At 75.4% G+C, this 40,604-nt stretch carries 34 protein-coding genes, 1 tRNA gene and 1 pseudogene; 13 read left to right on the top strand and 23 right to left on the bottom strand.

All coding sequences use genetic code 11. The features are described from left to right. Window positions 1–59 precede the first annotated feature (59 nt). From leuS to J5O08_RS14895, 4 genes are all read right to left on the bottom strand, one after another. The gene (leuS, locus tag J5O08_RS14910) at window positions 60–3,023 is read right to left on the bottom strand and encodes a leucine--tRNA ligase (RefSeq protein ID WP_218707667.1); all 2,964 of its coding nucleotides are present in this window, start codon (window positions 3,021–3,023) and stop codon (window positions 60–62) included. A gap of 63 nt (window positions 3,024–3,086) precedes the next feature. Next, window positions 3,087–4,319 (bottom strand): MFS transporter, encoded by a 1,233-nt coding sequence (locus J5O08_RS14905; protein ID WP_218707665.1) that lies wholly within the window; start codon window positions 4,317–4,319, stop codon window positions 3,087–3,089. Window positions 4,320–4,471: 152 nt separating this feature from the next. Further along, complete coding sequence (locus J5O08_RS14900; RefSeq protein ID WP_308281642.1) at window positions 4,472–5,209, bottom strand: metal-dependent transcriptional regulator; 738 nt, start codon at window positions 5,207–5,209, stop codon at window positions 4,472–4,474. A gap of 127 nt (window positions 5,210–5,336) precedes the next feature. Beyond that, a complete protein-coding gene (locus J5O08_RS14895; RefSeq protein ID WP_218707664.1) occupies window positions 5,337–6,113 on the bottom strand; it encodes an LLM class F420-dependent oxidoreductase in 777 nt (258 codons plus the stop codon). A gap of 119 nt (window positions 6,114–6,232) precedes the next feature. Between J5O08_RS14895 and J5O08_RS14890 the strand changes: the two genes are divergently transcribed. The 3 genes from J5O08_RS14890 to J5O08_RS14880 all read left to right on the top strand — a co-directional run bounded on the left by J5O08_RS14890 (window position 6,233) and on the right by J5O08_RS14880 (window position 9,249). Beyond that, window positions 6,233–7,285, top strand: a complete 1,053-nt coding sequence (locus J5O08_RS14890; RefSeq protein WP_218707663.1) for a hydroxymethylglutaryl-CoA reductase — start codon at window positions 6,233–6,235, stop codon at window positions 7,283–7,285. A 22-nt stretch (window positions 7,286–7,307) separates the two neighbouring features. Further along, window positions 7,308–7,835 (top strand): hypothetical protein, encoded by a 528-nt coding sequence (locus J5O08_RS14885; protein ID WP_218707662.1) that lies wholly within the window; start codon window positions 7,308–7,310, stop codon window positions 7,833–7,835. Between the two features lie 214 nt (window positions 7,836–8,049). Further along, window positions 8,050–9,249 (top strand): hydroxymethylglutaryl-CoA synthase, encoded by a 1,200-nt coding sequence (locus tag J5O08_RS14880; protein ID WP_218707661.1) that lies wholly within the window; start codon window positions 8,050–8,052, stop codon window positions 9,247–9,249. A 43-nt stretch (window positions 9,250–9,292) separates the two neighbouring features. On the opposite strand, the gene J5O08_RS14875 is transcribed toward J5O08_RS14880, so the two are convergent. Further along, entirely contained in the window at window positions 9,293–11,113 is a 1,821-nt protein-coding gene (locus tag J5O08_RS14875) for a hypothetical protein (protein WP_308281641.1), read from the bottom strand. 129 nt (window positions 11,114–11,242) lie between these two features. On the opposite strand from J5O08_RS14875, the gene J5O08_RS14870 reads away from it, so the two are divergent. After that, a complete protein-coding gene (locus J5O08_RS14870) occupies window positions 11,243–12,298 on the top strand; it encodes a glutathione S-transferase family protein (RefSeq protein WP_218707660.1) in 1,056 nt (351 codons plus the stop codon). A 108-nt stretch (window positions 12,299–12,406) separates the two neighbouring features. Here the strand turns inward: J5O08_RS14870 and J5O08_RS14865 are convergent, their stop codons facing one another. The 4 genes from J5O08_RS14865 to J5O08_RS14850 form a co-directional block, all read right to left on the bottom strand. After that, the gene (locus J5O08_RS14865) at window positions 12,407–13,318 is read right to left on the bottom strand and encodes a VOC family protein (RefSeq protein WP_218707659.1); all 912 of its coding nucleotides are present in this window, start codon (window positions 13,316–13,318) and stop codon (window positions 12,407–12,409) included. Between the two features lie 105 nt (window positions 13,319–13,423). Further along, the gene (locus J5O08_RS14860) at window positions 13,424–14,062 is read right to left on the bottom strand and encodes a hypothetical protein (RefSeq protein ID WP_147796090.1); all 639 of its coding nucleotides are present in this window, start codon (window positions 14,060–14,062) and stop codon (window positions 13,424–13,426) included. A gap of 120 nt (window positions 14,063–14,182) precedes the next feature. Further along, window positions 14,183–14,749, bottom strand: a complete 567-nt coding sequence (locus tag J5O08_RS14855; protein WP_255589980.1) for an N-acetyltransferase — start codon at window positions 14,747–14,749, stop codon at window positions 14,183–14,185. Then, entirely contained in the window at window positions 14,709–15,713 is a 1,005-nt protein-coding gene (locus tag J5O08_RS14850) for a DMT family transporter (protein WP_308281640.1), read from the bottom strand. Before J5O08_RS14850 ends, J5O08_RS14855 begins: the two co-directional genes overlap by 41 nt. Before the next feature lie 69 nt (window positions 15,714–15,782). On the opposite strand from J5O08_RS14850, the gene J5O08_RS14845 reads away from it, so the two are divergent. Beyond that, window positions 15,783–16,820 (top strand): GGDEF domain-containing protein, encoded by a 1,038-nt coding sequence (locus J5O08_RS14845; protein WP_218707658.1) that lies wholly within the window; start codon window positions 15,783–15,785, stop codon window positions 16,818–16,820. A gap of 83 nt (window positions 16,821–16,903) precedes the next feature. Beyond that, window positions 16,904–17,878, top strand: coding sequence for a glycosyltransferase (locus tag J5O08_RS14840; protein ID WP_218707657.1), 975 nt, complete (start codon window positions 16,904–16,906; stop codon window positions 17,876–17,878). A 79-nt stretch (window positions 17,879–17,957) separates the two neighbouring features. Here J5O08_RS14840 and J5O08_RS14835 read toward each other — a convergent pair whose 3' ends face one another. Beyond that, entirely contained in the window at window positions 17,958–18,440 is a 483-nt protein-coding gene (locus tag J5O08_RS14835; protein WP_218707656.1) for an NUDIX domain-containing protein, read from the bottom strand. 94 nt (window positions 18,441–18,534) lie between these two features. Here J5O08_RS14835 and J5O08_RS14830 point away from each other — a divergent pair, with 94 nt between their 5' ends. Next, window positions 18,535–20,532, top strand: coding sequence for a M48 family metallopeptidase (locus tag J5O08_RS14830; protein WP_218707655.1), 1,998 nt, complete (start codon window positions 18,535–18,537; stop codon window positions 20,530–20,532). A gap of 141 nt (window positions 20,533–20,673) precedes the next feature. Here the strand turns inward: J5O08_RS14830 and J5O08_RS14825 are convergent, their stop codons facing one another. From J5O08_RS14825 to J5O08_RS14810, 4 genes are read right to left on the bottom strand one after another with little or no spacing between them, the layout of a single operon-like run. Next, the gene (locus J5O08_RS14825) at window positions 20,674–21,528 is read right to left on the bottom strand and encodes an NAD(P)-dependent oxidoreductase (RefSeq protein WP_218707653.1); all 855 of its coding nucleotides are present in this window, start codon (window positions 21,526–21,528) and stop codon (window positions 20,674–20,676) included. Window positions 21,529–21,583: 55 nt separating this feature from the next. Then, window positions 21,584–22,120, bottom strand: coding sequence for a GNAT family N-acetyltransferase (locus J5O08_RS14820; protein WP_218707651.1), 537 nt, complete (start codon window positions 22,118–22,120; stop codon window positions 21,584–21,586). 32 nt (window positions 22,121–22,152) lie between these two features. Then, complete coding sequence (locus tag J5O08_RS14815; protein WP_218707649.1) at window positions 22,153–23,013, bottom strand: hypothetical protein; 861 nt, start codon at window positions 23,011–23,013, stop codon at window positions 22,153–22,155. 54 nt (window positions 23,014–23,067) lie between these two features. Then, window positions 23,068–24,285: an amidohydrolase family protein gene (locus J5O08_RS14810; protein ID WP_308281639.1), complete on the bottom strand. Its 1,218-nt coding sequence runs from the start codon at window positions 24,283–24,285 to the stop codon at window positions 23,068–23,070. Window positions 24,286–24,460: 175 nt separating this feature from the next. Between J5O08_RS14810 and J5O08_RS14805 the strand changes: the two genes are divergently transcribed. After that, the gene (locus J5O08_RS14805; protein WP_255589969.1) at window positions 24,461–25,231 is read left to right on the top strand and encodes a hypothetical protein; all 771 of its coding nucleotides are present in this window, start codon (window positions 24,461–24,463) and stop codon (window positions 25,229–25,231) included. Between the two features lie 76 nt (window positions 25,232–25,307). After that, the gene (locus J5O08_RS14800) at window positions 25,308–26,279 is read left to right on the top strand and encodes a phosphotransferase family protein (RefSeq protein ID WP_218707645.1); all 972 of its coding nucleotides are present in this window, start codon (window positions 25,308–25,310) and stop codon (window positions 26,277–26,279) included. Between the two features lie 66 nt (window positions 26,280–26,345). On the opposite strand, the gene J5O08_RS14795 is transcribed toward J5O08_RS14800, so the two are convergent. From J5O08_RS14795 to J5O08_RS14780, 4 genes are read right to left on the bottom strand one after another with little or no spacing between them, the layout of a single operon-like run. Then, a complete protein-coding gene (locus J5O08_RS14795; RefSeq protein WP_218707643.1) occupies window positions 26,346–27,275 on the bottom strand; it encodes a carbohydrate ABC transporter permease in 930 nt (309 codons plus the stop codon). Continuing rightward, a complete protein-coding gene (locus J5O08_RS14790) occupies window positions 27,272–28,411 on the bottom strand; it encodes a carbohydrate ABC transporter permease (protein WP_218707642.1) in 1,140 nt (379 codons plus the stop codon). The genes J5O08_RS14795 and J5O08_RS14790 overlap by 4 nt, the downstream gene beginning before the upstream one ends. A gap of 7 nt (window positions 28,412–28,418) precedes the next feature. Next, window positions 28,419–29,729 carry an extracellular solute-binding protein gene (locus tag J5O08_RS14785; protein ID WP_218707641.1) on the bottom strand — a complete coding sequence of 437 codons (1,311 nt, stop codon included), beginning with the start codon at window positions 29,727–29,729 and terminating at the stop codon, window positions 28,419–28,421. Window positions 29,730–29,754: 25 nt separating this feature from the next. Further along, window positions 29,755–31,395 (bottom strand): beta-xylosidase, encoded by a 1,641-nt coding sequence (locus J5O08_RS14780; RefSeq protein ID WP_218707640.1) that lies wholly within the window; start codon window positions 31,393–31,395, stop codon window positions 29,755–29,757. A 188-nt stretch (window positions 31,396–31,583) separates the two neighbouring features. On the opposite strand from J5O08_RS14780, the gene J5O08_RS14775 reads away from it, so the two are divergent. Continuing rightward, window positions 31,584–32,621: a LacI family DNA-binding transcriptional regulator gene (locus tag J5O08_RS14775; protein ID WP_218707639.1), complete on the top strand. Its 1,038-nt coding sequence runs from the start codon at window positions 31,584–31,586 to the stop codon at window positions 32,619–32,621. Window positions 32,622–32,657: 36 nt separating this feature from the next. Here the strand turns inward: J5O08_RS14775 and J5O08_RS14770 are convergent, their stop codons facing one another. After that, window positions 32,658–33,698: a LacI family DNA-binding transcriptional regulator gene (locus J5O08_RS14770; RefSeq protein WP_218707638.1), complete on the bottom strand. Its 1,041-nt coding sequence runs from the start codon at window positions 33,696–33,698 to the stop codon at window positions 32,658–32,660. A gap of 155 nt (window positions 33,699–33,853) precedes the next feature. Here J5O08_RS14770 and J5O08_RS14765 point away from each other — a divergent pair, with 155 nt between their 5' ends. The 3 genes from J5O08_RS14765 to J5O08_RS14755 are packed head-to-tail and all read left to right on the top strand — an operon-like array spanning window position 33,854 to window position 38,693. After that, window positions 33,854–35,830: a right-handed parallel beta-helix repeat-containing protein gene (locus tag J5O08_RS14765; RefSeq protein ID WP_218707637.1), complete on the top strand. Its 1,977-nt coding sequence runs from the start codon at window positions 33,854–33,856 to the stop codon at window positions 35,828–35,830. A 5-nt stretch (window positions 35,831–35,835) separates the two neighbouring features. Beyond that, complete coding sequence (locus J5O08_RS14760) at window positions 35,836–36,729, top strand: dihydrodipicolinate synthase family protein (protein WP_218707636.1); 894 nt, start codon at window positions 35,836–35,838, stop codon at window positions 36,727–36,729. Beyond that, window positions 36,726–38,693: a YjhG/YagF family D-xylonate dehydratase gene (locus J5O08_RS14755; RefSeq protein ID WP_218707635.1), complete on the top strand. Its 1,968-nt coding sequence runs from the start codon at window positions 36,726–36,728 to the stop codon at window positions 38,691–38,693. The genes J5O08_RS14760 and J5O08_RS14755 overlap by 4 nt, the downstream gene beginning before the upstream one ends. Before the next feature lie 86 nt (window positions 38,694–38,779). Here J5O08_RS14755 and J5O08_RS14750 read toward each other — a convergent pair. The 4 genes and pseudogenes from J5O08_RS14750 to J5O08_RS14735 all read right to left on the bottom strand — a co-directional run. Next, window positions 38,780–38,852 (bottom strand) — tRNA-Ala (locus J5O08_RS14750). 87 nt (window positions 38,853–38,939) lie between these two features. After that, window positions 38,940–39,635 (bottom strand): histidine phosphatase family protein, encoded by a 696-nt coding sequence (locus J5O08_RS14745; protein WP_218707634.1) that lies wholly within the window; start codon window positions 39,633–39,635, stop codon window positions 38,940–38,942. Continuing rightward, window positions 39,632–40,027 (bottom strand): ribosome silencing factor, encoded by a 396-nt coding sequence (gene rsfS, locus J5O08_RS14740; RefSeq protein ID WP_158375428.1) that lies wholly within the window; start codon window positions 40,025–40,027, stop codon window positions 39,632–39,634. The genes J5O08_RS14745 and rsfS overlap by 4 nt, the downstream gene beginning before the upstream one ends. A gap of 41 nt (window positions 40,028–40,068) precedes the next feature. After that, a pseudogene (locus J5O08_RS14735) lies at window positions 40,069–40,604 on the bottom strand (hypothetical protein); the annotation flags it as partial.

The following is a 40,604-nucleotide window of genomic DNA, read 5'->3' as shown; positions in this document are numbered from 1 at the left end:
GCCGCGCCCCGCCCCCGCGCCGCGCGCGGTCGACGGGGCGTCGGCGCCCTCCGGCACCGTCAGGCCGGCACCACGTTGACGAGCTTCGGCGCCCGCACGATCACCGTGCGCACGTCGCGCCCGGCCATCGCGCGCTGGACGCCGAGGTCGGCCAGCGCGAGCTCGCGCAGCGTGGCCTCGTCGGCGTCGGGCGCGACCTCGGCCCGCCCGCGGACCTTGCCCTGCACCTGGAACACGCAGGTCACGGAGTCCTGCACCAGGTACTGCGGGTCGACGGCCGGGAACGGCTCGTGCGCGAGGGACCGCTCGTGGCCCAGGCGGGACCACAGCTCCTCGGCCAGGTGCGGCGCGACGGGAGCGGTCATGAGCACGAGCTGCTCGGCGACGGTCCGCGGCACGGCGGGCAGCGACGTCAGGTGGTTGTTGAGGACGATGAGCTTGGCGATGGCGGTGTTGATCCGCATCGCCTGCATGTCCTCGCCGACCTCGGCGATCGTGCGGTGCAGGACCCGCAGCGTCTCGACCGCCGGCTCCTCGTCGACGACGGTGACCTCGCCCGTCTCCTCGGAGACGACGTTGCGCCACACGCGCTGCAGGAACCGCTGCGCGCCGACGACGGCCCGGGTCTCCCACGGGCGGGACAGGTCGAGCGGGCCCATCGACATCTCGTAGACGCGCAGGGTGTCCGCGCCGTACTCGGCGTACATCTCGTCCGGGGAGACGGCGTTCTTCAGCGACTTGCCGATCTTGCCGTACTCGCGGAACACCTCCTCGCCGTTCCAGGTGAACCCGGACTCGACGGACTCGTCCTCGACGACCTCGGCGGCCGGGACGTACACGCCGCGCACGTCGGTGTAGGCGTACGCCTGGATGTAGCCCTGGTTGAACAGCTTGTAGAACGGCTCGCGGCTGGACACGTGGCCCAGGTCGTACAGCGCCTTGTGCCAGAACCGGGCGTACAGCAGGTGCAGCACGGCGTGCTCGACGCCGCCGACGTACAGGTCGACGCCACCGGCGCCGTGGGTGTCGCCGGGGTTGTGGCCGGGGCCCATCCAGTACTGCTCGAGCGCGGGGTCGACGACCTGGCCGGTCGCGTGCGACGGGTCCAGGTAGTGCAGGTAGTACCAGCACGACCCGGCCCAGTTCGGCATGGTGTTGGTGTCGCGGCGGTAGACCTTCGGGCCGTCGCCCAGGTCCAGCGTGACGTTGACCCAGTCGTCGTTCCGGCTCAGCGGCGCCTCCGGCGAGGAGTCGGCGTCGTCGGGGTCGAAGGTGCGCGGCGCGTAGTCCGGCACGTCCGGCAGGTCGACGGGCAGCGACTGCTCCGGGATCGCGATCGGCAGGTCGTTCTCGTCGTAGACGATCGGGAACGGCTCGCCCCAGTACCGCTGCCGGCTGAACAGCCAGTCGCGCAGGCGGTAGGTGGTGGTGCGCGAGCCGGCCCCGCGCTCGGCCAGCCAGTCGACGATCCGGGTCTTGGCCTCGGCGACGGACAGCCCGTCCAGGCTGATCTCGTCGTTCGACGAGTTGATGATCGCGCCGTCACCGGTCCAGGCCCCCTCGTGGCCCTCCGGCGGCTGCACGGTGTGCACGACCGGCAGGCCGAACGCCTCGGCGAACGCGAAGTCGCGGGTGTCGCCGCCGGGGACGGCCATGATCGCGCCGGTGCCGTAGCCCATGAGGACGTAGTCGGCGATGAACACGGGCAGCTGGGCGCCGTTCACCGGGTTCAGCGCGTAGCCGCCGGTGAACACGCCGGTCTTGCGGCCGGCGTCGGCCTGCCGCTCCACGGCGGTCTTGGCGGCGGCCTCGCGGCGGTAGGCGGCGACGGCCTCGGCGGGGCTCGCCGCGCCCCCGCGCCACGCCTCCGGCACGTCCTCGTCCCAGGACGGCTCGGAGTCCGCGACGATCGCGTCCACCAGCGGGTGCTCCGGCGCCAGGACGACGTAGGTCGCGCCGAACAGCGTGTCGGGGCGGGTGGTGAAGACGGTCAGCGGCTCGTCGGCGTCGGTGACCTCGAAGTCGACGTGCGCGCCCTCCGACCGGCCGATCCAGTTCCGCTGCATCGCGGTGACCTTCTCCGGCCAGTCGATCAGCGACAGGTCGTCGGCCAGGCGGTCGGCGTACGCGGTGATCCGCATGTTCCACTGCCGCAGCGTGCGCTGGAACACCGGGAAGTTGCCGCGCTCGGACCGGCCGTCGGAGGTGACCTCCTCGTTGGCCAGCACGGTGCCCAGGCCCGGGCACCAGTTCACCGGCGTCTCGGAGACGTACGCCAGGCGCTGGGCGTCGACGACGCGGCGGCGCTGCACGGCGTCCAGGTCGGCCCACGCGGCGCCCTCGGGCACCCCGTCGATGCCGTCCGGCACCGCGCGGGCACCCGACTCGTACGCCTCGACGAGCGTCGACACCGGCCGGGCCGCGCCCGTGCCGCCGTCGGGCCGCACGGCGTCCTCGTCGTACCAGGACTCGAAGATCTGCAGGAAGATCCACTGCGTCCAGCGCACGTAGTCCGGGTCGATCGTGGCGAACGACCGGCGCGGGTCGTGGGCGACGCCCAGGCGCTTGAGCTGGCGCGCCATGATCTCGATGTTCGCCTCGGTGGTCGTGCGCGGGTGCTGGCCCGTCTGCACGGCGTACTGCTCGGCCGGCAGGCCGAACGCGTCGTAGCCCAGCGCGTGCAGCACGTTGTCGCCCTGCATGCGGCGGAACCGCGCGACGACGTCGGTCGCGATGTACCCCAGCGGGTGGCCGACGTGCAGGCCCGCGCCCGACGGGTACGGGAACATGTCCATCACGAAGAACGGCCGCGCGCCCTCGCGGGCGTTCGCCCCGTCGCCGTCGGTCAGCGCGCTGCCGGCCGGGTTGGCCGCGAAGAACGTGCCGCGCTCGACCCACTCGTCCTGCCACCGGAGCTCGATCTGCTGGGCGAGCTCGGCGGTGTACCGGAACGGCACGTCCTGGCCGCCGGCGGCGGCCGGGGCGGAGGCGGGATCGGGCTGGGTGCTGGCGGGCGACGTCACCGGGGAAGTCTATCGACGCCCGCGGGCGCCGCCGGACGCTGCCGGGACGCCCGCCCGCCGGGGTCAGGCGGTGCGCCGCCGGGCGGCCCCGCCCAGCACGATCCCCGAGATGACCAGGCCGATCACGGTCAGCCCCGCCCCGACCCACGCCGGCGCGACGTAGCCGAGACCGCCGGCGATCACGAGCCCCCCGACCCAGGCCCCGAACGCGTTCCCGGCGTTCAGCGCGGAGTGGCACAGCGCGGCGCCGAGCGACGGCGCGGTCGGCGACAGGTCCATGAGCCAGGCCTGCAGGGAGAGCCCCAGCACCTGCGTCGTCACGCCCAGCAGCACGATCGCCAGCACGCCGGGGACGACCCACTGCGCGAGCACCGCGATCAGCACGAGCGCGACGATCGTCGACGCGAAGCCGAGCAGCACGGTCCGGGCGACGGAGCGGTCGGCCAGCCGCCCGCCGAGCAGCGTGCCGGCCGTCATGCCGACGCCGAACAGCGCGAGCACGATCGGCACCGTCGCCTCGGCCAGCCCGGTGACGTCGGTCAGCAGCGGCGACACGTAGGAGTACACGGCGAACATGCCGCCGAACCCGATCGAGCCCGCCGCGCACGCCACCCAGAGCCGCCCGTTGCGCAGCGCGCCGAGCTCCGCGCGCACCGTCGCGCCGTCCCGCACCGGCAGCTCCGGCAGGAACCGGAGCAGCGCCAACAGGGTCAGCGCCCCGAGGACGCCCACGGCGACGAACGCCACCCGCCAGCCGAACACCTGCCCCAGGACGGTCGACAGCGGCACGCCCACGACGTTCGCGATCGTCAGGCCGGCCATCATCGTCGCGACGGCCTGTCCGCGGCGGCCCGGTCCCGCGACGTGCGCGCCCATCACGGCGCCGACGCCGAAGAACGCGCCGTGCGGCAGGCCCGCGACGAACCGCGCCGCCACCAGCCAGCCGAGCGACGGCGCGAGCGCCGACAGCACGTTGCCGACGGTGAACGCCGTCATCAGCAGCAGGAGCAGCCTCCGGCGGTCCATCCGGGCGGCGATCGTCGTCAGCAGCGGGGCGCCGACGACGACGCCGAGCGCGTACGCGGTGATCGCGTGCCCGGCCTCGGGGATCGTGGCGTCGAGGTTCTCCGCGACGAGCGGCAGCAGGCCCATCGTCGCGAACTCGGTGGTGCCGATCGAGAACCCGCCGAGCGCGAGGGCCAGCAGCGGCAGCCGCGCGCGGCGGCGGACCAGGCTCGGGTCCAGGACCACGTCGGTGTCGACGGCGGGCCCGGTGCCCGGCGTGCTCGTGTGCATGTGCGGCTCCCCGCGGTCGTCGTCGGTGGACCGCGTGGAACCCGGCGGCTGGCGCGCCGACGGGTGCGGCGGCCCGTCCCGGCAGACCGCGTCGGCGAGGAGTCCGGTGCCGCCCAGCCTACCGGCCGGTCGGTCCCGGACCGGGGCGCGGGTCAGGCCGGGTCGAGCAGCACCCAGATCGCGCGAGCGGCGACCTCGCCGAGCTCGACCGGCCGCGCCTCCGCGGCGGCGCCCACGGCCTCGGCCGCCGCGTCCGCGAGCGACCCGCCGTCGAGCGGCGGCAGGACGCGCACCGCGGTCATCCCGGCGAAGTCCCGCCGCTCGACGACCTCGACCCGCGCGTCCAGCACGACGCCCACGGAGGCGAGGTACCGCAGCAGGCCGGGGTCGGCGTCGGAGATGCGGGCGATCCGGCCGGACCCCGCCGTGAGCTCCCACAGCATGTCCGCGGCCGGCGTCGGCACCGTGCCGTCGGGCGCGGGGATCGGGTCGCCGTGCGGGTCGCGCGTCGGGTGGCCCAGGCGTGCGTCGATCCGCTCGACCATGAGGTCCGACACGGCGTGCTCCAGCACCTCGGCCTCGTCGTGCACCTCGTCCCAGGCGTAGCCGAGCTCGCTGACCAGGAACGTCTCGATCAGCCGGTGCCGGCGGACGACCTGCACCGCGTGCCGGACGCCCTCCTCGGTGAGCGTGATCGCCGCGTACGGCGCGTGCTCCACGAGGCCCTGGTCGGCGAGCCGGCGCACGGTCTCCGACACGGTGGACGCCCCGACGCCCAGCCGCTCGGCGAGCATCTTGGTCGTCACCGGGGCGGACGACCACTCGCGCGCGGTCCAGACGACCTTGAGGTAGTCCTGGGCCACGGGGGTCAGGTCGCTGGTCTCGCTCACGCCGACAAGGTTAGGGCCCGCGGCCGCCACCCCACCCGCGTCGCGCTCGCCGAGGTCGTCGGTTCCGTCCGCCGCAGGGGTGCGGAACCGACGACCTCGGGCGCAACCGACGACCTCGTGGCCGCCGTCAGGCCTGGGCGTCGCGCCAGGCCACCCACTGCTCCACGAGGCCCAGGTCGTAGTCCGGGCCGCCGACGCCGACCGTGAACAGCGTCACGCCCGCCTCGACCAGCGGCGCCGCGACCTCGGCGGGCGGCGCGGAGACCCCGACGCTGCGCTCGACCAGCGCCGCGGTGTCCCGGCCGACGGCCTCGCCGTGCTCGTCGAGGATCGCGCTCTTGCGGGTCAGCGTGTCCAGGTCCCCGAACGAGTGCCACACGTCGGCGTGCTCGGCGACGACGCGCAGCGTCTTCCGCTCGCCGCCACCGCCGACGAGGATCGGGATGTCCCGCGTCGGGGCCGGGTTGCCGGCCGCCAGGCGGGCCTTGATCCGCGGCAGGGCGGACGCCAGCTCGGCGATCCGCGTGCCCGGGGTCCCGAACTCGTAGCCGAACTGGTCGTAGTCCTTCTCGAACCACCCGGCGCCGATCCCCAGGATCAGGCGGCCGCCGCTGATGTGGTCGACCGTGCGGGCCATGTCGGCCAGCAGCTCGGGGTTCCGGTACGAGTTGCAGGTCACCAGGGCGCCGATCTGCACCCGGCTGGTCTGCTCCGCCCAGGCGCCCAGCATGGTCCAGCACTCGAAGTGCTTGCCGTCCGGGTCGCCGTAGAGCGGGAAGAAGTGGTCCCAGTTGAAGATCACGTCGACCCCGAGGTCCTCGGCGCGGCGCACCGCGTCCCGGATCTGCGCGTAGTCGGCGTGCTGGGGCTGGATCTGGACTCCGATGCGGAGCGGTCGCGTCATGGACAGACCGTACGTCCGCGCGGACGGGCGTGCGCCCGGCGTCTACGCTGGCCGACGCGCCGCACCGCGCGCACCGCCGCGCCCGGCCGCGCGCCCGCACCCGATCCCCGGAGGTCCCCATGCCCGCCGCCGACACGTCCGCGCCGATCCCCCTGCGCTGGGTCGGACCCCTGCGGATCAGCGGCAACGTGATGTCCGGCGAGACCGAGGTGCCGCTCGCGACGTACGAGTCGCCGCTGTGGCCGTCGGTCCGCCGCGGCGCCCGGCTGTCGACGATGGTCGAGGGCGGGATCAAGGCCACCCTGGTCGACGAGCGGATGTCCCGCTCCGTGCTGCTGGAGGCCGACGACGCCGAGGCCGCGCTCGCCGCCTGGCAGCACCTGTCGTCCCGGCGCGAGGAGCTGGCGGCCGTCGTCGCGACCAGCAGCCGGTTCGCCCGGCTGATCGACCTGCACGTCCAGATCGCCGCGAACCTGCTGTTCGTGCGGTTCGAGCTCACCACCGGCGACGCCTCGGGCCACAACATGGTGACCAACGCGGCCGACAAGCTCATGGACCACGTGCTCGCCACCGTCCCGGGCGTCCGCTACGGCTCGATCTCCGGCAACTTCTGCTCCGACAAGAAGGCGACGGCGGTCAACGGCATCCTCGGGCGCGGCAAGAACGTCGTGACAGAGATCGTGCTCCCCCGCCGGCACGTCGAGCGGTTCCTGCACACGACGCCCGAGGCGGTCGTCCAGCTGAACATCCGCAAGAACCTCATCGGCACGATGCTCGCGGGCGGCCTGCGGTCGGCGAACGCGCACTACGCGAACATGCTGCTGGCGTTCTACCTGGCGACGGGCCAGGACGCGGCGAACATCGTCGAGGGCTCCCAGGGCCTGACCCACGCCGAGGTCCGCGACGGCGACCTGTACTTCTCCTGCACGCTGCCGAACCTGATCGTCGGCACCGTCGGCAACGGCAAGGGGCTCGACTTCGTCGAGGAGAACCTGGTCCGGCTCGGCTGCCGCGAGGAGCGCGAGCCGGGCGACAACGCCCGCCGCCTCGCGGTGCTGTGCGCGGCGACGGTGCTGTGCGGCGAGCTGTCGCTGATGGCGGCGCAGACGAACCCGGGCGAGCTGATGGCCGCGCACCTCACACTGGAGCGGGGCGCCCCGGCGAAGGGCTGACCCGGACGGCGGGAGGCCGGCGATGACGAGCAGCACCGAGGACGAGGGCGCCCCCTGGGCCCGGCTCGCGTACACCCCCGTGCTGGACGACGAGCCGCTGCACTGCCTCGAGGTCACCCGCACCGGCACGGCCGACGCCCCGACCGGCGTGCTGTCGCGGTGGGGCGCCGACCCCGGGCCCGAGTCGCTGCCCGACCTCGTCGTCGAGTCGGCGGTGCTCGACGCGGACGACCCCGCCGACGACCCGGCCCGCGCCGTCGCGGCCCTGCGTGCCTGGCTGAGCCACGCGCGGGCGACGCTCGGTGACTGGTCCCGCGAGGGCTTCGCGAGGGACGACGCCGCGCTCCCGGACACCGTCGAGCACGTCCCCGACGCGCTGGTGGTCGACGGCTCGCGCGTCCCCGGCGCCGTGGCACGGATGCGCGACCTCACGGCCCGCGCGGCGCGGCGCGACGGCCACGCGCTCGTCGTCGTCCGCCGCGGCCCGGCGGGAGCCGCTCCTGCGCGCGTCGTCACGGGGATGCCGCGCCTCGCACCGCCCGCCATGTGACCATGTTCACGAACCGGAAGAATCCGGGCGCCCCGCGCGTTCCGTGTGGAGCAGGTGAAGAGTCCCGGCGCTCGCTGGTCGGTGCTCGCACGCAGGGCTACAGTCGTCCGGGCCTCGCGTGACCGCCGATGACGGCGGGCCGCACCCGTGGCCCGTCGGACGCCGGGTCACCCGCCCGCGGACGACGTCCAGCCGGAGAGGATCCCACCCCGACATGCAGCTCGGCATCGACGACCTGGCCTTCGCGACCGCGGGCCGGTACCTCGACCTGGCGAACCTGGCGCCCGTGCACGGCGTCGAGCCGGCGAAGTACACGGTGGGCCTCGGCCAGGACCGGATGAGCGTGTGCGCCCCCGACGAGGACGTCGTGACGCTCGCCGCCGCGGCCGCGCTCCCCCTCGTGGAGGACCTGTCCGACGACGAGCGGGCCGCGATCCGCACCGTCCTGCTCGCGACCGAGAGCGGCATCGACCAGTCGAAGTCGGCCGGCGTGTACGTGCACCACCTGCTCGGCCTGAACCCGGCCGCGCGCGTCGTGGAGCTCAAGCAGGCCTGCTACTCCGGCACCTCCGCGCTGCAGATGGCGCTGGCGCTGGTCGCCCGGAACCCGGAGCAGAAGGTGCTCGTCATCTGCTCCGACGTGGCCCGCTACGACGTCGGGTCCTCCGGCGAGCCGACGCAGGGCTGCGGCGCCGTCGCGATGCTGGTCACCGCGAACCCGCGCCTGGTCGCGATCGAGCCGGTCTCCGGCCTGCACACCACCGACGTCATGGACTTCTGGCGGCCGAACTACCGGACCACCGCGGTCGTCGACGGCCGGCTGTCGCTCCGCGCGTACACCGACTCGCTGGCCGGCGCGTGGCAGGACTTCCGCGCCCAGGGCGGCGCCGAGTTCGGCGAGATCGACGCGTTCGTCTACCACCAGCCGTTCACCAAGATGGCGGTGAAGGCGCACGCGCACCTGACCCGCCTGGCCGGCGCCCCGCGCGACGCCGAGGTGATGGACGCGCAGATCGCCGACACCCTCCGGTACAACCGCGAGATCGGGAACTCCTACACCGCGTCGATGTACATCGGCCTGGCGTCGCTGCTCGACCACGCGGCGGACGACCTGGGCGGCTCGCGCATCGGGTTCTTCTCCTACGGCTCCGGCGCCGTCGGCGAGCTCTTCACCGGCGTCGTCCAGCCCGGGTACCGCGCGCACCTGCGCGCCGCCGCGCACCGCCGGCTGCTCGACGAGCGCGACGAGGTGTCGCACGCCGAGTACCTGCGGATCGTCGCGCCGGTGAACCCGGTCGACGGCGGCGACCACGACGTCGAGCGCCTGACCCGCGGCCCGTTCCGGCTCGCGGCGATCACCGGGCACCAGCGGATGTACGAGCGCACCGAGACGGCGGCGACCGCGGTCGCCTGACGACGAGACGCCGCCCGGACCGGGCGGCGGTCGTCGTGCCCGCCTACTGGTACGTCACCAGGTCCGGGACCGGCTGCACCGCGTAGGTCTGCGCCGGGTCCAGCATCGGCGTGTCCTCGTCGTAGAAGTTCTTCCAGCCCCAGTGCACGTCCGGCGCGCCCTGGTGCAGCGTCGCCCAGGTGCCGGCCTTCGCGGGCTGCGACCCCTGGCCGTCGGCGTGGATGATCATGGCCAGCTCGTCGTGCCCGGTGTGCAGCCGCTCGCGGTCGGTGATCATCCGGAGCGAGAACTGGTGCAGCAGGAACATCTTCTGCGGCAGCTGCCGGTCGCGGGTGTACGTCGCGAGCCAGTCGGCGGTGGCGTTGACCTCGTCGATGCCGACCGACCCGATCTGGCGCAGGTGCACCTGGTCGGGCGCGAGCCGCCACTCGGGGTCGAGCGCGAGCCCGACGTGCGGGTAGGCGAGCAGCTCGGCGTACTGCTGCGCCTGCGTGAGGAAGTCGGTGCGGCCGGGCTGCAGGTCGAGGACGACCGCCTGTCCCGCCGCCTGCGCGGCCTCGACGATCGGCCGCAGCTCGTCGACCGGCCGCGCGCGCGAGTACGAGCCGTCCGGCTCCGGCGCGGCCGACGCGATGGTCGCGATGACCTCGAGCGTCGGCACCACGGTGTCGGAGGTGAGCGACCGGTACGGGGCGGCGGTCTGCTCGGCGCGGGCGATGGTCGCCGGGACGTCCTGCTCCCCGAGCACGCCGAGCGCCGCGGTGCCGGGCGTGCCGTACAGCGCGACGTAGCGCTTGCCGTCCACGCCGGGCGCCGACCCGGGGTCCGGGAACACCAGCTGGCCGCCGCCCGGCAGCTCGACGCCCGTCGAGGCGCTGGCGACGCGGGGACCGAGCCGGGCGGCGTCGCCGAACGACGACCCGACCGCGACCACCGTCTCCACCCCCGTGAGCGCTTGCACCGCGGCGGAGGTGGCCCGGGGGTCGGCGCCGGGCACGTCGACGACCGGAAGGCCAGCGGCCCGGGCGGTCGCGGCGGCGACGGCGGTGCCCGCGGGGGCGGCGTGCGTGTCGACGAGGAGGGCCGCGGCGTCGGCGGGCGCGGGAGGCTCGATCGTGGTGGTGGGGAGACCGAGCACGTCGTCCTGGCCCGGGGTGGAGGCGGCGTCGGCCGTGGCCTCCGCGTCGCTCGCCCCGGCGCCCGGGGTCCCGGTCGGCGACGCCGTCGGGGCGGCTCCGTCGCCGGACCCCGCCGCGGCCCGCAGCAGCGCCGGCTCCGGCCCGGTGAGCGCCGCGACGGCCGCGACAAGCCCGCCGTCGTCCACCTCCTGCTCCTCCCCCACGGCCAGCCCGAGGTCGGCCGGTGCGGGGTCCGCGGCGTCGACGCCGTAGGTCCGCAGCCCGTCCGGGAGGTCGGCGGCCAGCGCGGCGCGCCCGTCGGCGTCGTCGTCGACCACGACCACGTCGGTGGTGCCGAGGCGGTCGAGCTCGTCGGCCACGCCCGCGCTCGCGACCAGCACCGGCGAGCCGAGCGCGACGGCCGCCGTGGCGGCGGGGGCGACGACGCCCGGCGTCTCGTCGGCGACCAGCACCGCCACGGGCGCCTCGGCGAACAGCGCGGCGCTCACCGCGAGCGCCGTGCCCGCCGCCGTCCCGTCGGGGACGACCGTGGTCGGGGCCTCGGGCAGCGTCACGGCCGACCGCAGGGTGACGGCCGACGGCGACGGGTCGGGGGTGGCGCCGTCGGTGCCCCCGCCGGTGCAGGCGGCGAGCAGGCCGAGGGCGGCGAGCGCGGCGACGGGACGCCAGGCGCGGAGCGACAGGGGCCGGTGCGGACGGGTCGGGCGGGCGGGTGCGGCAGGCACGGCTCTCCGGGGCCGGGGACACGGGGACCCCGCCACTGTAGGCAGGCCCACCGACGCCCGGCGAGGCCGCGGGCCGCCCCGACGACCCGCGGGGCGGCGCGGGCGCTCCGGGTCGGGGATGATCGGGGCATGACCCCCGAGAGCGCCCAGCAGGAGTTCAGCACCGCCGGCGCGTACGTGACCAGCGGCGAGGAGTTCGTCCGCGACCAGAGCTACATCACCACGCGGATCACCGCCGACGGCCGGGACGGCTACCCGGTCGAGCCCGGCCGGTACCGGCTCGTGGTGTCGCGGGCGTGCCCGTGGGCGAACCGGGCGATCATCGTCCGCCGGCTGCTCGGGCTCGAGGACGCGATCTCGCTGGGCGTGTGCGGGCCGACGCACGACTCCCGGTCGTGGACGTTCGACCTCGACCCGGGCGGCGTCGACCCGGTGCTCGGCATCCCGCGGATCCAGGACGCCTACTTCCGGCGGTTCCCGGACTACCCGAAGGGCATCACGGTCCCGGCGATCGTCGACGTGCCGTCGGGGGCGGTCGTCACGAACGACTACGCGCAGCTGACCCTCGACCTGTCGACCGAGTGGACCGCGTACCACCGGGAGGGCGCGCCCGATCTGTACCCCGAGCACCTGCGGGACGAGATCGACCAGGTCGCGCGGAAGGTGTTCACGGACGTGAACAACGGCGTGTACCGCTGCGGGTTCGCCGGGTCGCAGGAGGCGTACGAGCGCGCGTACCGCCGGCTGTTCTCGCGCCTGGACTGGCTGTCGGAGCGGCTGTCGACCCAGCGGTACCTGGTCGGCGACACGCTCACCGAGGCCGACGTCCGGCTGTTCACCACGCTGGTCCGGTTCGACGCGGTCTACCACGGGCACTTCAAGTGCAACCGCTCGAAGCTGACCGAGATGCCGGTGCTCTGGGCGTACGCGCGGGACCTGTTCCAGACCCCGGGGTTCGGCGACACGATCGACTTCGACCACATCAAGCGGCACTACTACGTGGTCCACGAGGACATCAACCCGACGCAGATCGTCCCGGCCGGCCCGGACCTGCGCGGCTGGCTGACCGCGCACGGCCGGGAGTCCATGGGCGGCCGCCCGTTCGGCGACGGCACCCCGCCCGCCCCGGTCCGCGAGGGCGAGCGGGTAAACCCGGCCCACACCGCGGAGGCGATGGCGGGCTGACCCCGGCGCCGCCGCGCTGCGCGAGGTCGAGGGTTCCGCCCGCCGGACCCGCCGGAAACCCTCGACCTCGACGGAAACGCTCGACCTCGCCCGAGCGCCGGGCCGCGCCTACGCGGCGACCGGGCGCACCCGGACCACGTTGCGCCACGGGTCGTCGAACGTCACCGTCGCGCCGTCGTCGCGCACCGCGACGCCGTGCGCCGCGAGCCGCTCGCGCAGCGCGCCCACGTCGTCGGTCCCGGGCACCACCAGGGTGACCTCGCCCAGGCCCAGGCTGCTCGCCCGCGGCCCGGCGCCGGCCGAGTTCCAGGTGTTCATCGCCATGTGGTGGTGGTACCCACCGGCCGAGACGAACAGCGCGCCGTGCCACTCGGCCATCACGTCGAAGCCGAGCGCGTCGACGTAGAACGCCCGCGCCCCGGCCACGTCGCCGACCTGCAGGTGCACGTGCCCGACCACCGGCCTCCCGGCCGGCGCCGCGAGCGCGGCGTCGGTGACGTGTCCCTGGATGAACTCGTTCGGGTCGAGCCGCAGCGAGTCCATGAGGACCCGGCCGTTCTCGTCGTAGCCCCACAGGTCGCGCGAGCGGTCCCAGTACAGCTCGACGCCGTTGCCCTCCGGGTCGGTCAGGTAGAACGCCTCGGAGACGAGGTGGTCCGCGCTGCCGACGTAGGTGCGGGGCGCCCGGGCCGCCACCGACGCGAGCGTCGCGGCCAGCGCCTCCTGGGTGTCGAACAGGATCGCCGTGTGGAACAGGCCCGCCTGGCCGCGGCTGGTCGGCGGCAGGTCCGGCGTGTGCCGGAGCACCATCAGCGGCTGGGTCCCCCGCCCGAGGACGACGACGTCGGACCGGCCGACACCCTCGATGCGCTCGTCCGGGCGCTCGACGACCTGCAGGCCGAGCACGTCGCGGTAGTACCGCAGCTGCAGGTCGAGGTCGCCGACCAGCAGGGTCACGGGGCCCATGGCGGTGTCGGCGGCGAGGCGGTCGAGGGCGGGGCGGGGGTCGGCGGTGGTCATGCGGAGCATGATAGTTGAGGCTTCAACGGTTGTCGAGACACGCGTCGACGTCCGGGCGTGCAGGGACCGCACGACCGGGCTCCGGTCGTGCGCGGGCCCGCGCCGTCAGCCCCGGCGCTGCAGGTCGTTGCGGCCGAAGTCCGTGAGGAACCGCGGCCCGCGCTCGCGCAGCTCCGCCTCGTAGTCGCCCGCCCAGCCGCGGTACGGCACCCGCGCCAGGCCGTCGTTCGCGAACCGGGCGTCGTCGGTGACCTCGGACTCGCAGAACGCCGGGATCTGCAGGTCGGTCACCGGGCCCGAGCGCTCGCACTCGGCGACGACGAGCGGCGCGTTCGCCCCGCCGAACACGTCGACCACCCAGCCGTCGGCGCCCAGCCACACGGAGTACCGGTTCTTCACGATCCGGTGCCCGCCGCGGCGGATCATCTCGGTGCCGACGACGACGTCGATCTCCCGCTCGGCCTCGTAGCGGGTGCCGACGTTCATCGGGCCCTTGAGCGTGACGGCGCAGAACTCGAACCGGTCGCCGACCTCCTCGAGCACGTCCAGCGGGTCGGCGTCGGGGCCGAGCGGCAGCCGCAGCCCGGAGGCCTGCACCCGGAGCCGGAGCGCGTACCCGTCCTGGGCCAGGAAGTACGACTGCACGATGAGCACCGGGTCGGGCTCGGACAGCAGCTCCATGGGCGGCGTCCGCACGAAGAACCGGCGCTCGAACTCGAAGTCGCCGTACCCGGTGTCGCTCACCACGCCCTCCTCGCGCCGGCGTCCGGCGGGGGTCCCGCCGCTGGTCCGCTGCGGGTCACGGTACGCGACCGGCCCGCGCGCGCGGCGGAACCGGGCGCGGACGCGGCGCGAGGGGCGGGATCACGCCGCCGCGCCGAGGTCCATCCCGAGCGTCCGGCCCCACGCGTGCGCCTCGACCTGGCGGAACCCGACCCGGTCGTAGAACGCGATCGCCCCGGCGTTCTGCTCGGCCACCCCGAGGTGCAGCCCGGGCACGCCGCGCTCGCGCAGCGCCCCGGCCAGCGTCTCGATCAGCGTCCGCCCGAGGCCGCGGCCCTGGGCGCGCGGCAGCAGGTCGATGTGCAGGTGCGCCGGGTACCGGTCGGTGACCGCGGGGTCGTACCGGCCCCCGTCGTGCACGGTGCCGAGCAGCTCGTGGTCCCGGTAGCCGGGGACCTCGGGGCGCCGCGGGTACCGCTCCCGCAGCGCGGGCCACCACGCCTCCTCCTGCCAGCGGGCGAACGCCTGGGAGTCGGCGGTGCCGACGACGTAGCCGACGACGCCGTCGTCGTCGGTGACCACCCAGGTCAGCGACGGGTCCGCGACCGGGTACGGGCCCGCGTACACGTGCCCGAGCAGGTCGGGGTCCCGGTACACGGGCGTGGCGTCAGTCCCCGCGTCGCCCGTCAGCAGGCACACGCGGTACATCCCCGGCAGGTCGCACGTCGCGAACGGTCTCACCCGCATGGCCAGCGACCCTACCGGCCGGGTCCGACGTGGTGGGAGACCCCGCGCGGGGCGTCCGGTCCCGCACCAGCAGCACCCCGCCGAGCACCAGCACCCCGCCGACGACCTGGGCAGCGCCGAGCGCGTACCCCGTGGCCGCGCTGATCAGCACCGTGAACACCGTGATCAGGTTGAGGTACGACCCGGCCTCGGCGGGCGGCACCCGGCGCAGCGCCAGGTTCCAGAGCAGGTACGACCCCACCGACGGCAGCACCGCGATGACGACCAGCGCGACCGTGGCGTCCCGGCCCGACGGCCAGTGCACGTGCCCGGTCACGGCGAACGGGGCCATCACCACGGCGGCGATCGCGGCCTGCACGGCGGTCGACGCGATGGGCGGCACGCCCGCGAGCCCGCGCCCGCCGATCGTGTACACGCTCCACACGACGATCGCCCCGACCATGAGGAGGTCGCCGACGTTGAGCTCGAGCGAGGTCAGAGCGCCGAGCCGGCCGCCGGTGAGCACCACCAGCACGCCGACCAGCCCGACCAGCATCCCGGCCACGGCGCGCCCGGACGGCGCCCGGCGCACCACGGCGGCGCCGAGCAGCGCGATCAGCGCCGGGTTCAGCGCGTTCACCAGCGACGCGTTCACGGACGAGGTGTGCTGGAGGGCGGTGTAGACGAACAGGGCGTACCCGACCATGCCGAGCAGCGCGAGGACGACCTGCCGCGGCCAGGTGCGCAGCACCGCGCGCCAGTCCGGCCGCTCCACGACCTGCGCGATCACGGCGAGCGGCACGGCCGCGAGCGCCCAGCGCAGCGCGGTCAGGCTCACCGGGGTCATCTCCTGCACGGCGACCGCGCCCAGCACGTAGTTCCCGGCCCAGAACAGCGTGGCGCCGACGAGGGCGAGCACGGGTCCGGTGCGGGCGGGGAGAGGCACCCGCGGAGGATACGCGGCTCACCCGCACGCCCTGTTACCTCCGGCGACGCGCGTGCCGACACCCTGGGCATGGGCAGGTCCGAGGCGCGGGCACCCCGGCTCTACGCGACCCGGGGCCACCTGGCCTGCGCGCTGGGACTCATGGCGGTGCTGGTCCTCGGCGGCGGGCTGTTCCCGCTGAGCCCGCGGTCCCCGGTGGGTCTGTGGTTCGCGGCGTCCGCGCTGCTCGGGGCGCTGGCGGTCGGCGTGCTGGTGGTGCCGGCCCGCCGCTGGACGATGCCCGCCGCGCTGGCGGTGGGCCTGCTGGGGGCGGGCGTGCTGCTGGCGTCCTGCCAGACGGCCGAGGGGCTGGTCGTGCTGTCCATCGGCGTGATGTCCGCCGCGCAGTACGCCGCCTACGCGTTCCGCACCCGGGTCGCCGCGCTGCTCGTCGCCGAGGCGATCGCGGCCGTGACCGTCGGGATGGTGCTGGCACCCGCGCCGTTCCACGCGCTCACCTGGCTGGTCGTCGTCATCATGACGGTCGCCAGCACCTCGCTGCTCGGGAACGTCACGCACTGGCTCCGCCGGCACGCGACCACCGACGACCTCACGGGCGCGCTGACCCGGGCCGCCGTCCTGGAGCGCCTGGAGACCCGGCTGCGCGAGGCCCGCCGGACGGGGGCTCCGCTGGCCGTCGTGTCCGCCGACGTCGACGACTTCAAGGCCGTGAACGACACCCGCGGCCACCTCGCGGGCGACGACGTGCTGGTCGAGCTCGTCGCCTCCTGGCGGGGACCGGCGGCCGGCCGGGCGGTGGTGGGCCGGGTCGGCGGCGACGAGTTCGTCGTGGTGCTGCCGGGCCTCGACGCCGCCGCGGCCCGGCGCTGGGTCGCCGACGCGCGCACCCGGTGCGCGACCCCGTGGAGCGCGGGGATCGCCGACGCCCGCCCCGACGACACCGTGCGCGACCTGCTCGCCCGCGCCGACGTCGCGCTGTACGGGGCCAAGCGGGACCGGCACGTGGGTCGTCCGCCCGCGACGCCGGCGCCGGGCGCGCACCCCGGCGCGCCTCCGGGACCGCGCCCGGGACCGCACCCCGACCCGCTCCCCCACCAGGGCCGCTGACCTTCCGCGGACGGCCCCACCGGTCGCATACTGCACCGGGGTGGGGGCGACCGCCCGAGGCACGGACCGAGCGGAGCACGCGCATGGGGGCCGGACCCGGCACGCCCGAGGTGACCGTCGTCGTCTGCACCCGCGACGGCGCGGGCCGGCTGCGCCCGACGCTGGACCACCTCGGCGCCGCGCTCGACGAGGCCGCGCGGGCCGACCTGCCGGCGGAGGTCGTCGTCGTGGACAACGGCTCGACGGACGCGACCCCCGCGGTGCTCGCCGACGCCGCCCGCCGCGACCCGCGGCTGCGCGTGGTCGCGGAGCCGCGCCCCGGCATCGCCCGCGCGCGGAACGCGGGCGTCGCCGCGGCCACCGCGCCGGTCGTGCTGTTCACCGACGACGACGTGCACGTCCCGCCGCACTGGGTCCGGCGGATGGCCGAGCCGCTGCGTCGCGGGGAGGCCGACCTGGTCGGCGGGTCGGTCGCCCTCGCGCCGCACCTGGGCCGGCCGTGGCTGAGCCCCGCGCTCGCGTCCGCCTACTTCGCCGTCGTCCCGGAGCCGCCCGCCGTCGGCCGCGAGTTCGCCGCCGCCAGCATCGGCACCACCCGGGCGGTGCTGGACGCCGTCCCGTTCGACGAGTCGCTCGGCACCGCCCGCTACCCCGGCGCCGAGGACACCGTGTTCCGGCTCGACGTGCTCGCCGCGGGCTTCCGGCAGGGCGCCGTCGCCGGCGCGACCGTCGAGCACCACCCCGAGCCCGAGCGCCTCGACCCGGCGCGGCTCGCGCGGCAGGCCACCGGGCGCGGGCGGGGCGAGGCGTACCTCGCGCACCACCTGCTCGGGAAGCGGCCGGCCGCGGCGGAGTCGGCGGCGAAGCTGGTGGCGACGTGGGGCCTCCTGTCGGGGCGGCGGCTGCGCGCGGCGCTCGCGGGCGCGGGCCGCGCGGGCGGCCCGGCCGGCGCGGGGGCCGAGGTCGACGAGGAGCTGCTGCGCCTGCGCCGCCGGGTCGCGTTCCACCGGGAGCTGCTGGCCCTGCGCCGCGCGACGCGCCGCCGCGTCCCGTCCTGAACCCCACCCGGTTCTCGCACCGGCACCCGATCGATCGGGTGGCACCGCGACGATCGGGTGGCGATCAGGAGTCCCGGCGTCAGACGACGAAGCGGGTCGGCCCCTCCGGCGCCAGCGCGTGCGCGACCCGCGCCACCATCTCGTCCGACATCGCCGGCATCGCGTCCACCGGGAACCACCGCGCCTCGGTGTTCTCGCCGTCGCCCGGCCCCGGCTCCCCCGACACCCAGCGGAACCGGAACGTCAGGTCGAGGTACTGGGAGCGGTCGCCGTTGGCGTACTCCATCGGCGGCAGCGTGTGCACCCACGCCAGCCGCTCCGCGACCGCCACCACCTCGGTCTCCTCGAGCACCTCGCGGGCGCCCGCGACCGCCGGCTCCTCGCCCGGGTCGATGATCCCGGTGACCGGCGTCCAGGCGCCGTTGTCGGCCCGGCGGACCAGCAGCACCTCGTCGCGGCCGTCGGCCCCGAGGCGCACCACGACGGCGCTCACCCCCGACAGCCAGAGCAGGTCGTGCCCGATGCGGGCGCGGAGGTCGAGGACGAAGTCAGGGGTCGGCACGCCCCCGATGCTAGGTGCCCGAGGCCGCCACCTGGGTGGACGTGGCGGTCCCACCGGGCGCGCGGGCCGTGGCCGGTGCTAGCGTCCGGCGCCGATGATCACCACGCTGCGCGCCGCGCTGTCCCTCGTCATGCTCGCCGGCTTCTACGTCGTCGCCGTGGGCCTGGCGGTCCTCCTGGGCTGGCTGAGCGTGCTCGCGTTCAGCACCGACCACGTCCGGGGCGCGGGCTACCTCGCGATCTTCGCCCTGGTGCTCGTCTTCGGCATCGTCTCCGCCCTGTGGAAGGTCGCCCGCGCGAAGGCGGCCCCGCCGCACGGCGTCGAGGTGCCGCCGCAGTCCGCGCCCGAGCTGTGGACCGTCGTGCGCGAGCTGTCGGCCGCCGCGCACACCCGCGCGCCCGACGAGATCCGCCTCGTGCCGGAGGTCAACGCCGCGGTGTCGGAGGAGGCCCGGCTGCTCGGCCTGGTCGGCGGCCGGCGCCGGATGTACCTCGGCGTGCCGCTCGTGCAGGGGCTCGACGTCGCGATGCTGCGCTCGGTCCTCGCCCACGAGCTCGGCCACTACTCGCGGAACCACACCCGGCTCGGCCCGCTCGCCTACCGCGGGCGTGCGGTCGTCATGGCGACGGTCCAGGCCACGGCCGGCTCGGTCGTCGGGTGGCTGCTGATGGGCTACGCCTGGCTGTACATGCTGGTCTCCGCCGCCGTCAGCCGCCGCCAGGAACTCGAGGCCGACGAGATCAGCGTCGCCGTCGCCGGGCGCGCCGTCGCCCAGCAGGCGCTGCGCGAGGTCGAGGTCGTCTCGGCCGCCTGGGCGCACTACACCGGGGTCTACGTCGCGCCGGCGTTCGAGGTCGGGCTCGCCCCCGCGGCGCCGGCGTTCTTCGGCGGCTTCGACGCGCTGCTGGCCGCCCGCTCCGACGAGCTCGCCGACCTGCGTCGTCAGGACCCCGACGCGACGCAGTCCCGGTGGGACAGCCACCCGTCGCACGCCGCCCGGATCGCCGCGATGGACCGGATGCCCGACGTGCACCGCGCGCGGGACACCCGCCGCGCCACGCTGCTGGTGCCGGGCTTCTCGGACGCCGCCGCGATGGTCGCCGAGGGCTCGCTCCGGTTCGAGGACCGGCCGCGGCTCGACTGGCCCGCGCTCGGCGCCGCGGCCACCACGCGGAACCGGCAGCGCCTCGCGGACGGCGTGTACCGGGCGGCTGCGCGGCTCGCGGGGCTGCCGCGGGCGACGCTGGCGACGGTCCTCGGCCTCGTGGCGCAGGGCCGGGGGCCGGAGCTGGCGCTCGAGCTGGGCCTGGCGCCGTCCGCGCCGGACCCGGCCGGTCCGCTGCCCGGGGCGGGCCCGGTCGGCACGCCGTCCGCGCCGGTCCCGGCTGGTGCTCCGGCCGCGCCGGGCCCGGTCGGAACTCCGGCCGCGCAGCCCACCCCGGGGACCGACGCCGACGACGCCGGCACGCTGGTCGACGCGCTCGAGGTCGTCGTACGCTCCGCCGCGGTCCAGGCCGGCATCGCCCGCTGGGAGCAGCCCTGGCTCGGCGGGCCCCGCCTGGTCGACGCGGCCGGAGAGGCGATCGACCCGCGCCCGCTCGCCGTGCTCGCCGCAGACCCGCGCACGGTCGCGGACGCCCGCGCGCACCTCACCGCGCTCCGCGTCGACGTGGACCGCGCGGGCCAGGAGTCGGCGCAGGCCGACGCGCTCGGGGCGTCGCTGCTCGCGGGCGTCGCGTCGGTGTCGGTCGACGGCGCCCGGCACGACGTGCTGGTGCTCGACGAGGGCCTCGTCCTGGTGCCCGCGCCGCGCCGGGGCTCGGGGCGCAAGCGGCTCGCCGCGCTGGTCGAGGGCGCGTCCGTCGGCGAGCTCGCCGCCCGGTACCGCTACCTGCCGTTCGAGGAGGTCGCGACGGCGAAGGTCCGGGGCAAGGTCCCGCTCCGGGCGACGCTCGTGCTGAAGCGCGGCGGCACCGTGCGGCTCAAGGGCCGGTACGGCGCGGACAAGCTCGCGGACAACTCCGAGGCCGTGCTCGCTGCGGCCGTCCTGTCCCTGCGCCGCACCCCCGCCAAGACCCGCGCCCGCGCCTGACCGCGCCGCCCGGCCCGCCGCCGCGCCGCGCGCCGAGATAGGACCGTCGCGCCGAGATAGGACACTGGGCGGTCCTATCTCAGCGCGGAGGTCCTATCTCGGCGTCGAGGGCGCGGCACGCGCGCCGCGCGCCCGCCCGGCTCAGCCCCGCGGGACCTCGTCGCGCCAGGAGTGCTGCGGCTCGAAGCCCAGCAGCGCCCGGGCGCCGTCGATCGCCAGCAGCGTCTCGTGCGTCCCGAGCTCCTTGCGCACCGGGACGCCCGGGAACTCGGCGGCCAGCAGGTCGGCGGACGGGGTGTCCATGATCGTGTCGGCCGCGGCGATGATGACGTTCTGCGAGCCGGTCGTCTCCACCTCGAGCGCGAGCCGGAAGGCGGTCGCCGCGTCCCGCGCGTCGATGTAGCCCCAGAGGTTCCACCGCCGCGCCGCCGGGTCGTCCTGGAACGACGGCACCGCGGCATACGCCTCGGCCGGGAACACGTTCGACAGCCGGAGCCCGACGAACGGGATGCCCGACCACTCGGACACCTGCGCGGCGAGGTCCTCGCTCAGCACCTTCGACAGCGCGTAGGTCGTCGTCGGGTGCGGGAAGTGCGCCTCGTCGACCGGGGCGTACCGCGGCGGCACGTCGAACGGCAGCCCGAGCGTCGTCTCGCTCGACGCCCACGCGACCTTGCGCAGCCCGAGCCGCTGGGCGGCGAGGAACACGTTGGCGTTGGCGGCCATGTTGCGGTTGAAGGTGTCGGGCGGCGACTCCATCCCCGGCTGCGGGATGTTCGCCAGGTGCACGACCGCGGAGCAGCCCGCGAGCGCCTCGACGGCCTGCCCGTAGTCGGTGAGCTCGGCGCGGAGCACGTCCACCCCCAGCCCGGCGCGCTCCCCGAAGGGGCCCTGGGCGTCGGACGCCTGCACCCGGTACCCGTGCGCGAGCAGGTCCTGCACCACCGCGCGGCCCACCTTGCCCAGCGCGCCGGTCACGGCGACGGTCTCGGTCATGGCGGCATCCTCGCCCGGCCCGGCCGCGCCGTCCACCGCGGGGCCGCCCGCGGCGTCACCGCACCGGGAGCCCGACGACCTCCGGCGCGGGGTCCGTCGCGAGCCGCGCGTGGGTCTCCACGTCGAACCGCTCGTCGCCGTACCGGAGCTTCGCCCGCTCGACGCCCTCGGCCTGGTAGCCGGCCCGGGTCGCGACGCGGCAGGACGCCGGGTTGTTCACGCGGTGCCCGAGCTCGAGCCGGAACGTCCCCAGCTCGCGCACCGCCCACGCCGAGGCCCCGACGAGAGCCGCGGTCGCGAGTCCGCGGCCGCGGACGTCCGCCGCCAGCCAGTACGAGACCCACGCGGTGCCGTGCACGTCGTCGACGGCCCCGATCCCGACGTGGCCGACGGCGCGTCCGTCGACCGCCACCGCGAACCCGTACGACCACGGCCCGCGCGGCGCGAGGTGCCGGCGGATGTGCTCGGCCGCCGCGGCGTCCGTCGACAGGTCGGCACCGCCGGTCTGCCGGGCGAGGTCGGGGGCGGCGGCCACGACGGCGCGCAGCGCGCCCGCGTCGGCGGGGGTCCAGGGGCGGAGCTCGGCGGTCACCGGGTCGATGGTGGCACCGGCGCGGCCCGGCGTCACGGGGTTTGGGGCGTCCCGCCCCGCGGCCCCCGGTCGACCTCGCCCAGCACGCGGCGCCGCCCCGCCTCCCCGGCCAGCTCCGCCCGCGCCGCCGGTGTCGCGCGGTAGTGCTCGAGCGCCGCGATCACGGCGGAGGGGTCGACCGGGAGGGCAGGCCCCGGCACGTCGACGCACGGCTCGCCTGCCGCCGCCGCCGGCAGGAACCGCGCGCGCCGCCGGTGCCGCCACGACGCCGGCCGGGGCACGGGCAGCACCCGCACCACCGCCCACTGGTCGTCCTGCACCACCGCGATCTCGCGCACGTCGTCCCAGTCGAGCCAGGCGTCGCCGTCGAGCGCCGTCGTGCCGAGGCCCGCGGGGGTCAGCACCAGCCGCAGCGGGCGGGCCAGCTCGAGCAGCCGGTCCGGGAGCCCGAGCAGGACCGGCGCGACGACGAGCAGCGGCACCCACCACGCCCAGTGGTCGAGCGCGACGAGCGCGGCCGTCCACCCCACGCCCGCCAGCACCACGACCACGGAGACGAGCAGGGGCTGCCGGCGGAACATCGTCCGCCAGACGACCACGACGGCCGGCCGGCCCGCGACCTCCTCGACCCGCACCCGGTGCGTCGCCGGCCGCGGGACGTGCAGGTAGTTCCGGTGGAACGACCACGTGACCACCAGCCACGCGGCGCCGCCCGCCAGCGCGCCCGCGCTCCCGAGCGGCGCCCAGGCGCCCGGCGCGTCCGGGTCCACGAGCATCCGCAGCCCCGCCGCGCCCAGGGCCAGGGCGAGCGCCCCGCTGACCACGAGGACGCCCCAGTACACAGCGCGCGGCGAGGCGCCCACCGCGTCCAGCCGCCGCTCGTCCTCCCGCATCGCCCCCTCAGGGTGCCTGACGCGGCAGGCAGGACGGAAGCCCGCGGGCCGCCGTCACTCCCACGGGCGAGCGGCGAGCGCCGCCAGGTCGACGACCCGACCGCCCGCGACGACCGCCGCGCGCGGCACCCGCCGCACGAGCGCGTCCATCGGGTTCTCCGCGTCGAGCAGCACCACGTCCGCACGGGCCCCGGGCACCAGGTCGTGCACCTCGTCGGTGACGAACGCCGCGCCGTCGCGGGTCGCGATCTCGACCACCCGGACCAGGTCCTCGTCCCGCACCACGCCGCCGGCGCGCGCGTACTGCCAGGCGATGCCGAGCAGGTCGCCGTCGCCGTAGGGGCTCCACAGGTCGCGGATGCCGTCGGTGCCGAACCCGAACCGCACGCCGGTCGCGTCCAGCTCGGCGAGCGGCAGCTGCCGCATCCGCACCGGCGCGACCGTCGTCATCGTCACGCCGAGCGCACCCATCCGGTCCAGCAGGTCGCGGCGGCGCGCCGGGTCGACGTCGACGACCGCGAACCCGTGCGCCACGTTCACCTTGCCCGGCGCGATCCCGTCCCGCTCGACGCGGTCGAGGATCAGCTCGATCTCGAAGGCGCCGAGGTCGCCGGGCTCGTGCAGGTGGATGTCGAGCCCGCAGCCGTGCTCCGCGGCGATCCGGAACAGCCCGTCGAGCTGCCCCACCGGGTCGCGGTCGATCAGCGCCGGGTCCAGGCCGCCGACGTGCTCCGCGCCCGCGGCGGCGGCCCGGTCCAGCAGCTCCAGGACGCCGGGACGCCGCAGCACGCCGTCCTGGGGGAACGCCACGACGGTCAGCTCGACCGCCCCGTCCAGCGCCGCGGCCGCCTCGCGCACCGCCTCGATGCCCCGCAGGCCCACGCCCAGGTCGACGTCCACGTGCGTCCGGACCCGCGTCGTGCCGGTGCGCAGGTACTCCCGGAGCACCCGCTCGGCGACCGGGGCGCTCGGGATGCCGAGCTCGTCGCGGCGGGCGCGCTCGTGCGCGATCCGGCCCTGCGTGCCGCCCTCGCCGCCGTACGACTGCCAGGGCAGCCCCCACCAGCTCTTGTCGGCGTGCGCGTGCGTGTTCACCAGGCCGGGCAGGGCGAGCAGCCCGCGTCCGTCGACGACCTCGGCGCCCGGGGCGGCCTCTGCGGCGCCGGACGGCCGGACCCAGGCGATCCGGTCCCCCGCGATCCCCACGTCGGACGGCGCACCGCCCCACGGCCGCACGTCCCGGATGATCAGCGTCGCGTCGTCGAGTGCCACCGCGCCATCGTGCCACCGCCGGGGCGGCGCCCCGACCGCGCCGGACCGCTGCGGTCGCGCCCGCCCCCGGACCGACCTACCTTGCCCGCACCGGGACCGGTGCGGCGCCGCGCCGGCCCGGCCAGCACCGTCGACCCGCGACCGCCGGGCGACGCCGAGACGAGGAGCACCCCCCATGAGCACCTCCGAGGACCCCCGCGCGACGCCCGACCGCCCGGTCGCCCCTCCCCCGGACCGCCCGGCCGACCGCCCGGTCGCACCTCCCGCCGACCGCCCCGCCGACCGCGCGCCCGCCCACCACGGCGAGGGCGTCCACGTCGCCGCGGCCCCGGACGGCGACCGCACCGCGGACGCACCCGCCCTCGCCGAGGCCCGGGCCCACGACCGCCGGGCCGTGGTCGCGCGCGAGAAGGAGGAGTACGGCGGCATCAAGGTCGGCTCGGCGTTCTTCGGCTGGCTGACCGCCACCGGCACGGCCGTGCTGCTCACCGCCGTCGCCGCGGCGGCCGGCGCCGCGGTGGGCGTCGCCAACGACACCTCCGTCGGCGAGGCCGCGGACCAGGCGGCGTCCGACCCCACCACCATCGGGGTCGTCGGCGCGATCGTGCTCGCGGTCGTCCTGTTCGTCGCCTACTACTGCGGCGGGTACGTCGCGGGCCGGATGGCGCGGTTCGACGGCGCCAAGCAGGGCCTCGCCGTCTGGCTGTGGGCGGTCGTGATCGCGATCGTCGTGGCCGTCGCGGCCCTGGTGGCCGGCGACCAGTACGACGTCCTCGGGCGGCTGGACAGCTTCCCGCGCATCCCCGTCGGCGAGGGCGATTTGACCACCGGCGGCATCGTCGCGCTGCTGGTCGTCGCCGTCGTCAGCCTCGTGGGCGCGGTGCTGGGCGGGATCGCCGGCATGCGGTTCCACCGCCGCGTCGACCGGGCCGGGCTCGGGGGCTGACCAGAAGGGACCCCGCGCCGGTGCCCCGGCCCGGGGTCCCGGACCGGGGCCCCGCACGCCCTCTACGCTGCCTCCCGTGCCCGACGACGCCACGCCCCCGTCCCTGACCACCGACGCCCTGCGCACCCTCGTCGCCCCGGTGGGCGCCCTCGCGACGGCGGAGCGCCTCGAGGGCGGCCAGTTCGCCACCACCTACCGCGTCGGGCTCGCCGGCGGCGGGCGGGTCGTCGTGAAGACGGCGCCCGCGGACTCCCCCGGCCTGCTCACCCACGAGCGCGACCTGATCCGCACCGAGGCCGCGGTGTACGCGCTCGCGGCCGACCGTCCCGACCTGCTCATGCCCGCCCTGCTGCACACCGACTTCAGCCGCGAGGTCGTGCCGGGCGACGTCGTCGTCGCCGCGCACCTCGACGGCGTCCCGTGGGCGGCCGCCGGCTTCGGTGCCCCGGCGGAGGACCCGCGGGCCGCGCGCGCCCAGGCCGACCTCGGGGCGCTCCTGGGCCGGATCGGCACGGTGACCGGCGAGCGGTTCGGCTACCCGCACCAGCCGCTGCTCCAGGCGACGACCTGGCGCGCGGCGTTCACCGCGGTGGTCGGGGCGCTGCTCGCGGACGCCGAGCGCGGCGCCGTCCCCGGCATCCCGGCCGACCGGGTGCGCGCGGCGCTCGCCGCGCACGCCGGGGCGCTCGACGAGGTGACCGTGCCGCGGCTCGTGCACACCGACCTGTGGCCCGGCAACCTGTTCGTCGACCCCGCGACCGGGGCGCTGCTCGGCGTGATCGACCCGGAGCGCGCGCTGTGGGGCGACCCGCTGCTCGACCTCGTCGGGGCCGACCCGATGTGGGACGGGCTCCCCGCCGCCCTGGTCGGTGACCGGGACGTGACCTCGCCCGGCGCCGCCGCCCGGCTGCTGCTCGCCCGGATGTGGCTCGGCCTGGTGATGACGATCGAGGCCCCGATCCGGGGGTACCAGGGCGACTGGGTCGCGGGCTACGACGCGGCGAACCGCCGCTCGCTCGCCCGGGCGCTGGACGGGCTCGGGGTGTGACGCGGCGGGGCGGCCGCGGCACCCCGCGAACCGCCCCGCCCGGGCCGCCCGGTCCGCCCGCGCGCGTCAGCCCTTGACCGCCCCCGCCATGACGCCGGACACCAGCTGCTTCCCGGCGACCACGAACACCACCAGCAGCGGCGCCGCGACCAGGAAGACCCCGGACATCACCAGGCCGGTGTCGCTGGTGAACGCGCCCTTCAGCTGCGGCACCACGAGCGGCATGGTCAGCTGTGACCGCATCACCACCGACGGCCAGAAGAAGCTGTTCCACGACCCGACGAACGTGAACAGCGCGAGCGTGGCGGCGGCCGGCCGCGCCGCGGGCATCGCGATGGACCAGAACGTGCGGAACATCGACGCCCCGTCGACCCGGGCCGCCTCGACGAGCTCGAACGGCAGCGCCTCCTGCAGGTACTGGCTCATCCAGAACACGCCGAACGCCGTGACCAGCGTGGGGACGGTCAGCGCCGCGAGCGAGTCGATCCAGCCGAAGTCGTTCATCATGATGAACATCGGGATGGTGCCGACCTGCGCCGGGATCGCCATGGTGGCGATCACGGTCACGTAGAGCACCTGCCGGCCCCGGAACGTCAGCTTGGCGAAGCTGAACCCGGCGAGCGTCGAGAAGAACACCGTCGACGCGGTCACCGCGACCGCGACCAGCACGGAGTTCGCGAACGCCGTCCAGAAGTTGAACTGCGAGGCGGTGACCACCTCCCGGAAGTTCTCCAGCAGGACGAGCGTCGGGAACCAGGTCGGCAGGTCGCCGACCGCCCGGGCGATCTCCTGGCTGGTGGACGAGCCGTACATCGCCGCGGCGTAGAGCGGGAAGACCGACACCACGAAGACGACCAGCAGGAACAGGTACGACCCCCACCCGGGGCGGCGCCCCGCCGTGTCGTGCTGCCGGACGGGCCGGCCGCGGGCAGCGCGCTTCTGCGCGTACCGCACCGCCCCCTTGCCCGCGGTGTTCCCGATGTACCCGGTGCTCATCGGCTCGCTCCTTCCTGGACGTCGGCGTCGTGGACCGGCGCGTCGGGTGGTGGTCCGTCCCGGCCGGGTACGGCGGCCGCGGCGGCCTCGGGCCGGGTCGACGCCGCGGCGACCGCCCGCGCCCGCGCCACGGCGGCCCGGTGCTGCGCGCGCGTGACCCGCGGCGCCCGGGACCGCGACGACGAGATGGATCGGGTGAGCAGGAAGTTCACCAGGGAGAACACCGCGATGATCACGGCGAAGATCCAGCCGACCGCCGCGGCCTGGCCGAGGCGGTCCTGCCAGTCGCCGAACCCGAGCTCGTAGAGGTAGAGGACGACGGTGGTCCACTGGTTGTCGGCGCCGCCCTTGCCGCCGCCCGTCCCGCCGCCGTCGTAGAGCCGGACCTCGTCGAAGATCTGCAGCCCGCCGATGGTCATCGTCAGGGTCACGAAGATCATCGTCGGCCGGATGCTCGGCAGGGTGACGGAGAAGAACTGCCGGAGCCGGCCGGCCCCGTCCACGGTGGACGCCTCGTAGAGCTCCCGGGGCACGGCCTGCATCGCGGCGAGGAAGATCAGCGCGTTGTAGCCGGTCCACCGGAACACCACCATCGAGCCGATCGCCATGTGCGACAGCAGCCGGTCGGAGAAGAACGGCGAGTCCGACCCCGTGAGCAGGCCGAGCTCGTGGAGGTTCGGCACCAGCAGCCCGAACTGCCCGAACACCTGGCCGAAGATCATCGCGGTGGCCACCGGCATCACGACGAACGGCACGAGCACGCTCATCCGCCAGAACGTCCGCACCCGCAGGTTCTGGTCGAGCACGGCCGCGATCAGCAGCGCGAGGACCAGCTGCGGGACGGCGCCCCACAGGAAGATCGAGAACGTGTTCTCCAGCGACCGCCAGAACAGCGGCTGCCGGAGCACCCAGGTGAAGTTGTCGAGCCCGACGAAGTCGCCCATGCCGGCCCGGCGGTGCCAGTCGTGCACCGCGACGACCACGTTGAACAGGAGCGGGAACGCCCCGAACACGGCGAAGAGCAGGAAGAAGGGCGAGACGTAGAGGTAGGGCGAGACCTTGACGTCCCACCGCGAGAACCGCCGCCCCCACCCGACGCGGCGCGCGTCGGGCGGGACGGCCGACCTGGTCGACACGGGCCGCTCAGTCCGCGGTCTCGAAGCCGAGCGCGTCGAAGTCCGCGACCACCGACGCCCAGGCCTGCTCCGCGGTGGCGCTGTCCGACTCGACGAGCCGGATGCCGTCCGTGACCAGGGTCTGGATGCCCGCGAAGTTCTCGCCGCGGTACCCGCCGGCCGCCGCGTCGCCCGCGGCCGCGGCCAGGTCGCCGTAGATCTGGCCGACGCGCTGGTCACCGAAGAACGGGTTCTCGGCCTCGGCGATCTCCGGGGCGGACATCGCCTCGAGCTGCGACGGGAACTGACCGGTCTCGTCGAACCAGTCGATCGCCGCGTCCGGGGTGGTCAGGTAGTCGGCGAGCTCGATCGCCCAGGCGGTGTTCGGACCGGTCGACGGGACCGCGAAGAACGAGCCGCCCCAGTTGCCGCCGCCCTCGGGGAACGTGCTGGCGATCCGCCAGCCGTCGACGCCGTCGGCGTTCTCCGCGATGATCCCGGTCATCCACGCCGGGGTGACGACGCTCGCCCACTGCTCGTTCTGGAAGCCGGCGCCCCAGTCGGCGTGCCCGATCGCGATGCCGGCCGAGATGTCGTCCTCGGCGGCGTCCGCGAACATCAGGAACAGGTCCTTCACCTCGGTGTTGTCCGCGAGGTCGTACGGCAGGCCCGACTCCGGGTCCTCGAACGCCGCCGGCAGCAGGTTGATCGCCGCCTGGAACGCGTTGGTCAGCGAGTCGACGAAGTAGTTGTCGCTCACCGCGACGTACTCACGCCCCGCGTCGAGGAACGACTGCCAGGTCGCGTCGTCCCCGCCGATGAGCTCCCCGAACGACTCGGGGTCGGTGGCCAGCCCGGTGCCGGCCAGCATGTCCTGGTTGAACGCGATGGCCAGCGGGCCGATGTCGGTGCCGTAGCCGGTGATCGTGCCGTCGACCGAGCCCTGCTCGACCTTCCAGTCGACCCAGCGGTCCGGGACCTCCGGCAGCTCGGCCCAGTCCTCGGGCACGGCCATCATCTCGGTCCACCAGTCGAGCTCGACCAGGTGCACGTCCGACAGCCCGGCGCCGTCCGACGACAGCCCGTTGCGCAGCACGGTCTGCGCCGACGCCCCGTCGGGGAACCGGTTGACGACGACCTCGATGCCGGTCTCCTCCTCGAAGGAGTCCAGCAGCTCGGCGGGGAAGTCCATCCAGGCGGCGACGGTGAGCTTGTCGGGCTTGTTGTCCTGGCCGGCCTCCTCGGACGCGCCGCCGCCACCGCCGCCGCACGCGGCGAGGGCGAGGGCGGACACGGCGGCGAAGGCGACAGCGCCGGCGGACTTCGCGGTGATCCTCATCTGAGGTCCTCTCGTTTCTCCCGCGTCAGCGGGTGGTGGGGGCGGGGCTGATCGAGGCGACGGCCCAGGCCGGCAGCTCGAGGTCGATCGTCAGGACGCCGTCGTCCGCGACGGCGAGGGTGCGTCGGTCGAGGCCGTCGGCGACGGCGGCGAGCTCGGCGACGTCGCGGCGGCTGAGGTTGAGCGGCTCGCCGCGGCGGTGCCACTCCTCGGCGACGTTGCCGTGCTCCCAGTCCAGGAGCTCGACGCGGTACTCGGCGCCGGGCCGCAGGCCGGAGACGGTGTGCGCGACCCGGCGCGCGGGCCCCTCCCCGAGGTGGCGGCGTGCGGCGGCGTAGCTGGTCGCGCTGCCGACCGACCGGTCGCCCATCGAGTCGGGGTAGTTGAAGAACACCCCGGCGACGCCGCCGTCCGCGGTGGCGGTGAGGACGCCGTGCTCGTGCTGCGCGAGGATCCTCCTCCCGAGCCGGTTCAGCATCGCCATCGCGTGGAAGGTCGGCTTGTGCAGGCCCTGCTCGTTGACGAACCCGAAGCCGCCGTGGAACGGCCCGATGCCGCCGCCGCCCTCCTCGAAGACGTCGGTGAACGTCCAGTACGCGATCGAGTCCGCGAGGTCCTGGCACTGCAGGAACGCCCGGGTGATGTACGTCGCGGCGAACAGCGTGTCGTGCATGTGGTCCCGGCTGGACGGCGACGTCGACCACTCGGTGACGTGCACCTCCGCGTCCGGGAACGGGCTGGCGGCGAGCAGCTCACGCAGGTGCAGCAGGTCGTCCCGGGTGGCGTCGCGGTTCCGGCTGATGGGCCGGCCCACGCCCTGGGTGTCGAACGCGAAGTCCGTCGGGTACAGGTGCGTGGACAGGAAGTCGAGCGGCAGGTCGCGCTCGGCGCAGAACGCGATGAGCTCGTTGATCCACACCGGCTTCCAGGGCAGCGCGTCCGGGTCGTCGGACTCGGCGGTCGCGGCCTCGACCGACTTGTCGTGGTACTCGCCGTCGTAGCGGGCGTCCGCGACGAACACCGACGACGACGGCCCGCCGACGCGCAGCCCGGGGTCGATCGCCTTGAGGGCGCGGGCCGTGGCCTCGTACAGCGCGAAGTACTCGGACCGGGTGCCGGTCCAGAAGTGCGGGACCAGGTTGGGCTCGTTCCAGACCTCGAACGGCCACCGGCGGACCTCGTCGAGGCCGTACCGGTCGATCCAGTGCCGGACGGTGGTGGTGACCAGCTCGACCCAGGCACCCATGTCCGTGGGCGGGCTGCCGTGCGCCTTCCACCAGAACAGCGTCTCGGTGTCCCGCGCGAGCTCCCGGGGCATGAACCCGAGCTCCACGAACGGGCGGGCGCCCGCGTCGAGGATCGCGTCGAACACCTTGTCGACGTACGCGTAGGTGTAGACCGGCTCGGCCAGCGGCGTCGGCGGGCCGAACCCGCCGCCGTTCGAGGCACGGTACACGAACATGTCGTCGTGGAACACGCCGTGGAACCGCACGTGCCGGGCGCCCAGGACGCGGACCGCCTCGCGGAACTGGTCCTGCCAGTCGACGCGGAGCGCCTCGTTGGCGCGGCCCGCACCCAGGCACTCGCTCCAGACGTGCCGCAGCGGCAGGTCGGACGGCGGGAGGTGGTCGATCAGCAGGGTCGACGGCGGTGCCTCGACAGACACGCGGACCTCCTTCGGTCGGCGCGGGCGGCTCCGGTGCCACCCGCTGGCGTCGAAACGGTTTCGCAACCTGTATCGTGAGGCGACCGTAGGAGATGCACCGCCCTGAGCGCAACACCCCTGCGGATTCGCGCGCCGCCGTGACGGGACCGTTGTAGGATCGCGAAACAGTTTCGGGTCGAGGGAGAGCCATGACGAGTGCGGCCGGGCGGCGCGCCACCCTGTCCGACGTCGCGACGGCGGCGGGCGTGTCCAAGGCGACGGTGTCGAAGGCGCTCAACGGGCGCGACGACGTCTCGGACCAGACCCGCGAACGCGTCCTCGCGGCGGTCGCCGCCATCGGCTACCGCCCCGCACCGGGTCCGGCCCACCCGCACGACCGCCGCGCGCTCGCCGTCGTGTTCGACCTGCCGGCGTCGCCGTACATCCTCGGGGTGTTCCAGGGCTCGCTCGCGGCCGCGACCGATGAGCGCGTGGACCTGCTGACCCGGCTGGCACCCGACCGGGACGCCCGCACGCAGCCGGCGGTCGCCCGCGACTGGGTGGCCGACCTGCTCGCGGTCGGCGTCAGCGGCGTCGTCGGGCTCACGCTCTCCCGGCCGGACGCCCTCATCCGCGCGGCGGCCGACGCGTCCCTGCCGTTCGTGATGGTCGACCCGGTCGGGACCCGGGACCGCCACCTGGTCAGCGTCGGGTCGAGCAACTGGGACGGCGCCCGCGCGGCGACCGAGCACCTGATCGGCCTCGGCCACCGCCGCATCGGGTGGATCGGCGGCCCCGAGGACTCCGACGCGGCCCGCGAGCGCCTCTACGGCTACCGGGCCGCGCTCGACGCGGCGGGGATCGCGCCGGACCCGACCCTCGTCCGCTCGGACCAGTTCACCGTGGAGAACGGCACCCGGTACGCCCACGAGCTGCTCACGTCCGCAGACCCGCCGACGGCGATCATGGCCGCGGACGACGAGATCGCCGTCGGCGTGCTCGGCGCCGCGCACACGCTGGGCGTGCCCGTGCCGGAGCGCCTCAGCGTCTCGGGGTTCGACGACACCCCGCAGGCGGCGTGGACGACACCCCCGCTCACGACCGTGCACCAGCACCTCGGCGACATGGGCCGGATGGCCGTGCAGACGGTGCTCGCGATGGCGGAGGGCCGGCACCCCGCGTCCCCGCGGGTCGAGCTGGCCACGTCCCTGACCGTCCGCGCCAGCACGGGCCCGGCACCCGCCTGACGGGGCGCGGGGCCGACGCGGGCGCCCGGCCCGGCGTCACCCCGCCGGCGGCGCCGTCGACTCCCGCACGACCAGCGCCGTCGACAGCTGCACGTGGTGCGAGTCCACCCGCTCCCCCCGGGCCAGCTGCAGCAGGGTGCGCAGCGCGACGCGCCCCATCTCCACCACCGGCTGCCGCACCGTGGTCAGCGGCGGCGCCGCCGACGCCGCCGCGGAGCTGTCGTCGAACCCGACCACGGACAGGTCCTGCGGCACCCGCAGGCCGTGCCGCTGCGCGGACGCGAGGACACCGAGGGCGATCGAGTCCGAGGCGGCGAACACGGCGGTCGGGCGCTCGGGCAGCTCGAGGAGCTCGTCGCCGATCGCGAGCCCGGCCTCGAAGGTGTGCGCGCGGGACCGCACGAGGGCGTCGTCCACCTGCCCGTCGCCGGCGCGGACCATGCTCAGGTACCCCTGGAGCCGCTCGGCCGAGGGCAGGAACTCCGGGGCGCCGCCCGCGAACGCGATCCGGCGGTGGCCGAGCTCCAGCAGGTGCCGGGTGGCCTGCACACCGCCGGAGAAGTTGGTCGACCCCACCGACACCGTCGAGTCGTCCATCGGGTTCACGGGGTCGATGTGCACGGTGGGCACGCCGAGCGAGCGCAGCAGGTCGCGCTGCGCGACGGTGGGCTGCGTCGTGACGAGGACGACCCCCGCGCGGTCGCCGGCGGCCTGGCGCCGGATCCAGGCCGGCGACAGCGGGGCCGCGTCCCCGGTGGGCGGGCCGGCGTCGAGCACGTCGACGACGACCTCGATCCCCTGCTCCCGCGCCGACGCGACCACGCCCTCGAGCACCCGCAGGGCGTACACGTCCGCCAGCGTCCGGAACACCACGGTCACGCCGAGCGGGGCGACACCCGCGCGCGGGCCGGTCGTCGGCGCGTAGCCGAGGGACTCGATCGCCTCCTCGACCCGCCGCCGGGTCGCGCGCGAGATTCCGGGCCGGCCGTTCAGCACCTTCGACGCGGTGGAGGTGGACACGCCCGCGGCACCGGCCACCTGCTCGAGCGTGGGCCTGCGGGGTCCGGTCGTCGCCATGCCTGCCACGCTAGCGAAAGTCTTTCCGCGACGGAAGCGCGAGATCGGCCTTCCATGCGCCCGTTCCAAGCTCTAGGGTCGGCAGACCGACGCACCGGAGCGGAAAGTCTTTCGCGCGGCGCGCCGCCCGACCGCCCCGACCGAAGGACGACCCGTTGACCACGCTGCACGTCGCCGTGACCGGCTCCGACCGCGCGGACGGGAGCCCCGGCGCCCCGTTCCGCACCGTCCAGCGGGCCGCGCGCGCCGCGCTCCCCGGCGACACCGTGCGCGTGCACGCGGGCACCTACCGCGAGTGGGTGCGCCCGCCGCGCGGCGGCGTCGCCGACGACCGCCGGATCACGTTCGAGGCGGCGCCGGGCGAGCACGTGGTGATCACCGGCGCCGAGGTCGTCACCGGCTGGGTGCGCGAGCAGGGCGACGTGTGGCGCGCGGAGATCCCGCACCGCCTGTTCGGGGACTTCAACCCGTTCGACGAGCCGGTCGCCGGGGACTGGCTGCACACCCGCCCCGGCGAGCCGCTCGTACACCGTGGCGCCGTGTACCTGGACGGGCGGGCGCTGGACGAGGTGCACGACCGCGGCGCCGTCGACCACCCCGAGCGCCGCACGCACGTCCGGTACCAGTGGACCGCGCTCGACACCCCGCTGGTCGACCCCGACCGCACCGTGCTGGTCTGGTACGCCGAGGTCGGCGAGAAGGCCACGACCGTCTGGGCGAACTTCGGCGGCGCGGACCCGACCGCCGAGCTGGTCGAGGTGAACGTCCGGCCGTCAGTGTTCACCCCCGAGCGCGCCCACGTCGACTACGTCACCGTCCGCGGCTTCGAGCTCGCGCAGGCCGCCACGCCCTGGGCGCCCCCGACCGCCGACCAGCTCGGGCTCGTCGGCCCGCGCTGGGCCAGGGGCTGGGTCATCGAGGACAACCTGATCCGGGACTCGACGTGCGCCGGCGTCTCCCTCGGCAAGGACGCGGCGAGCGGCGACAACGATTCGTTCGTCCTCGGCGACAAGCCGGGCTACCAGTACCAGCTCGAGGCGGTGTTCACCGCCCGGCACCAGGGCTGGGAGCGCGAGCGGATCGGCTCCCACGTGGTGCGCCGCAACGAGATCCGCGACTGCGGGCAGAACGGCGTCGTCGGCCACCTCGGCTGCGCGTTCTCCACCATCGAGGACAACCACATCCACCACATCGGCACCCGGCACGCGTTCTCCGGGTACGAGATCGCCGGCATCAAGCTGCACGCCCCCATCGACGTGACGATCGCGCACAACCGCGTGCACGACACGACGCTCGGGATCTGGCTCGACTGGCAGGCCCAGGGCGCGCGCGTCACCCGGAACCTGCTCTACCGCAACATCCGGGACCTGTTCGTCGAGGTCGCGCACGGGCCGGCGGTCGTCGACCACAACGTGCTGGCCTCCCCCATCGCGATCGAGCTGCTCAGCCAGGGCACCGCGTTCCTGCACAACCTGGTGCTCGGTGTGCTGCGGGTCCAGCCGGTGCTGGACCGGGCCACGCCGTACCACGTGCCGCACTCCACGCAGGTCGCCGGGTACGCGTTCGTCTACGGCGGCGACGACCGGTACGCCGGCAACCTGTTCGTCGGCGCGCGGCACGGCGTCTACGGGCCGGACGCCCCGATGCTGCTGCCGGACTTCCCGCCGGAGTCGAACGGCACGCACGCCTACGACGGGGCGCCCGGCTCGTGGGCGGAGTACACCGAGCGCGTCGGCGTCGGCACCGGCGCGGGCGACCACTCGCGGTTCCACCTGGAGCGGCAGCCGGCGTACGTCTGGTCGAACGCGTACGCCGACGGCGCCCGCCCGGCCGCCCACGAGACCGGCGCCCGCGTCGTCGACGGGCCTGCCACCGTGCGGGTCGTGGACGAGGGCGCGGAGGTGCACCTGGAGCTCGACCTGCCCGCCGCGCTCACCGCGCCCCTCGTCGACGTCGTGCACCCGGACCTCGGGCACGTGCGGATCGTCGGCGCGGCCTACGAGCACCCCGACGGCACCCCCGTCGTGGCGGACCTCGACCTGGTCGGGCACCGCAAGGAGCCCGGCACCCCCCACCCGCCGGGCCCGCTGGCCCGCCTCCACGACGGCGCCGCGCGCGTCCGGGTCTGGTGATCGCGATGGCGCAGTTCTACGCCCCCGCCGTGACGGCGCTGCACGCCGACGGCACCCTCGACCGCGACGGCAACCTCGCCGTGTGGGAGCACATCCTCGACGGCGGCGTCGACGGGATCGTGCTCCTGGGCAGCACCGGCGAGTTCTTCGCCCTGCGGCCCGAGCAGAAGCGCACGCTGATCGACCTCGCCGTCGAGCACGTGCTGCCGCGCGGCGACCTGATCGTCGGCACCGGGTGCCTCCGGGTCGACGACACGGTCGAGCTCAGCAGGTACGCGCTGGACGCCGGGGCGCCCGCCGTGATGGTCGTCAGCCCGTACTACTTCGCGCTGGAGGACGCGGCCGTCGAGGCGTACTTCTCCGCGGTCGCGGACCAGGTGCCCGGCGACGTCTACCTGTACAACTTCCCCGCCCGCACCGGGTACGACCTGAGCCCCGAGGTGACCCGCCGGCTGCTGCGGCGGCACCCGAACATCGTCGGCTACAAGGACACCGTCCTCGAGGTCGGCCACACCCGGCGCCTGCTCACCGAGCTGCTCCCGGAGTTCCCGGAGTTCCGGGTGTTCGCCGGGTTCGACGAGAACCTGCACCACGTCGTGACGTCGGGCGGCGCCGGGGCGATCGGCGGGTTGGCCAACCTGTACCCCGAGTACTGCGCCGCGTACGTGCGGGCCGTCGACTCCGGGGACGCGGCGGCGATCGCCACGGCGCAGCGCCGCATCGACGTGCTCATGGGCGTCTACGCGCTCGGCGCCCCGTTCTTCCCGCTGCTGAAGGAGGGCATGGTCGGCCGGGGCGTCCGGATGGAGCACCACTCGACCGCCCCGCACCTGCCGGCCACGCCGGAGCAGGCCGAGGCGCTCGCCGCGCTGATGGCGACCGTCGAGGACCTGCCGTGACGTCCTGGGAGCAGCTGCTGGAGCCGCACGACGGCATCTACGCCCTGCGCTCGCACGCCGACGGGCCGTCCGGGCGGCTGCCACTCACCGCGCAGACGCTGCGCGAGTCGCCGAGCGGCGACGTCTTCGGCATGACGCAGAACGCCGGCATGGGCTGGCCCCGGGCGAACCTGCTCGGGCCGCAGGTGATGATCGTGTCCACCGCCGGCGGGCTGCGGTCCGAGTCCGGGGAGCCGATCGCGCTCGGCCTGCACTCGGGGCACTTCGAGCTCGTCGACCAGGTGCGCGCGGCGGCCGAGACCGTCGCGGCCGAGGGCGGGCTGCCGTTCGCCACGTTCGTCTCCGACCAGTGCGACGGCCGGTCGCAGGGCACGACCGGCATGTTCGACTCCCTGCCGTACCGGAACGACGCCGCGACCGTCATGCGCCGCCTCATCCGGTCGCTGCCGACGCGGTCCGCCGTCCTGGGCGTCGCCACCTGCGACAAGGGCCTGCCGGCGACGATGATGGCGCTGGCGTCAGAGCACGACCTGCCGACCGTCCTGGTGCCCGGCGGCGTCACGCTGCCCCCGACGCGCGGCGAGGACCTGGCGCGGGTCCAGACCATCGGCGCCCGGTTCGCGAACGGCGAGCTGTCGCTGGAGGACGCCGCCGAGGCCGGCTGCCGCGCCTGCGCCTCCCCCGGCGGCGGCTGCCACTTCCTCGGCACCGCCGGCACCAGCCAGGTGGTCGCCGAGGCCCTCGGTCTCGCGCTCCCGCACTCCGCCCTCGCCCCGTCGGGCGAGCCCGTGTGGGCCGAGGTCGCGCGGCAGTCCGCGCTCGCCGTGCTGCGGCAGCGCTCGCTCGGGCTCACCACCCGGGACGTCCTCACCCCCGAGGCGTTCGAGAACGCCATGGCCGTGCACGCCGCGATCGGCGGGTCCACCAACCTGCTGCTGCACCTGCCGGCCATCGCGCACGCCGCGGGCGTGGACCGGCCGACCGTCGCGGACTGGCTGCGCGTGAACCGCGCGGTCCCCCGCCTGGTCAGCGTCCTGCCGAACGGCCCCGTCCAGCACCCGACCGTCCGGATGTTCCTGGCCGGCGGCGCCCCGGAGGTCATGCTGCACCTGCGCGACCTCGGCGTGCTGCACCTCGACGCGCTCACCGCCACCGGCGAGACCCTCGGCACCGTCCTGGACTGGTGGGCCGGCTCCGAGCGCCGCGCCCGCCTGCGGCAGGTCCTCCGGGACCAGGAGGGCGTCGACCCGGACGACGTGATCATGAGCCCGCCCGCCGCCCGCCGCCGAGGGCTCAAGCCGACGACCGCCTTCCCCACCGGCAACCTCGCGCCCGAGGGGTCGGTCATCAAGTCCACTGCGATCGACCCGGCGCGCCTCGACGGGGACGTGTTCGAGCACGTCGGCCCCGCCCGCGTGTTCACGTCCGAGGCCGCGGCGATCGCCGCGATCAAGTCCCGCGCCGTCTCCCCCGGCGACGTCATGGTCGTCATGGGCGGCGGCCCGCTCGGCACCGGCATGGAGGAGACCTACCAGGTCACCTCCGCGCTCAAGCACCTCAGCTACGGGCGGGACATCTCGCTGATCACCGACGCCCGGTTCTCCGGCGTCTCCACCGGCGCCTGCCTCGGGCACGTGGGCCCCGAGGCGCTGGCCGGCGGGCCGATCGGGCGGCTCCGGGACGGCGACCTGGTCCGGATCCGCGTCGACGTCGCGGGGCTGGAGGGCCGCGTGGACTACGTCGGCACGGCCGACGCCCCGCTGTCCCCCGAGGAGGGCGCCGGGGTGCTCGCGGCGCGGGAGCCGCACCCCGGCCTCGCGCCGCACCCGCAGCTGCCCGACGACACCCGGCTGTGGGCGGCGCTGCAGGAGGCCAGCGGCGGGACCTGGGGCGGGGCGGTGTACGACGTGGACCGGATCGTCGAGGTGCTGCGGGCGGGGACGGCGGCGCTGGCGGAGCGGTAGGCCCGGACCCCGCACACCTGAGCGCCTCCGTGGTCCCAGGAACGACGAAGCGGGCGAGAGCTCATCGCTCTCGCCCGCTTCTGTTGTGGAGCTGAGGGGACTCGAACCCCTGACCCCCTGCATGCCATGCAGGTGCGCTACCAGCTGCGCCACAGCCCCGTGATCAGGCCTTCCGGCCGTCTCCCGTCCCGCTGAGCGGGCGTCCTGAACTCTAATCGAACCTGGCGGAAGATGCGAATCGGCTGGTCAGGCCGGATCGCGGACCTCCTCGTCCATGCCGCGGTCGGCACGGTCCGGGCCGGCGTTCCAGTCGGACGACGCGTGCACCGGGCCGACGTTCAGGGCCTCCAGCCGCCACGCCAGGCCGGAGCCCGGGCGGCCGGGCTGGACCTCCGCCCAGTGGGCGTTGGACATGCCGGAGACGCCCTTCCACTCCGCCGGCAGGCCGAGCAGGCCGACCAGGCCGAGGGTGATCGCGGCGCCGTGCGACACGACGACCAGGGTGTCGTCGGTCTCCAGCGCGCCCGCCTGCTCCTCGATCGCCCGGACCATGCGGGCCTGGACCTCGGCGCGGGTCTCAGCGCCCACGCGCTGCGGCTCGCGGCCCGCGCGCCAGGCGGCGTGCTGCTCGGGCCAGCGCTCGGCGATCTCCGCCGAGGTCATGCCCTCCCAGTCGCCGAACGACCGCTCCCGGACCCGCGGGTCGGTGTGCACGGGCAGGCCGGTGCGCGCCGACAGCGCCTCCGCCGTCGACCGCGCGCGGCCGAGGTCGGAGGCGATGATCCGCGTCGGTGCGTACCGGCTGGCGAGGGCGGCCGCGGCCGTCTCGGCCTGCCAGACGCCCACGTCGTCCAGCGGGATGTCCGACTGACCCTGCAGGCGCGCCGCGGCGTTGTGCGCGGTGCGCCCGTGCCGCCAGAGGACGACGCGCCCGGCGGTCACTCCCCCGCCTCGTCGCCCTCGGGCGTGCCGTGCACGTCGGCCGGCAGCTCGATGACGGGGCAGTCCTTCCACAGCCGCTCGAGGGCGTAGTACGTGCGGTCCTCGGCGTGCTGCACGTGCACCACGACGTCGCCGAAGTCGATGAGCACCCAGCGGCCCTCGGACTTGCCCTCGCGGCGCAGCGGCTTGGCGCCGAGCTTGTGCAGCGACTCCTCGACGGCGTCGACGATGGCGCCGACCTGCCGCTCGTTGGTGCCGGAGGCGATCAGGAACGCGTCGGTCAGCACGAGCTGCCCGCTGACGTCCAGGGCGATGATCTCCTGGGCCTTGAGGTCGGCGGCGGCGCGGGCCGCCGCCACGGTGAGCTCGATCGCGCGGTCGGTGGCCGACACGGGTCTCCTCGGGGTGGTTCGGGTGGGTCAGGTGCTGCAGGTCAGGGTGCGGGCGCGGCGTCCAGCGCCGTCGCCGCGGCGGCGGGCACGTCGGGCCCCTCGCCGTTGGTCGCGGTGTTCGCGACGAAGATGATGAGGAAGCCGAGCACGAACGCGACGACCGCCAGGATGATCCACTGCAGCCAGGTGTACGGCAGGGGCTTGCGCAGCCGCTCGGGCTGCTCGTCGATCTCGTCGATCTCCTCGTCCGCGTGCACGCCGCGGAGCATGTCGCCGGTGGCGTCGGTGATCTCGGCCTCGTCCTCGGGCAGCGGCGCGGGCGCCATCGCGCGCAGCAGGCTCTGCCACTGCGGGACGGGGGCCTCGTCGTCGTCCTCGGCGCTCGTCTGCGGCGCGGGGGCCGCCGAGGCAGGGGCCGCCGGGGCGGTGGCCACCGACGCGGCGGGGGCCGTGCGCGCGGGGCCGGCGTTGGACCGGTCCTGCTTCGCCGGGGCGGCCGGCGCCGCGGTGCCCGGGGCGGCGGACCCGGTCGTCGGCAGGGCCGTGGTCCCGGTGCCCGCCGACGCGGCGTCCCCGG

The sequence above is a fragment of the Cellulomonas sp. PS-H5 genome, from assembly GCF_019265565.1.
In the GTDB taxonomy this organism is placed as follows: domain Bacteria; phylum Actinomycetota; class Actinomycetes; order Actinomycetales; family Cellulomonadaceae; genus Cellulomonas.
The sequence above is the reverse complement of the archived record's forward strand: the minus strand, read 5'-3'. Positions and strand labels throughout refer to the sequence as shown.

What these genes read in the sequence shown, in the direction of transcription:
- J5O08_RS14870 (WP_218707660.1), top strand. Translation starts at nt 11,243, where the DNA reads ATGACCCCCGAGAGCGCCCAGCAGGAGTTCAGCACCGCCGGCGCGTAC.
- J5O08_RS14760 (WP_218707636.1), top strand. Translation starts at nt 35,836, where the DNA reads ATGGCGCAGTTCTACGCCCCCGCCGTGACGGCGCTGCACGCCGACGGC.
- J5O08_RS14890 (WP_218707663.1), top strand. Translation starts at nt 6,233, where the DNA reads ATGCCCGCCGCCGACACGTCCGCGCCGATCCCCCTGCGCTGGGTCGGA.
- J5O08_RS14880 (WP_218707661.1), top strand. Translation starts at nt 8,050, where the DNA reads ATGCAGCTCGGCATCGACGACCTGGCCTTCGCGACCGCGGGCCGGTAC.
- J5O08_RS14830 (WP_218707655.1), top strand. Translation starts at nt 18,535, where the DNA reads ATGATCACCACGCTGCGCGCCGCGCTGTCCCTCGTCATGCTCGCCGGC.
- J5O08_RS14905 (WP_218707665.1), bottom strand. Translation starts at nt 4,319, where the DNA reads ATGCACACGAGCACGCCGGGCACCGGGCCCGCCGTCGACACCGACGTG.
- J5O08_RS14770 (WP_218707638.1), bottom strand. Translation starts at nt 33,698, where the DNA reads ATGGCGACGACCGGACCCCGCAGGCCCACGCTCGAGCAGGTGGCCGGT.
- J5O08_RS14825 (WP_218707653.1), bottom strand. Translation starts at nt 21,528, where the DNA reads ATGACCGAGACCGTCGCCGTGACCGGCGCGCTGGGCAAGGTGGGCCGC.
- J5O08_RS14845 (WP_218707658.1), top strand. Translation starts at nt 15,783, where the DNA reads ATGGGCAGGTCCGAGGCGCGGGCACCCCGGCTCTACGCGACCCGGGGC.
- J5O08_RS14775 (WP_218707639.1), top strand. Translation starts at nt 31,584, where the DNA reads ATGACGAGTGCGGCCGGGCGGCGCGCCACCCTGTCCGACGTCGCGACG.
- J5O08_RS14885 (WP_218707662.1), top strand. Translation starts at nt 7,308, where the DNA reads ATGACGAGCAGCACCGAGGACGAGGGCGCCCCCTGGGCCCGGCTCGCG.
- J5O08_RS14855 (WP_255589980.1), bottom strand. Translation starts at nt 14,749, where the DNA reads ATGTACCGCGTGTGCCTGCTGACGGGCGACGCGGGGACTGACGCCACG.
- J5O08_RS14795 (WP_218707643.1), bottom strand. Translation starts at nt 27,275, where the DNA reads ATGAGCACCGGGTACATCGGGAACACCGCGGGCAAGGGGGCGGTGCGG.
- J5O08_RS14785 (WP_218707641.1), bottom strand. Translation starts at nt 29,729, where the DNA reads ATGAGGATCACCGCGAAGTCCGCCGGCGCTGTCGCCTTCGCCGCCGTG.
- J5O08_RS14895 (WP_218707664.1), bottom strand. Translation starts at nt 6,113, where the DNA reads ATGACGCGACCGCTCCGCATCGGAGTCCAGATCCAGCCCCAGCACGCC.
- J5O08_RS14805 (WP_255589969.1), top strand. Translation starts at nt 24,461, where the DNA reads ATGAGCACCTCCGAGGACCCCCGCGCGACGCCCGACCGCCCGGTCGCC.
- J5O08_RS14840 (WP_218707657.1), top strand. Translation starts at nt 16,904, where the DNA reads ATGGGGGCCGGACCCGGCACGCCCGAGGTGACCGTCGTCGTCTGCACC.
- J5O08_RS14815 (WP_218707649.1), bottom strand. Translation starts at nt 23,013, where the DNA reads ATGCGGGAGGACGAGCGGCGGCTGGACGCGGTGGGCGCCTCGCCGCGC.
- J5O08_RS14865 (WP_218707659.1), bottom strand. Translation starts at nt 13,318, where the DNA reads ATGACCACCGCCGACCCCCGCCCCGCCCTCGACCGCCTCGCCGCCGAC.